Genomic DNA, 57,671 nt, shown 5'->3' on the forward strand with positions numbered 1-57,671 from the left:
AGGCAAGATAGCGCTGTCTTTGGCCGGTCGAGTGAATGGCTCGGACGCTACCTGCCCAGATGTTATTGATTTTGTAGTTAGCAGTCTGGGTGCCCTTTGCAACGTGCACGCAGTTTTGCATTGCCTGACGCATGGGACAGCGCTACCTTAGTGCCCGTTCCCCACTCTTTGCAAGACAAAAATATCAGGCACATGACCCGCATCGGCTCCCGTACTACCGGTCGTCCCACCCTGGCAGAAGTGGCCAGACTTTCCGGGGTTTCCCCGATTACAGCGTCCCGCGCATTGCGCGGGGTCAGCACGGTTGCCCCTGAGCTGGTTGAAAAGGTCCAGGTTGCAGCGTCGACGCTGGGCTACATCGCCAACCCGGCAGCGCGCGCATTGGCGTCGGCGCAAAGCCAGTCGGTGGTGGTGCTGATCCCGTCGCTGTCCAACCACCTGTTCATCGATACCCTTGAAGCGATCCATGAGGTCATGCGTCCGCGCGGCCTGGAGGTCTTGATCGGTAACTACCACTACGACCAGACCGAAGAAGAAAACCTGATCAGGAACTACCTGGCCTATCAGCCCTGCGGCATCCTGCTCACTGGGTTCGACCGTACCGAAGCAGCGCAGCGGATGCTGAGCGCCAGTGCGGTGCCGTGTGTGCACATGATGGAGGTGAGCAGTGCAGAGGGTGTTATCTCGGTAGGCTTCTCGCAGCGCGATGCTGGCCGGGCAGCAGCGCAGCACCTGTTGGCCCGTGGACGACGCCGGTTGGGCTTTATTGCCGCGCAGTTGGACCCGCGCGTCATGCAGCGTGCAGAAGGCTTCCGCCAGGCATTGGCCGAAGCGGGCTTGCAAGCGCCGGAACTGGAGTTGCTGGCACCGGAGCCTTCGTCCATTGGGTTAGGGGGGGAGCTTTTCAGCCAATTGATTACCGAGCACCCTGACCTCGATGGCATTTTCTTCTGCAACGACGATTTGGCGCAGGGCGCGATATTTCAGGCGTTGCGCCAGGGTATTGCAGTGCCGGAGCGTGTTGCGATGGTGGGGTTCAACGACCTGCCCACATCGGCTCACCTGGTACCCCGATTGACCTCGATACGTACACCACGCGCGGCTGTTGGACGGTGCGCGGCGCAAGCACTGCTGGCAGTGCTGGACGGCAAGAAAGGCCTGCAACAGGCGCAGGACCTGGGGTTCGAGCTGGTCGTTCGCGAAAGTACGTAAGCCTGCACTGAGCCTTAGTGGACCCTGGTGCGTTGATTCAAGTGCGCATCCAGGTCGATCAGGCTTGTTTCCAGGTTCAGGATCAGGGCCTGCAAGGCGCGCGGTGAGGGTTTTCCGGCGCAAGCCTGCTCAACCGCTTCACAGCACTGTACGACGCCGCGGGCCTTGAGCATTTTCGCGCCCCCCTTGATTCGGTGCGCCAGTGCACGCAGATCCTGAAGCGTAGGCGCAGGGCCGAGGGCTTGTAATGCCTGGAGGTCTTCGGCGTTACTCTGTGCCAGTTCACCCAACAGACGTGTTATCAGTTTCGGATCACCCAGCGTCAAGTAGCGCAGATTATCGATATCAAAGCCGCTACTGCCTGTATCGCTGACACTGTCTACGGGTGCAGCGTCGACCTCCGCGTCGGCCCCGGAAGTGTGCAAATGGCGGCGCAATTCGTTCAGGCCGATCGGCTTGAACAGGCAGTCATTCATGCCAGAGGCCAGGCAGCGCTCGCGCTCTTCGGCTTGCGCGTTTGCGGTCAGGCCGAGGATCAAGCAGGGCGGCTGGTTGCTCTCGGCCTCTGCGCTGCGGATGCGCCGCGTCAGTTCATGACCATCCATGATGGGCATGTTGCAATCGCTGATGACCACATCGAAACGTTGGTTCTGCCAGGCTTGCAGCGCAGTGCTGCCGTCATTTGCCAAGGTGACACGGTGCCCGAGTACGCTGAGTTGCTTCTCCAGCAACATCAGGTTGGCCGGATAGTCATCGACGACAAGGATGTTCAGTGTCGGGGCGACCCTGTCCGAGGGTACATCCTCCGTTGGCAAGGTTGGCACGCTGCTGGCGTCGACCCGCGGTACGTACAGCTCGATACAGATCCGGGTGCCTTGCCCAAGCGTGCTGTGCAAGGTCAGACGCCCACCCATGAGTTCACACAGCGTACGGCTGATGACCAGCCCCAGGCCGGTACCTTGTTGGGACAGTTCATGGTTGGCCTGCACAAACGGGCTAAACAAGCGTGCCTGGTCATCGGCGCTGATGCCGATACCGGTGTCTTCCACGTCTAGCTGCAGGTCCATGTGCGGGTCTGTAGGGGCGCTGTCGGCTCGCAGGTTGATCGTGATCTGGCCGCGCTCGGTGAACTTGATGGCGTTACTCAACAGGTTTGACAGCACCTGCCTGAAACGCAGAGGGTCAATCACCGCAAGGCCGGGCAACGGGCTCTGCAGGTTGGATTGCAATGTCAGCCCCTTGAGCCTGGCGCTGCCTTCATGCATGCGCACGGTGGCGTTGATCACTGCCAACAGATCGGTTGGTTGTGGTGTCAGCGTCATGTGCCCCGACTCGATTCGGGCGATGTCCAGAATATCGCCGATCAGCTCCAGAAGACCATTGGCTGCATCAGAGGCAACCTTTAGCGAAGCAGGGTCTGCACGACCTTGCTCGGCATCGATGACCGCCAGTTCCAACAGGCCGATGACGGCGTTCATCGGTGTCCGGATCTCATGGCTCATGGTCGCCAGAAAGGTACTCTTTGCCCTGTTGGCAGAATCGGCTTGCTCCTTCGCCTGACGCAGCTCTTCAAGCAAGCGTTTGCTGAAGCCCAACTGTTCCTGCAATGCCTGTTCGGCTTCAGTGCGTTGCCGGATCAGTTTGCGCAGGTAATGGTTCCAAAAAAAGATGGCGCCGATGACCAGGCCTGCCCCAATCAAAATCTGCAGGATCAGTGCGCGGTAGTTCTGCCAAAGATCGTTGCTGATCAGTGCATTGGTCCGCCAACGGTTGGTCAACTGGATCATTTCGTCAGGCGGGATGCTCAACAAGGCCTTGTTCAGAATCGAATGCAGAACGGTGGCATCGCGGGCGGTGGCAAAGGCCGCAGTAACCGGTGTATCACCGAGCGTTGCACAAATACGCAAACGGTCCTTGAACAGGCGCCGGGTGAAGTAGACAGCATTGAGGTGAGTGCTGATGGCGGCGTCTGCCCGGCCTTGCGCGACGTACTCCATCAGCGCCATGGCATTCGGTGCCTCGACCAACTGAATGTCCGGGTGCTGTTTCAGCAATTGTTCCTTGAAGGCGTAGTCGCGCACGACCGCCAGGCGTCGACCTTTGAGCTGTTCGAGGCTCTGTGGTGCGTCATCGCGCAGGCTTGTGACAATCACCTGCGGGTTGGCCAGGTACGGGCGTGTAAAGCTGAGCCGGGCATCTCGAGACGGCCCGTACATCAGGGCGCCGGCTATGTCGGCTTGACCTTGCTCGACCTGCTCGATGATTGCCGATACCGAAGGGGCGTCGACGAACTCGAACCTCAACCCGGTGCGTAATGTGATCTGTTCCAGCAAGTCGATGGTAATGCCACGGTAATGCTGGTTGTCATCGATAAACGTCAGCGGCGCGTAGGTGCTGTTCACTGCAACCCGTACGATGGGGTGCTGCTTGATCCAGGCGCGTTCGCTAGCATTGAGTGATGACACTTCGCGGTCGAGCAGGATGCTCGCATTGCCGCTGCTCCAGCGGCGCAGCACATTCAGACGGTCACTGTCTGCAATACTGCCCAGTGCCTGGTTGACCAGCCGTAGCAAGGTCTGATTATCGCGTGAGAGCGCGAAGGAAAAACTGCTTCGGTCATTTTTTACAAAATGCGATATATGCAGGCTGTCTTGAAAGTACCGGCCAATCAGATAGTCGGAACTGACGACATCACCGAAATAGGCCTGGGCTTGGCCCAAGGCCACGGCAGACAGGGCACTCAGGGTGGAGTTGTAGAGCTGCAAGTGAGCCGCGGGATAAAGCTGGCGAACCTCTTCCTCTGGCAGGTAGTGATCCACCATGGCCAATGTCACATTCGCCAGCGGGTCCTCTGCACTGCGGGGTTTGCCCAGAGGCGTAACGATGATGGGTTGATCATCGGCATACGGCTGGCTCAGCATCAGCGCGGTATCTGCAGCCTCATAACCGTTGGCGCTGCCCAGCAAGTCAATGCGACCTGCATCCAGGGCTGCGATGGCATCGCGACGGCTGGAGAACCGACGCACCTCAATCGGCATTCCCAATTGTTCGCCAACCAGGCCCGCGTAATCGGCTGTCAGGCCTTCGTAGTCGGTTTGGCTGAGATTGATGTCGAACGGCGGATAGTCTGGGGCTGAGGTGCCCAACACCAGTACCCGCTTGCCGTTTAACCACTGACGGTCGTTCACCGACAAGGACAATGGTTTGCTGCTGCTCAATGAGCGGGCAAGCAGATTGCGTGGCTCACCCTGTTCATCGGCCACGGCGAGGCTGGCTGCCAGTAACGCCAGGCAGCAGAGCAAGGGCGCCAGCCGTAGAGGTCTCATGTCAGGTTACGGTTGGCCAGATCGACCATTTCCACCAACGAACTGACCTGTAGCTTCTCCATGATCCGGGTTTTGTAGGTGCTGATGGTCTTTGGACTGAGCATCATCTCCTCGGCTATGTCCTTGTTGGAGCGACCTGCTGCCAGCAAGCGCAACACCACCATTTCCTGATCAGACAAGTCCGTCAGGCGTTCCCCCTCACTGGCCATCGGGCCGCGCAAGGACATGTCGGGGAAGTACGCGTAACCGGAAACAACGGCTTTCAAGGCAGCCAGGAAAGACTGTTCCGTCTCTTCCTTGTGAACGAAAGCCGACGCACCTGCATCCAGGCACCTGCGGGAAAACAGTTCTGCAGGTTGCCCGGTGTAAACCAGAATGCGAGGAGGCGGCTCAAGCAAGCGCAGGCGCTTGAGCACACTAAGGCCATCTAGGCGGGGGATGCCAATATCAAGAACGACAACGTCAGGTTTGAGTTCTCGAATCAGTTGCACCGATTCGACGCCGTCGCCGGACTCACCGACCACGTGGTAACGGTGTTGCTCCAGCAGCATCTTTAAGCCAATGCGGATCGTTGGGTGATCGTCGACGATCAAGACCTTCGCCATCGCGCAACTCCTTGTCGTAAATGTGGGCCTTTTCTTGATTCTCTCAGGAAGGCGCGCCTGGCCGTTGTCGGCAAGCAGCCTACGATACGTCGAATGGGGTCTGATGAGTATGGAGATTATAGAAGCGTAGGAAATTATGCGCAGGATAAAAGAAACGCCCTACAGCCAAGGTAATACATGCCGGGTTGTGGTGCAAAAACGCCGGCAGCGCATCCTCAAATGAGGACGCGCGCAATGATTTTTTTCGCTGGGGAGGCTGTGCAAACTAGCGGCTGGAGCAGCCCTTGTCCTTGACGATTCGCAGTGTTGACGCAGGGTTCCTGGCCAATGCTGCACCCACTCGGGGCGGACGCGCAGTGAGTTGTCCCCCGCAGTTCGGACACCGCCCCTTCAGGGTGTGGTCGCTGCAGTCTCGACAGTAGGTGCATTCGAAGGAGCAGATAAAGGCATCCGTGCTGTCCCCCGGAAGATCAGTACCACAGCATTCACAGTTGGGGCGCAATTCAAGCATGGTCGACTCCTTCGGACTGAATGGGTGTGCTGCTGCGGAGGTTGTCTAGGGGCGGTACAGGTGTGCGTGTCCGGCGCGGTACAGCGCCGACTCGGCAAAGGCATCGGCAGCCAGCACCCGGCCGACCAGAATCAACGCTGTACGCCGGAAGCCTTTAGCCTGCACCTGCGGCAGAATATCGTCCAGTGTCCCTTTGACCCAGTCCTGATCTGGCCATGTAGCCCGGTGCACCACGGCAATGGGGCAATCCCCGCCGTAGTGTGGGCGCAGTTCTTCGATGATTTTTGCCAGGTGCTGTACACCCAGGTGTACGGCAAGCGTGGCCTTGTGTGTTGCCAGATTGGCAAGCTCTTCGCCGGCCGGCATCGGCGATTTGTCGGCATAGCGGGTGAGGATCACGCTCTGCGAGACCTCCGGCAGGGTCAACTCGCACCCCAGCAGGGCGGCACTGGCAGCGGCCGCGGTGACGCCGGGAATGATCTCGAAGGGGATAGCCAGTTCGCGCAGATGCCGAATCTGCTCGCCTATGGCCCCGTATAGGCTAGGGTCGCCACTGTGTACACGGGCAACATCCTGGCCTTTGGCATGTGCTTCACGCATGGCGTCGATAATTTGCGCCAGGTGCAGCTCGGCGCTGTTGATCACGGTTTCGGCGCGGTGCCCTTCGAGCACTGCTGCGGGAACCAGGGAGCCGGCGTAGATAATCACCGGGCAGCGATGAATCAGGCGCTGGCCCTTGACGGTAATCAGCTCCGGGTCACCGGGGCCGGCACCGATGAAATAAACGGTCATGGGCACATCCTGAATTTAAAGTCGAGGCGAGGCGGGATTATCTGCCAAAGGTGCTGCCGCAAGCCAATGCCAGGGTGGCATTGATGCTGGTGCGGCGGGAAACACAGAGCTGCGCGGGAGTTGCATCGAGCTGTTCGGCCACCGCCAGCGCAGCACTTTCAGCTACGCCGTAACAACCGCTGTGCGTAAAGGCATTGATCGAGCGGTGGGTCAGGCGTGATTCAAAAGCCGCCAACTCGGCAGCACTGAAAAACAGTAGCGGAATGCCGAGCTGGGCGGCGAGGGCATGCAGGCCGGGCTCCTGGCTTTTCAGCTCGATGCTGGCAATGCCGCCAAGGCTATCGCGGGTGAGGCCGTGGGCTTGCAGAACTTGATCCAGCAGATCGCTCAAGGCCGTCACCGAACAGCCTCGGCGACAGCCCAATCCGGCGAACACCCGCAACGGATTGGGCCGTTCAGGCATTATGCCTGGCTCTGGCGACGGTACAGCCAACTGCTGACCAGACCCAATGCCAGCCAGAAGGCGGCGTTGGTCAGCAGGGAAGCGACTTTGAATTCAGCTTCCAGCGCTTCTGGTGCCAGCGCCTCGTGCACGTCTGGCTGCGGCGCACCGATAACATGAGGGATGATCAGTAGCACGGCGCCCAGCACCTTGAGCAAACCGTTGCGGGCGAATGCAATCAACCCCAGGCCGACAGCGGTGGCTGCAGCAGTGCCGATCCACCAGAACTGACGTTGTGCCAGGTCGGCAGCGGCTGTGCCTGGCAGCTCTGGCGGCAACCCCAGCGTCGGAGCCAGACAGAACACCGCAAAGCCTGCCAGGCCCCACAGTGCACCCGCGGCCAGGCCGCCAGGGGCGCGCAAGGTATACAGCGCCGCCAGCACCAAGGCAAAACCGACAGCCACTACCAGATTGCCGCCGGTGGTGGACAGCAGGCGCTGCCAGCCATCTTCGGGGGCCCAGGCTTCTGCATCATGATGATGTGCGGCGGCACCCGCGTCATGGCTATGGGTTTCGACGACTGGCGCCGCGCTCTCATAGGTTTCCGCCTTGATAATCAGTGGCGTGACCCACAGGCTCTGCAGCAACGTCAGCAGCAGGGCGGCGAGCAGGCCGGTGAAACCGGCGGTGCGGGCAATGTGCTTGATCATGGTGTTATCCCTTAATGGCAAGGGAATGCAGCGCTATGACGGGTATCGTGGGCCGCATTATGAACGGCCTCAATGTGCGAGAAGCCGGCGAAGTAAACCAGGCACAAGCCCAGCAGCGATGCGCCGATCGCGACGACCAGGCGCTGGCTGCGGGTGCTGCTGACGGCGGCGGAGTGGCTGTGGGCGGTAGTGATAGGCATGGCGCTTTCCTCTGGAGTTTTATCGGCAACAGGCAAGCGCAGGGAACCCGTGGACGGATTCGCCCAGAGGTTGCAACAGCGCCCGCCCACCGCGGGTTTGTCAATTCTGTGTTGGGCCGGTCTCCGGGCTTACGAGGGCTGGCACTGTGCTCAGCCTGGAGCGTCACCTTCCCATGCCGCAGCTGGCACAGTGGTCTAGACGCTTTCCTCGCTTACCGTTGCGGGGGCAGCACCGGAATGGTCGCAGGCGATTGATAGACGCTGCGATGCACCGGTTTCCCGTTTCACCTTGTTAAAGGCACCCAAACGAAGGCGGTAGCAAATCACGGGCGGCAGTGCACGTCAATGACAACAGCGGTTGACCGGTCCAGAGCGACTGCGTAGCCTTGCCGTTTCGAGGTTCTCCGGTCAGCCCGGAGCTAAGACGGGAACGCGGTTGAAGCCGCGGCTGCCCCCGCAACTGTAAGCGTTGCAAAGCCTGGCATTGCCACTGCGTAGTTTTGCGGGAAGGCGCCGGTGCCGCTGGCACGTTCGCCAGCACGACGCAAGCCAGGAGACCTGCCTCGGACAGTTTCCGACATTCAACCGGGCGGGGTGATCCGGTAGCGAACGCGCACGGGCACATTGCGCCCGTAGTTTTCGTCGTGCCCGCCCGCCATTGCTGCCAAGGGCAACGACATGAAAACACTGGCAAAACTCCCCGTCACCATCGTTACCGGCTTCCTCGGCTCGGGCAAGACCACCCTGTTGCGGCATATGCTCGACAATGCCCAGGGTCGCCGTATTGCAGTCATCGTCAATGAATTTGGCGAGCTGGGCATCGACGGCGAGATTCTCAAGCAATGCAGCATCGGCTGCACCGAAGAAGAGGCCAATGGCCGGGTATACGAACTGGCCAACGGCTGCCTGTGTTGCACGGTGCAGGAAGAGTTCTTCCCGGTCATGCGCGAACTGGTAGCGCGTCGCGGCGATCTGGATCATATCCTCATCGAGACCAGTGGCCTGGCCCTGCCAAAGCCGTTGGTACAGGCCTTCCAGTGGCCGGAAATCCGTAACGCCTGCACGGTTGATGCTGTTATTACCGTGGTCGACAGCCCAGCCGTGGCTGCCGGTACGTTTGCGGCGTACCCGGACCAGGTGGATGCCCAGCGTAAACTGGACCCGAACCTTGACCACGAGTCGCCGCTGCATGAGCTGTTCGCCGACCAGTTGGCCAGTGCCGACCTGGTGGTATTGAACAAGGCTGATCTGATCGAGGCGCATGCCTTGGCGGCAGTACGCGCGGAAGTGGCTGAAGAGCTGCCGCCAGCGGTCAAGGTCGTCGAAGCCAGCAGCGGCCGTCTGCCGCTTGAGGTATTGCTGGGGTTGAGCGCCGAGTCGGAAGCGCACATCGACGGTCGTCGTACGCACCATGACAGCCATCACGACGGTGAAGACCATGATGATCATGATCACGATGCGTTCGACTCCATCTCGATCGAGCTGCCTGAAGCCGACGAAAGCCTCCTGCTGGATGCCTTGACCCAACTGGTCGTGCGTCACGGCATCCTCCGCGCAAAAGGCTTTGCCGCCATCCCGGGCAAGCCGATGCGCCTGCTGATTCAGGGCGTGGGCACGCGCTTCGACAAGCACTTCGATCGTGCCTGGCGCACCGACGAGCCACGCAGTACTCGCCTGGTGCTGATCGGTCAGGCGCTCGACGCCCAGCGCCTGGAAGCGGAACTGCGTACCGCGTTGGGCGCCTGATCCATGCACCTGCTGCGGACCCAGCCCGGCGGTTTTGTGCCGGATGACAGTATTGCCGATCTCGGCCAGACACCCGCCGAACTGGTCATTCTCTGCAGCGGTGATTCACATCTGGCACTGCTGGCCGAAACGGCCCGGCAGTTGCCGGAGGATTATCCCAGCCTGCGCTTGGCCAACCCGATGCAAGTGCAGAACCATGCGTCGGTAGATCTGTACGTCGACCAGGTGCTGCGTCACGCCAAAGTCATCCTGGTGTCGCTGCACGGAGGCATCGGATACTGGCGCTATGGTGTAGAGCAATTGGTCGCCCTGACGGCTCAAGGGGTTCAGTTGATTCTGGTTCCGGGCGATGACCGCCCAGACCCGGAGTTAACCCGCCTCGGTAACGTGCCGGCGCCAGAGGCAGAGCGTCTCTGGCACTTTTTGCGGCAGGGCGGCAAAGCCAATGCACTGAACCTCTTCAAATGCATGGCCAGTCAGTGGCTCGGGCGTGACTACGCCTGGGATGCACCGCAGCAACTGCCGCGCACGGTGGTGTATCACCCTCGGCGTGAAGCGGCCGTGCTGGAAGACTGGTTCGGCGACTGGGTGTCCAGCCAGCCGGTGATTCCGATTCTGTTCTATCGCTCGCACCTGCAAGCGGCCAATACTGCGTTTATCGATGTCTTCTGCGAGCGTATTCAGGCCGCGGGGCTTAACCCTTTGCCCATCGCAGTGGCCAGCCTCAAGGAAGCCGAGTGTCTGGCACAGGTTGAGGTATGGCTGGATCAGGTTGAAGCGGCGCTGATCATCAATACCACCGGCTTTGCCCAGTCCAGCCCGCAAAAGCCGCACCTGCGGCCATTTCGTCGTGATATTCCAGTGCTGCAGGCCATTTGTGCCCAAGACAACGAACCCGGCTGGCAGGCCAGTGAACAGGGTTTGGGGGCGCGAGACCTGGCGATGCATATCGCCTTGCCGGAACTCGATGGACGCATCATTACCCGCCCGATCAGTTTCAAAGACCTGGCCTGGCGCAGCGAGCGCAGCCAGTCGGATGTTGTCTGTTACCGCGCGCAACCGGAACGCATGGACTTCGTCGCCGAACTGGCGCGCCGGTGGTGTGAGCTGGCGCAGTTGCCCAATGCCCAGAAGCGTATCGCTCTGGTGCTTGCCAACTATCCAACCCGGGATGGGCGAATCGGCAACGGCGTTGGGCTCGACACCCCGGCCGCCGCCCTGAACATTCTGCGTGCCTTGCACGGGCAGGGGTACCCGGTGGGCGCCTTGCCTGACACCGGCACGGCATTGATCCAGGCCCTGCTCGGGGGTGTCAGCAACGATCTGGATAGCCTCGATCAACGCCCTTGTGCGCAAAGCATGGCCTTGGAGGACTACCACGCCGCCTTCGCTGCCTTGCCGCAGGCCAATCAGGATGCCGTCAGGGCGCGCTGGGGTGAACCGGAACAGGACCCAATGTTCCGCAGTGGGCGCATGATGATTGCAGGCCTGCGTTTTGGCCTGACGTTCGTTGGCATTCAGCCTGCTCGTGGCTATCAACTGGACCCCAGTGCGGTGTATCACGACCCGGATCTGGTGCCTCCTCACGGTTATCTGGCGTTCTACTTCTGGCTGCGCCATGGCTTTGCTGTCGACGCGCTGGTTCACGTCGGCAAACACGGCAATCTGGAATGGTTGCCCGGCAAAGGCGTAGGGCTCTCGGCGCAGTGCTGGCCCGACGCACTGCTCGGGCCTTTGCCAAACCTCTATCCGTTCATCGTCAACGACCCGGGCGAAGGCGCCCAGGCCAAGCGCCGGACGCAGGCGGTGATCATCGACCACCTGATGCCGCCACTGACCCGTGCGGAAACCTACGGCCCGTTGCGTAATCTGGAATTGCTGGCTGACGAATATTACGAGGCTCAACTGCTCGACCCGCGCCGGGCCAGAGAACTGCAGCGCGATATCCTTGCGCTGGTTCGTGACAACCATATCGACCGCGAACTGCAGTTGGAAAACAGCCTGGACGACGCCGCCGTCTGGTTGCCAAAGCTGGATACCTACCTGTGCGACCTCAAGGAGTCGCAGATACGCGACGGCCTGCATGTGTTCGGTGAATCGCCCCAAGGACGTCTGCGCCTGGACACGTTGCAAGCACTGCTGCGAGTAGAACGTGGCGATGGCCGAGGTCAGCATGCCAGCTTGCCCAGGGCCTTGGCCAAGGCGTTTGCCCTGGGCGTCGATCCACTGGATTGTGATTTGGGCGCAACCTGGCAAGGTCCGCGGCCACAGCCACTCAACGAAGTCAGTACAGACCCGTGGCGTACAGCAGGTGACACCCGCGAGCGGCTGGAACTGTATGCGCTGTATTTGATCGAGCAGGCGTTAGCGGGCGTGACCAAGCTCCCGGAAGCGCAAACCTGGGATGATGTTCGGGCGATTCTGCGGGCATTGGTCGATACCGTCGCGCCACAACTGGATGCCTGCGGCCCGGCAGAAATGCAGGGCCTGCTCGATGCGCTGGAGGGTCGATTCGTACCTGCCGGTCCGAGTGGCGCGCCCAGCCGCGGGCGACTGGACGTACTGCCGACAGGCCGTAACTTCTATACCGTCGACGTGCGCAACCTGCCAACCACAACCGCTTGGCGTCTGGGGTTTGCCTCGGCCAACCTGATCCTCGAACGCCACCTGCAGGATCATGGCGACCACCTGCGCCAGCTTGGGTTGTCGGTATGGGGCACAGCGACCATGCGTACCGGCGGTGACGACATTGCCCAAGCCATGGCGCTGATGGGTGTCAGGCCGGTGTGGGCCAGCGGCAGTCAGCGGGTCGATGATTTCGAGATTCTGCCGCTGAGCCTGCTGGACCGACCTCGGGTCGATGTGACCTTGCGGGTCTCGGGCTTTTTCCGGGATGCCTTCGGCAACCTGATCAAGCTCTTCGATGCGGCGGTGCAAGCGGTTGCGTCGCTGGACGAGCCGGACGACCTCAACCCATTGGCCGCACGCGTGCGAGCCGAACAGGCGGAACTGCTGGTCAGTGGCGTCGAGCCGGAACAGGCTCGGCGTCAGGCAGGGTGGCGGGTGTTCGGAGCCAAGCCGGGGTCCTATGGTGCTGGTGTGCAAAACGCCATCGATGGCCGGCAGTGGAGCCGTCGCGAGGATCTGGCAGAGGTTTACCTGAATTACGGTGGTTACGCCTATGGCGGTGCAGACGACGGTACTCCGGCCCGAGGCCATTTCGCCCAACGCCTGAGCCAGGTTCAGGCTGTGCTGCAGAATCAGGACAACCACGAACACGACGTGCTCGACTCCAATGATTACTACCAGTTCCAGGGCGGAATGCTGGCTGCCGCGGAAAGCCTCGGCGGCGAATCGGTGGCCAGCTACCATGGCGATCACAGTCAACCGGAACGTCCGCGTATTCGCACCCTGAAAGAAGAGCTTAACCGCGTCATCCGCGCCAGGGCACTGAACCCCAAATGGATCGATGGGGTTAAACGGCATGGCTACAAAGGTGCTTTCGAGTTGGCCGCGACCGTCGATAACCTGTTTGCCTTTGACGCAACCACGCACCTGATCGACGATCACCATTATCAGGCGTTGGCCGACGCTTATGTATTGGATGGCGAGACCCGGGATTTTATTCGTCAGCACAATCCCGATGCCTTGCGCGACATCACCGAGCGCTTGCTGGAAGCCCAGCAACGAGGCCTCTGGGAAACTCCAGGAGCCTATAAAGAGGCCCTTGAAGAACAGCTGCTGGACGGTGAAGAAGAGAACTGAAATGACTGAAACCGCACATTTTCCGCTGGCTGCCGTGGTGGGTGCCGATGACCTGAAACTGGCATTGTGCCTGACCGCCATCGATCCGAAGATCGGCGGTGTACTGATCGAAGGGCCGCGAGGCATGGCCAAGAGTACCCTGGCCCGTGGCTTGGCCGACCTGCTCGGTGAAGGGCCGTTCGTGACCTTGCCCTTGGGAGCAACGGAGGAGCGACTGGTGGGTACGCTTGATCTGGATGTGGCGCTGGGGCAAGGCCGTGCGCAGTTCTCGCCGGGGGTTCTGGCCAAAGCCGACGGTGGGGTGCTCTATGTGGATGAGGTCAACCTGCTGGCCGACCATCTGGTTGACCTGTTGTTGGACGTCGCCGCCAGCGGCACCAACCGCATCGAGCGCGATGGCATTTCTCACCGGCACAGCGCGCGCTTTGTGCTGATAGGCACCATGAACCCGGAGGAGGGCGAGCTGCGCCCGCAACTGCTCGACCGCTTCGGCCTGAATGTGGCCCTGGAGGGGCAGCCGCTCCCGGAAGCGCGTGGACACATTATCCGTAGGCGCCTGGCGTTTGATAGTGACCCTGTAGCGTTCTGTGCGCAGTGGGAAGAGGCGCAGGCGGCATTAAGGCGACGTTGCCATGAGGCGCGCGAGCGCTTGCCTGGCATTGCCTTGGATGATCAGGCTCTGGCACAGATTACCGAGCGCTGCTTTGCCGCGGGCGTGGATGGACTGCGGGCGGATCTGGTCTGGTTGCGCGCGGCACGGGCCCATGCGGCCTGGCGCGGTGCCCAGCATATCAGCGAAGGCGATATCGACGCGGTGGCAGAGTTTGCATTGCGCCATCGTCGTAACACGGCAGCCGAGCCGCCTCAGTCTCAATCGCCCACGTCGGCAGGCAGCAGCCAGACGCAGGCGCAGGCCGAAGGGCAGTGGGGGGCATTGCCACCCCAGGCAGTGGCTACTGGCGCTCGCCGCGAGGTACCGAGCTGGCCAAAAAAGCCCTGAGCATCCGCCCAGCCACCGCTAACGTGGCGGATGCAAGGCCACATGCGGGGCGGTTGAGGCAGGGCGAACGCGGAACAGCCGTTGCCAGCAAACATGGCCGTGTCGCCTGGCCGGCCACACTACTCAAAGGGCGCCCACGGCAACGCCGCGACTTATGCTGGATCCAGCGTACGGCCTCACCCCATGAGTTGTGGCTGGTGATTGTCGATGCCTCGGCGTCAACCCGCCGTCACAAGGCGTTGAGCCAGGCGAAGGGCGTGTTGGCCGAATTGTTCGATCAGGCCTACCGGCAACGGGCACGCTTGGCACTGTTGACAGCCAGCGGTGACGAGCCGCGTTGGCAGCGCCAGGGCTTAAAGGCATCCTCAGCGTTCGGCCCTTGGCTGGAAGCACTGGGCGCCGGCGGCGGTACACCTCTGTTGGCGGCCCTCGAGCAGGCCAGGCAGTGGTTGCTGCAGCGGGCCAAGCGTTATCCGGCTGAACAGCAGCGTTGCCTGATACTGACCGACGGGCGGCTTGGCGCCTGGCCAGCGTTGCAGGCACTCCCTTGCAGCAGTCTGTTGATCGACATGGAAATGGCGCCACTACGTCTGGGCCGCGCTCGTTTGATGGCAGAACAACTACAGGCCGAGTATCGCCACATCGAACAGTTCAAACTGTTGTAGGGCCATTACTTAAGTGATGGCTGATACGGCAATTTGATATCGCCGTTCAATAAAGACGTCATAAACCTCAGTATGAAAGTGCGTCAAAAAGACGCACTTTCATATCGGTCGCACTACTCACTCGGGCATTGTCCAGGGTTGTAGGTTGTACCCTTTCTCGCTCAATTCAGCCCGCACCTCTTCAATGAAATGCGCCAGTTGCTCCGGGTCGGAATAGGTGCTGCTCGGGACTTGCTTGCTGCCGATACGGGTGCTGGTACGGTCGATCACCGCCAGGCTCAGCTCGCCTGTACCGTTAGGTGAATCCCACGTTACGCATTGGAAGGGTTCAAACGCGTGGGTGGTAATAAGCAGTGCTTCGTTGACACGCAGCGAGGCGTTCATCGGGTCAGGTCCTCTAGTAATACCCAAACATTCATGGAAGCCGCATTGGCGGTGAGTTACTTGTACTGATGCTCGCAGGGCGTGTTCGAGTCACACCACACATTAAAAAAATAGAAGCTTCGCGCTCACGTCTTCTTGACCTGGAAGTTTTGATGTCAAACGGCATGGAAAATTCCCGGGGCGGTTTTCCGGCAGCCCCTTGACGGACAGACGGTAGTGGGAACTTGATGGTTCGTTGCTACTGTTACAAGCGGACCTGCCAACATGCTGTTTTCACTAACTTTCCTAATAATTGGCGTCAAGGATAGTTCATGCTCGAGCCTGTTCAGAGTCGCCGCCTGCTCATCGTTGACCCCTGCGATGACTGCCATCGCCTATTGCCCGGATTGCGCAGCGTGGGTTGGGATGTCAATAGCTGCACCTTGGCGGCCGCAACTGAACAACGTTGCGATGTGGGCTTGCTGCGCTTGCAAGCTTCACACCTACAACACCCGGATGCGGTAAAGGACTTGATCAGCCGCAGCGGTACCGAATGGATTGCAGTGCTGAGCGCCGAGGAGTTACGTGCGCAGAATGTGGGTGATTTTGTCTGTGAATGGTTTTTCGACTTTCACACCCTGCCGTTCGACGTTTCCCGGGTGCAGGTCACCTTGGGTCGTGCTTTTGGCATGGCACGTTTGCGCGGCAAGGGCCCGGTACATGTGGACGAATCCGAGCACGAGTTACTGGGTGACAGCCAGCCGATTCGTGAGCTGCGCAAGTTGCTCAGCAAGCTTGCCCCTACGGAGTCACCGGTACTGATTCGCGGCGAAAGCGGCACCGGCAAGGAACTGGTTGCACGCACGCTGCATCGCCTGTCGCAGCGCCGGGACAACCCCTTTGTTGCGATCAACTGCGGCGCCATTCCGGAGCACCTGATTCAGTCAGAGCTGTTTGGTCACGAAAAAGGCGCGTTTACAGGTGCCCATCAACGCAAGGTCGGTCGAATCGAGGCGGCCAACACCGGTACATTGTTTCTTGATGAGATCGGCGATCTGCCGTTGGAGTTGCAGGCCAACCTGTTGCGCTTCCTTCAGGAGAAACATATTGAGAGGGTCGGCGGCAGTCAGCCTATTGCGGTGGATGTGCGGGTGCTGGCGGCGACTCACGTGGATCTCGAATCGGCGATCACCCGTGGACGGTTTCGTGAAGACCTGTATTACCGGCTTAATGTGCTGCAGGTCGTGACGGCGCCGCTGCGTGACCGCCATGGCGACCTGTCGATGCTGGCCAACCATTTTTCTCATTTCTACAGCCAGGAAACCGGACGTCGCCCGCGGTCATTCAGTGACGACGCCCTCGCGGCAATGGGTAGGCATGACTGGCCGGGAAATGTCCGTGAGCTGGCCAACCGAGTACGTCGAGGCCTGGTGCTGGCCGAAGGGCGACAGATCGAAGCACAGGACCTGGGCTTGCAAGGGGCAGCGTTCGAAGTGACGCCAATCGGCACACTGGAGGACTACAAGCATCGCGCTGAGCGTCAGGCGCTGTGTGATGTGCTCAACCGACACAGCGATAACCTGAGTGTTGCGGCACGAGTGCTTGGCGTTTCCCGCCCGACCTTCTACCGGCTGCTGCATAAGCATCAGATTCGCTAGCATGTGCGTGGCACGGCCGCAAACACGGAACTCCGTAGCCACTCGTCATGTACGGATGCTAGACACCCTCTGGGATCTTCGACTGCATCATTTTTCTTCTATTCAACTTACGTCCATCGATCACGAACGTGCCGTCCCCTACGGCATGAATCGTTCGTTTCTCTTTTCGGGCGCTATCAACGTACGCCGCGATGCCTTCAAGGACCACAATATTGTGCTTCTGGATGATATCGATCACTTTGCACTCTATGTTTGCCAGGCACTCCTTGATCAAAGGTGCCCGGACATGCTTGCCGTCAACGGGCGTTAGCCCGAACGTTGCAAACTTGTCCGTGTCGACGCCTGAACACGTTCCAACCCCAACGACCTGATCGATCATGTCCACGGTGGGGATTGATATCGTGCATTCCCGGGTGTCGCGAAGAGCGGTGTACGAGTAATTCCAGGGCCCGGTCGTTATGGCAAATACCGGAGTGAAGTCCATCACCATGGTCCACGAGAGGGTCATTACGTTGTTCTTCTCGCCATTATTTGTGGTGACCAACACCACTGGGCCGGGCTCCATCAACGTGAAGGCTTTACCGATGTCTATTTCTCGCATCATCAGGTGCTCCCGATTCTCCCGTTTCAGCCGGAACAGTGGCCAATCAGCGGGGCGTTGGGTTGCGGGCGGAGCGCGATGACGATGCTGGCGCTCCAGGTTGCCTTGCGGCGCAATGGGTTTGATATAGATCAAGCCCGGTAAGGCTTCAAGGGACGATTCTGGACAACAGTGGGTGATGATGCACGGTTAATGGTGTTCCACACTGGGCAACCGCCGATGCCTGGTACGAGGGTTACACTTCAGGAGCCTTCCGATGCTTGAGCCTCGTTATCAAAAAATGGCGTTGGATGATGTGGAGCTATCAGCCGATTTGCGTTTGCCGAACAACGCTGTTGGCCTGGTGGTCTTCGTTCATGGTAGCGGCAGTAGTCGGCAAAGCCCGCGAAATCAAAGCGTGGCGGCGTACTTGTCCAGGCGCGGTTTGGCTACCTTACTGTTCGACCTGCTTACAGAGCCGGAGCAGCGGCTGGACAACCTCACCCGGGAGCTACGTTTTGATATCCCCTTGCTTTCCCGGCGCCTGGTTCAGGTCATTGACTGGATTGGCCGGAATGCTGAACTGCAATCGTTGCGGATAGGGTTGTTTGGTGCGAGCACCGGTGCGGCGGCGGCACTCCTGGCTGCTGCAGAGCGCCCGGAGGTCATTCATGCGGTAGTCAGCCGGGGAGGGCGAACCGACCTTGCCGAAGCTGCCCTGCCTCGAGTCAAGGCTCCTACGTTGCAAGTCGTCGGTGCGCTGGACCCGGTGGTGCTCAAGCTGAACGACCAAAGCAGTCAGGCCCTGCAGTGCGAGCAACGCCTGGAGGTGGTGGCGGGCGCCACGCATCTTTTCGAGGAGGCAGGTGCGCTTGAGGACGTCGCCAGGCTCGCGGGTGACTGGTTCGAGCAGTATCTCACCAAGTCCTCTCCCAACAGAACCTGACGGTGATGATGCCGACTGCAGCATCAACCTCTATCGGGCCAGGATTGCGCTATGAAGCTTACGGCGGTGCCTCTTCAGGATCTCTCACCCGAATCACGATCTTCACCCGCCAGGGTGACGCAGGTGATCGGTAATCATCAGATCGCCGCGATTTTTGATGATATCGCCGATCTTTTGGAGATCGAGGACGCCAACCCTTTCCGAATCCGGGCTTACCGCAATGCGGCGCGGACGCTAAGGGCTTCTACCGTGGTGGTGTCGGAACTGGTTGCGCGGGGTGAACCTCTGCCCAAACTCAGCGGTATTGGGGCTGATCTCTCTGGCAAAATCCACGAAATTGCAACGACCGGCGATTGCGCGTTGCACCAACGGCTGCGAACGACATTACCCGCAGGCTTGGTCGAGCTGCTTTCCATTGCAGACCTGGGGTCCAAGCGAGTCAAACACCTGTACCACGATCTCGGTATCGAAACCATTGAGCAGCTTTGCCAGGCCGCCAAACAAGGGCGCATCCGCCAACTGGCTGGTTTTGGCGAAAAAATGGAAGCTCGATTGCTGCGTGCCGCACAGAAGGGGATCGGTAGGGAGCACCGTTTGCCATTGGCTGTTGTTGCTCCGCTGGCGCAAGGACTGGCCGAGTACCTCAAACAACTCCCGGGCGTCGCATCAGCCACGGTTGCCGGAAGCTTGCGACGCATGCGCGACACCGTTGGTGATATTGATATTCTCGTCGCCGCAGCGCACTCGGTGGGCGTCGTGGCACACCTCATCAAGCACCCTGACATTGCGACCGTGCTTGCAAAGGGGCGCACACGCGCCAGCGTCATGCTGCGCTCAGGTATGCAAGTGGATCTGCGCGTGGTTGATCCAGCGGTCTACGGCGCTGCACTGGTGTATTTCACGGGTAGCAAGGCACATAACATCGCGATTCGGCAGCGGGCTCAAAAACAAGGTTTGAAACTCAGTGAGTACGGTGTATTCAGGGCAAAAAAATGCCTGGCCAGCGCGACTGAAGACGCCGTTTACCACGCGCTGGGGCTGCCTTGGATAGTGCCTGAGCTGCGCGAGGATCGTGGTGAAATTGCTGCGGCACTAGCCGGTTGCCTGCCCACGTTGATTGAACTGGGCGACCTTAAAGGTGACTTGCATGCCCATACCCGTGCTTCAGATGGCAGTAACAGCCTGGAGGAGATGGCATTGGCTGCGCAGGAGGCCGGGCTGGAGTACCTGGCAATTACTGAGCATTCAAGGTCTCTCAGAATCGCGAAGGGGCTGGATGTCGACAGGTTGCTCAAGCACATTGACCAGATTGATCTGATCAATGCCGGCTTGCGGGGCATCACGCTCCTCAAGGGGGTGGAAGTTGAGATTCTCGAAGACGGTAGCCTGGATCTACCGGACGATATTCTGCGGCGTCTTGACCTGGTGGTAGGCGCAATACACAGTCATTTCGGCCTGACACTGCGTCAACAAACCCAGCGCCTGTTAAGGGCCATGGACCACCGCTATTTCACCCTTCTGGCACACCCGCTATGCCGGCTGATCAATGAGCGCGAACCCCTGGACCTGGACTTGCCCGCAATTATCAAGGCAGCCAGGCAACGTAATTGCTGCCTTGAGCTGAACGCTCAGCCGCAGCGTATGGACCTGTTCGATCTCCAGTGCCGGTACGCCATGGATGAAGGTGTGCTCATCTGCATCAACTCGGACGCGCACCGTACCGCCGACTTCGGCTATTTGCGTTACGGCGTCGCTCAAGCGCGAAGAGCCTGGCTAGGGAAGCAGAATGTCCTCAATACTCGATCGCTAACGGACCTGAGGACGTTTCTGAGCTCATCTGGCGGTTAGTTAATCGCGAAAACCTGTTTTTTTGCCACTACTGGCGCGCACATGAACATTCATCAGCAGTCAGTCGCCGATGTTTTGGCCAGTGTTCACACCACGGCCCAGGGATTGTCCTCTGAAGAGGCCAGGCGACGCTTGCAGCAGTTCGGACCCAACCGCGTTGCACCGGCCAAGCGCCGCAATAGGCTCTGGGCATTTCTTGCCGAGTTTGTGCAGCTGTTTTCCATCGTGCTCTGGATTGCTGCACTGCTGGTCTTTGTGGTCGAGTGGCAAATGCCGGGGCAAGGGATGGGGCGCCTTGGCGTCGCCATTGTTGTGGTGATCATTGTCAGCGGCCTGTTTTCATACTGGCAGGAGTACCGCATTGAGAAGGCGATGGGGGCCTTGAACAAACTGCTGCCGCAACGGGTGCAGGTTCAGCGTGATGGGTCTGTTCAAGCGATTGCCATTGACGAGCTGGTCCCAGGGGACCTGATGCTGCTGAGCGAGGGCGATAGTGTTCCAGCCGATGGCCGACTGATCGAAGCCAGTGGTATGCGCGTGAACAACGCCACCGTTACCGGCGAGTCCTCCGCTGAGGCCCGGGATGCCGCTGCCTGCCAGAGCGTAGACCGGCTACATGCCCGAAATATCGTGCTGGCAGGCACTTCGATCGTCTCCGGTAAAGGCATCGCGGTTGTGTTTGCTACTGGGATACAGACCGAGTTCGGCCGGATTGCCCATCTGACCGAGGTCAGTGGTGACGAAATCTCGCCATTGCGCCTACAGATCATTCGCCTGAGCCGCAGCATTCTGGCGCTTTCACTGGGTATCAGCGTGCTGTTTTTCTGGCTGGGCAGCTTGTTTGGCGTTCCATTCCGGGAGGACTTCATTTTTGCCATCGGCCTGATTGTGGCGATGGTGCCCGAAGGACTTTTACCCACATTGACGCTCGCGTTGGTGCTGGCCGCCCAGCGCATGGCTCGCCACCAGGTTCTGATTCGACACTTGCCCTGCGTTGAGGCGTTGGGCTCCGTGACGGTCATTTGTACCGACAAGACCGGGACGCTGACCCAAAACAATATGACAGTACACACCGTGTGGCTCGACGGGCAGGAATACCCGGACGTGTACCAAGACATGCCATCGGCATTGTGTACGGCGAATTTGCCGTTCTTCTGGGTGGCCGGACTGTGCCACAAATTGCATCTTATCGCGCAGGGCGAGGCACTGACCTGCTGTGGCGACCCCATGGAGCAGGCGCTGGTTCAATTTGCCAGGCCACACATTGCCCCGTGGAGTGGACTGCCGCGTATCAGTGAGTTGCCTTTCGACGCCACGCGTATGTGCATGTCTGTGGTCTATGACTTCCCTGAGGGGCGTGTGTTGCTGTGCAAAGGGGCATTGGAAAAAGTCCTGCCACGTTGCGAGTCGACCTGGCATCTACAGCGAGCAGAGCCACTTTCTTCCGAGCACCGGGCGCAAATCCTGGCATCGCAAGAGCGTATGGCTGACCGCGGCCTGCGCGTGCTGGCCCTGGCCTGGCGTTGGCTGGCCCCAGGCCAGGAACCCTCCGAGCAAGGCTTGATACTGGCAGGGCTGGCAGGTCTGCAGGACCCTCCCAGGCCGCAGGTGCCAGCGGCGATAATGGCCTGCCAGCAAGCCGGCATCAAAACCATCATGGTCACGGGCGATAACCCGCATACGGCTGTCGCCATCGCACGGCAGATAGGTCTGGTAACCATCGCGACACCACTGGTACTGAATGGCGAGCAGATCGAGAACCTGTCGCACACCCAGTTGCTGTTGGAACTCGATGCACCACAAATCATCTGTGCACGGATCTCGGCGGATCAAAAATTGCGCATTGTTTCTGCACTGAAGCGCAAGGGCGAGATCGTTGCCGTGACCGGCGATGGTGTTAACGATGCGCCGGCACTCAAGAGTGCCCATGTCGGGATTGCCATGGGGCTGTCGGGCACCGATGTCGCGAGGGAAGCCGCAGACATGGTGCTGCTGGACGACAACTTTGCAAGCATCGTGCACGCCATCACCCAAGGGCGAGCCATTTTCGACAATATCCGCAAATTCCTGACCTATATTCTGGCCCACAACATGGCCGAGTTGATTCCCTATCTGTGTTTTGTGCTCGTCAGGGTTCCCTTGGCGATAACGCCCCTGCAAATGCTGGCCATCGATATGGGAACTGACTCATTGACGGCGCTGGGGCTGGGCGTCGAGCGCCCAGATCCGGACATTATGCGCAGGCCGCCGCGTCCTCCCAAGCAACGGCTGTTCAACCTGGCCTTGGCGTTACGGGGGTATCTGGTACTGGGGCTCATTGAAGCGCTCGGTACAATGGCTGCGTTCTTTTTTGTGCTGACCCGGGAAGGGTGGATCTGGGGGCAGACGCTGGCGTCCAGTGATCCGCTCTATATCCAGGGGACGACAGCCAGCCTGGTGGCTATCGTTGTTTTGCAGATCGTCAATGTCTTCATGTGCCGCAGTGCAACCCGGTCTTGCCTGGAAACCGGTCTGCTGGGCAATCGCCTGATCATCTGGGGCGTACTTTTGGAGATCCTGCTGATTCTGGTCTTTGCCTACACCTCTTGGGGAAATGAGTTGCTGGGAACCTCGCCTGTTTCCTGGCAGGTATGGGCCTTGTTGATACCCTTCGCACTGGCCTTGGTGTTGCTGGAGGAGTACCGCAAGCATCGAAGTCGCCGTCGATGGCCGGAAAAGGCAGGGCCCGCCGCTGATCCTCCCAGCCAGCGATAAGCGTTGCGTGCTCATGTCCGTGCAGGGGCCTGCTCGTTGATCACTGCGGTTACTGCTCAGGGCCATCGTCGTCCAGTAGCTGAGTGGCGCGGCTGCCCAGCAACGAACCTGCCTGGAAATAGCCCATTACCGTGCTGACACTGCGGTGCTCGGTCATGGCCATCACTTCACCCAACGGCACCCCCTGGCGACCGGCCTCTGTGACGAAGCCCGATCGCAGGCTATGGGCGGCCCAGTCTCCTGCAAGCCCGGCCATTTGGGCGCGACGCTGGACGATCCTGGCAACCTGGTCCGCGCATAGCCCAGTGGTACCCACCTTGCCGCCTTTGTACAGACGCCGGAACAGCGGTCCGTCGTGTGCGGGTGCAGCAGTCAGCCAGGCTTCCAGCGCGTGTGCCGCCGGCCCGCGAAGTGGTTTCTCGCGGCGGATTCCACCGGTGTCGGTCTTGGTCGCACCGAGGGCGTAGAGCCACGTGTCGGCATCCAGTCGGCGCACATCACCCACTTGCAGGCTTACCACCTCGGAACGGCGGCGGCCACCACCGCTCCACGCCAGCAGGAGAAGTGCCCGGTCACGCAGACCCCGTACCCCGTCATTGCACGTGGCGAGCATGGCCTGCAGGGGTTCGAGCACCGCTGCGGTCTTTTTACGTACGTTGGCGCCCTGGCGGGTCTGGGCCTTACGTGCTTCGCGCATCAGGGTTTTCAGCGCTGGCGCCTCGGTCGGGCTGTCCCATCCGCGCAGGCTGTGCCACTTCCCCAGCACCGCCAGGCGATGGCTGACCGTGTTGTAAGCCAATGGCCCAAGCCTGGCCTTGACGCGCGCGCTTACCAAGGCGACATCCAGTGCCGGCGGTAGCAGGTGGGTCCAGCGCCCCTCGTCCACTGGCCGGGCCAGGTGATCAAGCACGAACTGTACGGCGATGGTGGGCGGCAATGCGGTGTCGCCCAGCGCCAGGCCATAGCGCAGTTGCAGCCAGGCGGACCAGTAGGCGAGGGCACTGCGGTAGCTCCGTACCGTGTTGGCCGCTGTGCCCGCGGCGATGAACGCCGCCGCTGCTTCCTGCGCACTCAGTGCCAGGCAATGGGGGTCTTGGGCGGTTTCATCAATCGGGTACAACTGATCTGTAATATTTATTACGTGCAACGTATTATTATTCCAGTATGTAAAAAATAACGTCGGATAACATTTTATTATCATACCTAATTGCAAAGGGAGCAGGTGATGGCTATCGGCGTACCGGAAACGGACGTATTTGCCGCCGCAGACGCGGTGCTGGAACGCGGTGAGCGGCCAACGGTGGAACGTGTACGTCTGGAACTTGGCCGTGGCAGCCCGGCACGGATCGGTGCATTGCTTGATCAGTGGTGGGATCGCCTGGCTGAACGTTTGCGCGGTGAAACCCGCTTGCCGGCATTACCGGCCGAGGTATCCCAGGCGTTCGTGGCTGTCTGGCAACAGGCGACCTTGCTTGCGCACGGTGTGGCGGAGCAGGGTTTGAGTGAGCAGCGCAACGTGCTGGAAGCAGAGCGAGAGCGGGTTGCCCGCGTGGAGGACCAGGCGCGCCTGGACGCAGCGCAATTTCGTCAACAGGCTGCGTGTGCAGAGGCTGCGCGGGACGTCGCAGAAACGCGCCTGGCTGATCTGGAATTGTTGCTGGAGCAACGCCAGGCGCAAATTGAGGACCTGCACACGCGGAGCACCACATTACTGAATGAGCGTGCCGAGGCCTTGATGGAGGTACAAACCCTGCGCAAAGAGCTGCAGTCAGCACAACGTCAAGCGGAGCAGGAGCGTAAAGCCCAGGATGCCTATGTTCGCGGCGTGGAGGATCGTGCACATCGTGAAGTCGACCGCGTGCGTGAAGAGCACAAGGCGATGACAGCCCAGTTAAAGCAACTTGGTAAACGCACGGAGCAATTGCAACAGCGTTGGGAAGCCGCTTTAGCGCAGCTCAACGATGCGCAGCAGCAATCTGCGGCAAGACAGGCGATCGCAGACCTGGCCGAAAAGCAAATGCAGCATCTGCAAGGGCGGCTGGAACGTGCCCAAACCGAGCTAAACGAAGTGCAGCAACGGGCCGTTGCATACCAGACTCGGGCGGAAAGCGTGGAGACCCAACTCGAACAGCTGCGGCTGGTGACCAAGCCCGAACGCAAAAGGAGCAGTCAACGGAGCACCGCAGCGAAAAAACAATGAGTAGACACTTAGCGGGACGTGCGTGCGGCCGATCATCCTGCCTGGATCGGCCGCACAAACACCTGCCAATACGCTAGCCTCCGCTCACGACGTTGGTGAAAATGCCATTGATCGGTGACACATTGCCGCCATAGGGCACACTGGCACCGGCGGCTTGAGCGATGCTGGCCCATACCCGCTGCATGCTCACGTAGTTGCCCAGCCAGTCACTGTGGTCACCCTGCGTTCGGACATCGAAAAATCGCCCCTTACCGTCCCCGCTTTTCAGTAAGCCCGATGCGCCGCCCATCAGTACCAAGGGCATATTGCGCGTGTGCTCTGGCGCACCGTCGGCCATCTCGCTGGTGAGTACGACCAGGGTGTGCTTGAGCAGGTTATCGGCAGGAACATCAGGGTCAGCGTGTTTTGCCAGTTCATCCATGAACAGCTTGGCCTGGCGCACATACCACTGCCGAGAACCTCTCCAGACCTCCTCACCGCCGTAACGGTGCGCACAGTCGTGCGGGTTGGTCGTTGAGCTCACATCGAGTATGTTCAACGACTCGGCCGAGCGGCCTACCTGGACGGTGGCAATCCGTGTGACGCCACAGGAGAGGGCCGTAGCAACGACTTTGTGATGACTCGCCTGAACCTGATTGCGGAAGGCTGCAGAACTGATCGGATGGTCTTCAAGGCTGAGTGGTTCGCACACTGCGGGTATGGCGTCATCCATATCAGCCTTGACTTGCTCCACCGCGTCGAGGTGGTCCTTGAGCTTTTGCAGTTGCGAGCCGGAGAGTCGCGCCTGGATCTCTCTGACATCGGCCAGCACGGGGTCAAACACATGGGCTCCACGTGCCTGGCTGTCCCGGGCTTCCCGGCTGACAGCGCCGAACACTGCTTCGTACATCCGTACCGGGTTTTGGTGGGGGGCCCTCATCCCTTGTGCGGACCACGACACATACCATGGGGTGCCATCGGTGCCCGCATGTGGCCCAGCGAACAGACTGCGGTGCGAGGGTTGGGTGCCCGGTAGGGCATCCCCCAAAATGATGTCAATCGAGGGCTTGCTCGCCTGATTGTCGCGTAGCGCATAGTTCCATCCATTGTGGCCACCATTGCCTGGGCCGAGGATGAACCCTCGCACGTACAGCGACTGGTCTCGGTAAGCCGCCAACTCCTGGCTGACCGCATTGAGCGCGAAATCACTGGTATCCAGTGTGAAGTCACGGTTTTTCAGGTCGAGGCCACGGGTGCTGTTGCCGGCAGGGGTGGGAAACCACAACCCGTTCCCATTGTGCTCCGCGCCACTGTAGGAATCGACGGCCAATCCGTCGGGGACGATGAAAAACACCACCTTGAGCTTGGCCTGCTGGGATTCCCCCAATAGGGCCATTTTTGCCAGACCGACGCGGCTTAAAGGCAGCAGCGCGCCGGTGGCAGCCAGTTGCATCAAGAAACGACGGCGACTTTTGAACATGTCCATGATTAATCCCGTCCTTTTTTATGGAGAAAGGCGTTGGAGGTGGCCAGATTGCGAATCATCCCTGTCAGCGAGCCGGACGTTTTCAAACCATCGGACAGCGCTTTGACAGTACCGGCCGTGCCTGCATCAGGCTCGTTACCGAACGCGAAGCGGAAATAGCTATCGGCCATACAGGATTGGGCAACGTTATTGGTGGGAATGAGCCTGGCGATGTCACGAACATCCTGGACATGCGCCCACTCGGTATAGCCGGTGTTGTCGACGAAGGGACCGGCAGCATTGATCGGCAACTGCACCGGGAATTGCCCGTAGTTGTAGGCGTTTTCATGGGTACGGTAACGTCCGGTCGCGTCGTAGTGCTCCATGGCTGCGCCGGTGTCGTTCATGTATTGGTGGCACTGCCAGCAGCGGCCCTGCGAGGCTTCCTTGCCATTGACCATGTCCCACCGTTCACGTGTGCTGACCGCCCTTGATGGAAACTCCGGTTCGCCGGGCATCGTATCGACCGGGGCGCCGAATTCGCGGCAGAACAGCTGCTCGCGGACCATGATCCCCCGCTTGACCAGGGACGTGGCTTGATAGTCCGATGTTGCCGCCTGGGTCAGACCCAAGTGCAACAGACCACCACGACGGTTGTCGACTGTCACCTTGCGCATGTCGGTGCCACTGATACCAGCAATACCGTAGTGCTCGGCCAGCGCCTGGTTCAGGTAGGTAAAGCCGGGGTTGAACAAGGCATTGAAGCTGCCATCGCCGTTGGTCAGCACATCACGTACCAGGCGGTATTGCTCGGCCGTCATGTCCTGAATAAGGCTGGAACTCAAGCCTGGCTTTTCCTGGGCGCCACGATTGGTCTTGATGTAGTAGCTGATAAAACGGTTGAACTGCTCCACGCCCCGATCAGACCGCAGCATGTGATCCACCTGCGCACCGATCTGCTCAGGCGTACTCAATTGCCCCTGTTCAGCCTTGCGCAGAAGCGCAATGTCCGGCGTGGTACCAAGGATCGCGAACGACAATGCGGTCGCCAGCTCATCCGGTGTCAGCGTATAGGTACCGGAGCGTTGCGCATCGGCACTGCCCAGTTCAGAGCGATAGAGGAAGTTTGGTGACAGCAGCATCGCGGCGATGAGCGATGTCTGACCATGTTCATCCTTCACGCGCTGATAGCGGCTGCGCTCCTCGCTCGAAAGAACCCGGCGAAACACCTTATGGCCCAGATCAGCCACCGTCTCGGTGTTCGCAGCGGCAGCATTGGCGACGAACCAGGCCATGTCGTAGAGCGCTTTCACATTGTCGGCCTGCAAGACGCCATAGTCGGCATCGCCCGGATACTTGAAGGTTTTAGGCGATTTGTCAGCCGGCAGCTTCTCGGGGTTGATCGTGACGCCAAGTAGATCCTGAACACTGTTGGCGTACTCTGTTGGCGTCAGCAGCCGCAGTTGGCGGGTGCCATAGGACTCTTGCGGGTTCAGGTAGGGCGCCCAGACCACATCGAACAAGTGTCGGGAGATTTCCGATGCGCATGTCGCGTCGCAGTGCCCACTGACCGGCATACTCATGATCTGCTTTATCAGTGCATCACTGCCGGCATTGCTCCAGGTAATCGCCTTGTTCTGATCATTGAAGTAGTCGATGGAGTGGCAGGTGCTACAGGTTTTGGTCAATACCTCTTGCCCAAGATCAGTGACGGTGCGGTAGTTGATCGCTGTCAGTTCAACATCGCTGCTTTCTTCATTGATCAGCAAGGTGGCTTTCGAAGGTTCCGGCAGCGCCCTTGGATAGTAGGGATAGATGAAGTCATATTCCCCGTAGTTAAGGATTTCCTTGGCTTCACCGCCCCATGGCACCCGAACCTCACGGGGTGTTGCACCCGTGTTCTTGCTGAGTACGGTCACTTTCCAGAACTCATCATTGACCGATGCAGGCTTGGCAGGCGCCTTGAGGGTCGCTTCGACTTCAACGTGCGTTGGGCGTTTGCGGTACTCCAGTTTTACCGCACGCGTCTGGCTATCAATCCTGGTACTGGGTTGGGCACTGCTGTTGAACGTAAACGTCGATCTGCGCGTGACAGGAATCCAATCAGCGACATCGTTCAATTGCACCGTGTACGTGCCTGGTTTCAAGCCATAGATCTGCAAGTCAGGGCTGCCCCAAGCGACCTGGAACATACGATTCCGCCCATCGGGGTCGATCAACGTACCGCTGACCATCTGATCGGCCACGTGGGTATCTGGCACAGCAGTAGGTTGAAGGTGCAGCACCGTACCAGCCTGCATCCACTCCTTGGCGTCGAAAGAGACGCGATAGATGACACCGACCACATCGTCTGATACCAGCAAGCTCTTGTCTGCCAGTTCAAGGAAGTCGGCAGGGCGCCCGACGCATTTGTCTGTCAGGCAATAAACATCAATGCTGTCGGCGGATTTTCCCCAACCATTGATCAGGGGGATCTGGTTGACAACCTTGCTATCGTTCTGGATGCCCAGCATGCGAATTTCCATCCCGGGCTCGCTCATCGACCCCGTGCCATGGACAGCAACCAGCAGGTGCTGCAGGCCATAACCGAATATCGGATCAGGCTTCCAGAACTTCAAACCCAGCGGTGCCGTGTTAGCCCCCATCTCATAGGCCGGCGGGCTGTAGTCACTCTGATTGATCTGGGCAAGTGGCTTGTCGGAAATGATCGCGCCATTTGTGAGTGGCGGTGTGATCGACTCCGGTCTGTTGAACTCATCGGCGGTAAAACCGGGCGTACTGCGACCAAACATGTAAGGAACGCCAAAGTGCTCACCCGAAGTGGCAATTCGATTGATTTCATCCGCGTTGGGGAAGCCCTGGCGGTTGTTATCGCTGAACCAGATCTTGCCGTCACTGGGGTTCCAGTCGAAACCGACAGCGTTGCGTACGCCTTTGGCGAGTATTTCTGACTCGCCCGTTTCGATGTTGTACCGCAACACTGTCCCATAACGTGGATCGGCTGGAATCATGCACAGGTTGCAGGGGATGCCGACAGCGGTATAAAGCCACTTGTCAGCAGGGTCGAGAGGGTTGAATTTCAATGGATGTTTTTGATGCCAGTAGCGATACACCCCATCGCCCAGCGGTGCTGGCGTGTCATCTGCAGGGAAGGTAAGCACCCGCTCAGGCTTGGGGTCCGCATACGTAGTGTCGATATTGCGTACGCGATAGAGTCCGCCAGTCGTGGCGTAAAACAAGTCGCCATCGCGGTACACCACGCCATGGGGTTCTTCTAGCCCGGAGGCGACGATATAGATCCCTGTCGGTTTGCCCTCCGCGTTCAATGGCAATGCATAGATGAAGCTGGCAATGCGCCCTTCATAGACATAGCTGGGAATGGCGCTGGAGCCGACATACAGCACCTGCTTGCCCATTGCCATTTGCCGCGGTTGCGACAGCCCCTGGGCAAACACCTCAACCTTGACACCGGGAAGCCCATGTAACTGGCTGATATCGAGAGGACGGCGGTACTTGACCGCAAACTGTTGTTTCTCACCGTTCTCTTCGGTGAACCTGACCTGGTTGGGGGTCGTCAGCGGCAGGTAGCCCTGCGCCGAATCCATTATCAGGTCGTAGTTACAGGCTTTCAGGCCCTCGATGGTGATGGTGGTATTCGATTTTCCGGTGATCGGCAACGATTCGCCCTTACAGCGCAGCACGCCGGTGACCTCGGCATCGCCACCGGGCCCGACGCCCGCGGTAGTGGCTTTGTAGGGAACGTCGCCGGTAACGGTGGCAAAGCTCAGTTCAAGTTTGTTGCCGGTCGGAGCAGCGTTGCATTCCCCCAGGTCTTTCCAGGCATCACCCCAGTTTGCAGATTGGCCGGGGGCATAAGACGGTTGGTTGCACCACGCCCAACTGCCGACGCCGTAGGGGGCTTCATTGTCCTTCCAGCATTCAAACGCGTGGCCAACATTCGTCACCCAGCTTCCTTGGTTGTATTTCAGGTCTTTGCCAGCTTTGGCGCTGTCTGGTTTGCCGTGTCCCTTTACGGCATCAAGCGCGTATTGTTCGGCCTTGCAGGCTTCAGCACTCGCCTGCTTGCCCGGCTCGAATTGGCTCGAAGAAGGGCGCAGCAGGACCTTGCCGGTTTTATCGGGCGTTGTTTTGTCCTGCGCCTGAACCTCCGTCGAAACGGCGGTACTGCACAGCGCTGTCAGCAGAAACAACAGGTAGGGCGCGCGAAGGAGATGTCGCGCGGGTGCACAGGAAGTAGCCATAGCAGTAACCTCGCTGCATTCATACCAAGAGGAAATGACCTAGCCTTTGATTGCCGAACACGGGCCCAGCAAGCGCCAGACCTGACTGCCTGGGGCAGGGGCTGTGCCCTTGACCCATTGTTTTGCCGCGTAACGTTGGCCCTGGTAATGCACTTCATTCGGCACTGCGTAGTAACGCAGGGCACTCCATGGCACCGGAATGGTACTGACCAGGCTCCAGGCGTCGTTGTTGGACGGAGCGGCTGTCCCTGTGGCCCAGGACGCAACCCATACCGCGTGCTGAGCACTGACTTTGACGCCCGCGGGGTAATCCTTGGCTTCCCAAGGCGTTACGTGTTCGGCCTCGGGGTCTCGGTAGTCACAACCTGAAGGTGCAGCACTTATGGTCACCGTCTGTTCGGCAGAGGTCACATGCTGTCCCACGCTGTCGCTGGCGCGGGCGCTCAACCGGTAGACGCCTGCGGCCACGTTGTTCCAGGCAAAGGTGTACGGCGGCTCGCTGTCTTGCCCGATCACGTCACTGCCACGCAGAAACTCCACAAGCCGAATCGTCGCGTTACCGCTGGCAGTAGCGTTGGCACTCAATTGCACCGTTGCAGGTTCCACTGTGCCGCCGGTGACGGACACGCTGACATGCGGCAGCCCGGGACTGGGGTCAAGAGGTGGGTAGTAGGCCGCGACGATGGGGGCCGCGTCGCGCAGGACGCGGGCGTTGTCTTGCTTGTCTGCCGACCCGAGCGGCAACCCCTGATAACGCATCTCGGCGTTCGACCAGTAGTTCACCCGATTGCAGCGCTGGCTGGCGTCGCCTGGGCACTCATAGGCCATCACGCTGCGCCAGTGCCCAGGCCAGCGAACACCATGGGCATAGACAGGCGTGACAGGGGCGCTGTATTGATCCGGGTCGTGCCGTGCACCGAAATTGTGACCCAGTTCGTGTGCGAAGGTATGGTTACTCAGGCATTTCGGATCGACGATGCTGACACCAGCATCCTTGTTCAGTGCGGTGTAGGCCAACCCACACACGTCAGGTATTACAGTGAGCAAGCTGAGCAGATCGGCACGGCTAGCCTCGCGTTGCTGCCGTGCAGGCTTCCCCAGTTGAGGGTCGTTGCTGTTACGTAGCTGTGCAAGCACCTCGGTGCCGTTTGCAGACCCCGACTCCGTCCAGTCGATCCGTTGCACCCCTGCGTTCTCGAGTCGCACATTGATCTGACTGTTTTCCAGCCCGGTGTTGGCCATGACCAGTGCATTGGCGACGCTGGCGTCCATGTCCGGCATGAGCTCGAATGCCTTGTTGGAGACCAGCGTCAGTACGCGAATCACAACCGGTGTTGTGTGGGTGGCAGGTGCGGTGTGCGTTGCTGACTGTGCTGGTGTTTTGGCGGAAGCCGTTTCGACGACCTCATCCTTCCCCTCGGGAAACTTTGACGCGTCGACCTTGATGACCGCGTGCCGTCCATCACCCAGCGGTTCAATACGATACAACTGGCCATCGGCTTTCACCACGCCCACCAAGTGCGCACCGTGCCGGGTCAGGAATGCCGTGTTTTGGTCATCGGGTGCCTGGGTCTGTGCGGTCCCCGTGACACCTTGCCATGTCAGGATGCCGTCAGCCTGGGCATCGACTCGTGTCTTGTGAAACACCTTGGAGACACCACGCTCCAGATCCAGTTGCAGATCCTGGCGCGTGGCTGCGACAAGCTCGCCCTGTACCTGAACCAGTAATATCGAAAGGGTCGTACGCTCGCTGGCAAGGTGCCGGAGGAGGGCGTTGTTGCTGCTCCGCATCTGCTGTAGCGACTCCTCCTCCAGCGCCTTCAATGGTCGCTCAACCGCATGAGCGAGGAGGCTGACGCTGAGCGCAAGAACAGCTACACCTGATTTCAACAGTCGAGTCATTTCACCACTCCTTCCCTGTTCACGGATGGGGTGAAATTAGGCGCTACGTGATGTGACCGTCTACTGACAGAAATACCAGGGTAGGGGCCTCACCTGGCTATCCCGATGCGGAGGGACGATGTGCCTGATTCAGACACTAACCTTTCAACTGCGACAGCATGTCACAGCCTGGAGCGGGCCTACGACTGAGGTCGGGCGACGGACTGCTGGAACCGCTGGCCGTTCGCATGACAGAATATGTAATTGCATAACGTTTGTTGAAGGACGCCACTCCCAGGACTGGTACCTTCCCGACAGGATGGTAATACATGACTGATTTACTGACCCGACGTCAGGTTGTCGCCGGGATCAGCCTGCTGGGCCTGGGTGCCCTCGTAGGTTGTGATAGCTCAGGTAGTTTGTCGTTCAAGCACGGCAAAGACATGAGCAATCAGATCCTCGGGCGCTCGTTCAAGCTGAAAGACCCTCAAGGCAACGAAATTACCCTGTCGAGCTTCCGTGGCTCGATGCCCATGGTGTTCTTTGGCTTTACCCAATGCCCGGCGGTTTGCCCGACTACGCTGGCACGTGCAGTGCAAATCAAGAAACTGATGGGTAAGGATGCCGATTTTCTTCAGGTGATCTTCATTACGCTGGACCCTGAGCGTGACACGCCAGAAGTGCTCGACGCCTATGTAAAAGCCTTCGACCCTTCGTTCGTGGCGCTGTCCGGCACGCTGGAAGAGACCGCCCAGACCGCCAAGGAATTTGGTGTGTTCTACGAGAAGATCCCCAGCGGCGACACCTACACGTTGTCCCATACTGCAACCAGCTATGTCTATGATTCCCGAGGCGTGTTACGTCTTGGCCTGTCGCATTCCCTGTCGGCAAAGGAGTGCGCAGAGGACCTGCTCACTGTTATGGAGGTATGTTAATGCGCTCGACATTCGCCAATGCGATGGTAGCCAAACCGCTCAACCGCGCCCTCGCACTGCTGATGCTGCTCGGGGCGGCCCTGCCTGTTGCCGCGCAAACGGTCGTTGACGACGCGTGGGTGCGGGCCACCGTACCTCATCAAGCCTCAACCGGGGCCTTCATGAAAGTGACGGCCTCCAGCGACAGCACGTTACTGCGCGTTGAATCCCCAGCGGCCAAGACGGTGCAGATCCACCAGTCACAGATGAAAAACGATGTGATGAGCATGCAGCCCGTTTCATCGATAGCATTGCCTGCTGGAAAGACCGTGATGCTGGAACCTGCCAGCTACCATGTGATGCTGATTGACCTGGTCAAGCAGGTCAAGGAAGGCGATGAGGTGCCACTGACGCTGGTGGTGGAAGATGCCAAGGGCCAGCAGGAACGTATCAATGTCGTGGCCCCGGCACGTGCGTTGAACATGCCGGACCATGATCACATGCCTGATCACGCGCACATGTCCGGTCACATGCACATGGAGTGATCCGGTCTCAGCCGGGGCGAATCTGCATCGTCCCGGCGTTTCAGAACGGTTGGCCGATGTACTTGAAGGGGTAGTTGATTTCCTTGTAGCTACCTACCTTGCGTTTCGGCAGCTTGACCTTGGGCTGCTTTATTTCCTTGTAGGGAATTTGCGCCAGAAAGTGCGTCAACAGGTTCAATCGGACCCGTTTCTTGTCCTCCGAAGGCGCAACGAACCACGGTGCCCATTGGCTGTCCGTGGCTTTGAACATCTCGTCTCGAGCACGGGTGTAGTCGTCCCAGCGGTTGAAGGACAGCACATCCATCGGCGACAACTTCCAGGTCTTGCGGCCGTCGGTAATCCGCGCTTTAAGGCGACGCTCCTGTTCTGCCGGGCTGACCTCCAACCAGTACTTGAGCAGAATGATGCCTGAACGCACGATGTGCTTTTCGAACATTGGCGTCAGCTCGAGAAATGTGCGTACCAGGTCTTCCTCTGCGAAGCCCATGACACGTTCGACACCCGCCCGGTTGTACCAACTGCGGTCGAATATGACCACCTCACCACCTGCTGGGAAATGCTGCATGTAGCGCTGTAAGTACAGCTGGCTTTTTTCCCGCTCGGTAGGTGAGGGCAGGGCGACAACACGAAAAATCCTTGGACTGACGCGTTCGGTCAGTGCTTTGATGGTGCCACCCTTGCCTGCGCCGTCGCGCCCTTCAAAGACCACCAGCACCCTTGCACCGGTCTTTACGACCCACTGCTGCAATTTGACCATTTCCACATGCAGTGTCTTCAATTGCTTTTCATAGGTTTTACGGTCGAGTTTTTTGGGCGACGCTTTGTCTGAATTGCGCGCTGCAGCGCTCTCTTTTTTCATCGTTGCTCCTTTGCTCTACGCAGCTCTGTTGGAGTGAAGCGTAGCCATTGCCATTCGATACGCGCTGTCAGTGGTCGGCGAGCGAACGGTTTCTGTTGCCCTTCCATTCAAGGCGTACGGCGAACCAGACGCGCTACCCACGGGTTGGCGCTCACACCATGTAGCAACACACTCAGTAAAACGGTACAAATGGCGGTAGCGACCAAGGTGTTAATGGCTTCCAACGGATAGTCGATGATCATCACCGCAAAGACGATTGTGGCCAGGCCTCGCGGGCCAAACCACGCCATGAACAGCCGGGTTTCGGTGTCAAAGCGAGTCCCTGACAGGCTGAGCAGTACTGGCAGCATACGTACGACCGTCAGGCTGAGCAGGGCATAGAGCCATATATTCCAGGTCAGGCTGCTCCAGGCTTTGGGTATGACCAGTGCACCAAATACGCCCCAGGTGAGCACCGACAACAGGCTTGCGAACTCTTCACTGGCCTCTAGCAGGTGATGCTTCTGCTCTTTGAACAGGTAGCCCGCAAGCAGGCCGCCAACGAACGCGGCAATGAACCCGCTACCGCCCAGTACTTGTGCGGTGGCAAAGCACAGTACTGCCAGACCCGGCAGGGTCAATTGCGACCACACCGGCATTTGCCACTGATGTTTCCAGGAAAACTGTTGCAGCTGCCAGGCAGCAACCGTGAGAAGTACTCCACAGAGCGCACCGATGCCGAGCTCTTCGGCGACCAGTTCCAGTGCCAGAAAAACCGGGTTGTGCGCTTGTTCCTCAACCAGTAACGCCAGGAACAGCAGGAGTACCGGTACGCAGATCCCATCGTTAAGACCGCTTTCTACGTTAAGCCCCTCGCGCACGGGTTCGGCAACTTTGGGGTTCGTGACCACGGCTTTTCCCAGCGCGGCGTCGGTAGGTGCGAGCAGAGTAGCCAGTATTGCGAGCTCTAGCAGCGGCACCTGCGGGAACAGCCAGACGCCCACCAACCAACCCAGCACAATGGTCAGCGGCAGGCCGATCAACAACAAGCGCAGTGGTAGCCCCTCATGGGCTCGCAGTACCTTGAGGTTGGCATTGGCTGCATCGCTGAACAGAACAATTGCCAAGGTCAGTTCAGCCAGTGTCCTCAAGCCATCCTTGTCAATTCGTGGCTGCACAATGCCCAGAAGCGCAGGGCCCAGGATGAGCCCCATGAGCATGAATACCAAGGGGCCGTTGAGCAGGCGCTTTTCGAAACGACCGGCAAATATGCTGTAAAGCAACAGAAAGGCGGTGAACAGCGCAAGGTTCTGGTACATGGGCAGTCACGGTACTGATGGGCAGGTATTACGCCCAGCGCTTGCTGCTTGAGTGATCAGCCGAGCCAGCGTTTGAATGTTGTGTTGATGGGCGGCGACCAAATCATCAACCGCTGGCCCCGAAGGCGTTTTCAGCATGCTCTGACAACTCAAGGGAGGTGTGTTGTCCCCTTGGGCCATTGGCCGAAGTCGCCATTTGGCCTCCAGTAAGGCGTACTGCCCGGGCACCGAGTCAAACCGCTGAACATCCAGCCGCAAACCGATCTTGTGCGAGGAACCGTTGCTGGGGAGCAAATCGACAAGGGCACTCTGCAACTCATCGACCAGGCTCGCCCCCCACCATTCGGTCTCCAGAACGGCCAGGCCACTGTTGCCCTGGCGTACGACAATCTGCGGGCGATCGACCTGCGGAGGCACGCTGAGCCGCTCGATCCGAATATCGAGGTCACTGGCGCCTGATGCAGGCGGTGCTTGTGTCGGCGTCAGCGTGTGATAGTGAATGGGGTCGCTGCGGCAGGCCGCAAGCAACAGTCCTAGAGCGAGCAGTAAGGGTCTCAGCGGTAGCCGCATGGTACGAGCTCCTGCAATCAGTTGCGCGAGGGTTCCAGATTTTCTGCTGGCGCATCTTTGGGTCTGCCACGCAGCAAGGACTCGGGATGACGCCCGAAGTAGTCCGACAGCTCACGCAAGGAGCGCGACATACGGCCCACATCATCCAGTGTTTGCTTGAGTTGCTCCCGCTGTGGCGAGTCGTCGGCCAAGGTCGAATTTGCCGATTGCAAGGTTTTGCCGATCTCTTGCAACGTGCCATGAACGCCCGGCAACGTATTGCCATTAAGCTGCTTCAGGCCCTTGCGAAGCTCCACCAGGTTGCTGTCCAGGTTATTGGCGATGCGATCGAGCGGGAGTTTGTCCAGCTTATCGAGCATTGACTGAAATTTTTCCTGCAGTTGTTCCAAGCTTCCTGGCACGGTTGGCAGGCTTATAGGCCGGGCATCCGGATCGAAGACCACTTTTTTCGCATCAGGGTAGAAGTCCAATGCAATGTACAACTGGCCCGTCAGCAGATTGCCACTGCGTGCCTGGCCCCTCAGACCGTTGTTAATGAAGGTGCCCAGTAGCCGAACGCTTGCCTGCTCATCGCTTGGATCATGCTTGAGAGCCTTGAGCATCTTTGCGTGGGCCGGACCCAGGCGTTGCGGATAGATCACAATTCCAATGCTGGCCGGGAACGTGTGGTGCTGTTCATCGTAGTCCAGGTTGACCGAGACGACCTTGCCGATGTCCACGCCAAGGAATTCGACCGGTGCGCCGACTTTCAGGCCACGCAATGGCTCATCAAAGCGCAGTGAAAGGTATTGCGCCTTGCCGTTAGGTGGGGCCAGCGCGGATTGCTGATCGGCAAACAATTCGAAGGGTGCATCCTCAAGCGCTGGCTCGTCGTTAGGACTGTAGTCCGGTGCACGAAAGGCAATGCCACCTACCAGCAGGGAGGACAACGACTCGGTACTCACGGCAAAGCCGTTGGCGCTGAGTTCTACATCGACGCCACTGGCGTTCCAGAAGCGGGTGTCATTGGTGACGAAGCTATCATTGGGCGCATGGACAAACACTTCGATGTCCACACTCTCGCCATTGGGCGCCAGGTTGTAGGACACCACTTGGCCTACGGGAATCTTGCGGTAGTACACCGGTGAGCCGATACCCAGTGAACCCAAGTCTGGCGCGCGCAGGGTAAAGCGCTTTCCTGGCTCTCCATAGGTGATGGGGGGAGGCACTTCCAGGCCGGTGAAGGTTTTGGACTGGCCTTCACCCTGACCCACGTCGGCACCAATGAAATCGCCGGATAACAGCGTATCGATTCCGGAGACCCCGCCGGCGCCGATGCGCGGACGCACGACCCAGAACCGCGAACCGGTGCGGGTGAAATGCTCTGCCTGTTTATCCAGTTTCAAGGTCGCCTTCACATTTTTCTGGTCACTGCTCAACTCGACATTGGTGACTTGACCTATCACGACGTTACGGTACTTCACCGGGGTTTTATTGGCAGTCAGCCCCTCACCCGTCTTGAAGGTAACGGCGATGACTGGCCCTTGCTGCAGCCAGTTGTGCACCACCAGGGATATGCCCACCAGCACCGCAATGATTGGCACGATCCACACCACCGAAACGCTGAAGCGGCGGGTCTTGATGCTGGGCTGGCCAGGCATGGGTTGTCCTTCAGGGGATACTGGTTTCATCCATGCGTTCCTCATCTATTCGGGATTCCCAGATCATTCGCGGGTCGAAACTCATCGCCGAGAGCATGGTGAACACCACCACCAGGCCGAAAAAGAGAATCCCCGGACGCGGCTCAATGTCGCCGAGCGCCTGAAACTTGACCAGCGCTGCGACCAGAGCCACCACGATGACGTCCAGCATTGACCAATAGCCGATGACCTCGACGAATCGGTAAAGCTGAGCGCGTTCCTTGCGGGCCCAGTCACTGCGGCGCTGCACCGTGACCAGTAACAGGGTCAGGGCGACAAATTTGGTCGCGGGTACAGCGATGCTGGCGATGAAGATGATCGAGGCAATATCCCAGGCCCCATGCCCCCAGAACTCAATGACACCACTCATGATCGTGCTGTCGGCACCACTGCCGAACAGGCTCGTATTCATCACGGGTAAAAGGTTGGCAGGGATATAGAAGACCAGCGCCGCAATCATGTAGGCCCACGTGCGGGCTAGTGCATTAGGCTTGCGTACATGCAATGGTGCACCGCAGCGGGGACAGGTATGCGGGTGCTCAGTGATGTCACAGGCCGCCGTGCAGGCATGGCAAAGTGCAAGGTTCAGCTCAGCGGCGAGGGCAGGAGAACTCATGGCAGCATCTCCCACAGTTCGCGAACATCGCGACCGGCGATCCTGATGATCAGCAGGCTCAACACTGCCAGTGCAATCAGCCCGATACCAGGGAGTACATCCAACATGCCCGCCAGCTTGAAGACTGCGACCATTGCCCCGAGCAGGCACACCTCCAGCATGCTCCAGGGCCTGAGGGTTTCCAGCCAACGCATGCACAATTTGAACGCCGGAGAACGCTTGGCGGCCAATGCGAAGGTCAGCACCCAGATCAGCAGCAGTAACTGAAAGAGTGGCGCGATGATGATTGAAATGGCTGCGACCAATGCGATGAAGGTGATGGGCCCATTGCTCAAGGCAACCACAGAGTCCCAGAGCGTTGCGCTATTGCTCAGGCCCTGCAGACTGATACTCATGACCGGGTAGAAATTGGCGAAGATCCACAGAACCGCCGCCGTCAAGCTCAAGGCCAGACGCTGTTGCAAGGTCATGCCGTTGTAACGCTGAAGCACCGCGCCGCAACGCTGACACAAGGCTTTCTGATGTTTGGCAAGCGTGACTTTTTCATACACGCAGTCACAGTGTTCGCAAATGATCAAGCGATCAGTCTTCACCATGATGTGTGCTCTAGCGAAGGACGAGGAAGGGCCGTCACTAGCTCAATATAGAAGTGTGCTGGAATTGAGCAAATCAACCGGCGCGTTTTTAATCACCGGGCGGTACTGCTGCTCGGGCATCCAGGGCGTCGCTGACAACGCTGCCCGTTTCAGGGGCGGGCGCCTGAATGCGCTCCGTCTCTTCCGCCAGGTAGGACAGCAACGCAGCAACCTCCGTATCGCCCAAGCGCAGATTAGGCATCGCCAGGCGGTTGTATTGTTCATACAGCAACATGGCCAAAGGATCTTTTTGTGCAAGCATCTGGTCAGGTTCCTTAAGCCAGCGCACAAGCCATTGGCGATCGCGCTGCTGGGTCACGCCCAGCAGGTCAGGACCGATACCGCGTGCCCCTGCGTGCTCGGCATCGCCCAGCGTATGGCAGGATGAGCAGCGTGTCCGGAATATCTGTTCGCCGCTGCTGGGCGTACGTATTTCCGGCGCGTGTTCATAGCCATTCTGCGTGACACTTGCCTGTTTCCAGTTGTGCAGGCTGTTGCCCAGCCTATCCGCCAGGATGTAAGGGCTCTCGAACGGCGAGGCCTTCATCCAGCGCCCGGTGGACTGGTTACCGATCAGCAGGCTCAGGTTGTGGTCCTTGGATCGACCGTTTTCCAGGCCCTCGATGAACAACCCTAGGCGTTTTCGCAGTTCGGTGATGTCGTTGGCCTGGCCGGTCAACAGCGTCCAGCCTGGCCCCAGGTTGAATTTATTGGCGTATTGCTTGAGTGCCGTCGGCGTGTCGTTGTCCGGGTCAATGCTGATGGAATAGAAGAACACATCCTTGCCGACGCGATCGCCCAGTACCTTCTGGACTTGCCGTAAACGGGCCGTCTCCAGTGGGCAGGAGTCGGTACAGGAGGTGAAGATAAAGTTGATCGCCACCACCTTGCCTTTGATCAGGTCGTCGAAGAAACGAACCGGCTGCCCATCCTGGGTAATCAGCGGCGTATTGGGAAAATAGTCCTGTCCCCAGGGCGTAGCCGCTTCCCTGTCTTGCGCGGCCGCAGCCGACCAATAGGGGATGCACGCTGCAATCAACAGCAGTACAGGAGAGCGAGCAATACGCCGGATCCAGCCCATGATGTCGCACCTTTTCTGATGTAGGGACGTTGTTCAGTTCAACGCGTGCTTATCGGTACCGTAATGGATTGACCGAACGCCGAACGCACAGTGATGGTCGGGTTGGGCGACGGGCCGCTGCCTGTTGTGGTGACCGACAGGCGCCACCGGGCTCCGGTGCCGGTAGAACTCAGGGTGGCGGAGCCCAAGGCAAGCGGCCCGCTGCTGGTCGAGGCCGTCACCGTGATGGTATTGCCAGCCCCACGTGATGTCGTCCCGGCAAGGTCCCAGGTGTAGCGATTGTTGCTACGCGAAACCACACTGGCGCTAGTCACCTGCAACTCTTCAGCGACCGGTGTTGCTGCCACTGCAACGCTCACGGTGGCCGGTGCCAACGACACTGCGCCCAGGGCATCACGCACTTCATAGGTGAAAGCGGCAATGAACGGCTCGGTGACCGTGGCGGGCGGGGTATAAGTCACCGTGCTGCCATCCGTGCTGACACTGCCGCGTCCAGAGTCCGGCTGGCTCAAACCACTGACAGTCAATGGCAGGTTGCGGTCCGGATCGCTGTCGTTGGCCAGTACATTGAGCGTGATCGCCGTACCACCGCTGGTGGCGGCGCTATCATTGTTGGCCACTGGTGGTTTGTTGCTGCTCTGTCCATCACCCGAGCCACTGGATGAGCTGCGGAAAGTCGGCAGTGCAGCAGAGCTGACATACTCGACGCCATCCCAACCCGGCAGAGGCGTCGGCATCAGCTGGAACTGCCCAGGGTGCTCAATATCCCATCGCAACAGCATCGACGAATCTTCGTGCTGGGTATTGTGGCAGTGCTCCATGTACGTGCCTGCGAACTCACGGAAACGAATGGCGACTTCCACATCAATCGAACTGTCCTTTTCTGCACCGATACGATAGACGTCCTTGCGGGCCCATTTTTCCCACTCAGGTGGCGCCTTGCCGTCACGACTGAGAATGGTGCCTTCTTCAAAGTGCACGTGAACCGGGTGGCTCCAGCCGTTACCACCATTCTTGATCTTCCACACCTCAAGGCTACCGTCGCCACTGAAACCGCCATCACTGGGGCCGTTGGCGAGCTGGATCGCTGCGGTGATGCGGCGCGGGTCCATGCTGTAGCCGAACCCGCCGTCGGTCTTGATGGTCCAGGGCGCCGTGTCGGTACCGTCGGAGCGACCGAAGATGAATTCGCGGTGCCGTGCAAGCTTGAGTTTGGCCTGATCGGCAGCGTCATCACGGTTGATTGACAGCGGAATCATCTTCTTGCCTGCGGGTTTACCCGGCTTGGCCGGTTCGTAGGCAACAGGGTCCATGCTCAGGTCTTGCCCGCTGTAAGGTTGGACGACCAATTGAAGGAACTTACCTACAGCGGGATCTCCATTGTCCCACTCCGGACCTTTGCTGGTTTGCTTGATCACTGCCTTGTATTTTTCCGAGAGGACATCCGCCAGCGGAATCGGGTCTTTGTTCGGACCTTTTCCGGTGGCGTGCTCCATCAGGTTGACGAAGTACAGTTTGTCACCGGTTTTAATCCCGTTCTTCGCAAAATTGATGATGATGTCGTAACGTTCGGCGATGGCCTGGGTCGGAAGAATCCCGTTATGGTCCTGCTTGTCGCCATCGCCGTTGAGGTCCATGCTGCCGTCGAACGGTACAGCATGCTCCATGATGTTTCCGTCATTGCCGATCATATGGAAGGGCACCCGGCTGTAAGACACCCCGGAGCCGGAGGGCCCCTTGAACTCACCGCCGCTCCCTTGGATCTCGCGTACCACGGCAAACTTGAAGTAGCGTGACACAGAGCCGTTGAGAATCCGGAAGCGGTAGCTGCGTGCCCGCACTTTCAGACGCGGCTGGTACTGCCAGTTGACCAGCACTTGATCACCTAGAAAACCGTCCGAATTGAACGGGTTGAACCACAGCTGGCCATTCTCATCCCAGGCTTTGTCGGCGACCACCAGGTTGACATCGTAGTCGCGGTTGCCCCAAGGCATTGCGGAGCCACTGGGGAATCGCAGGTTGATCCCGTCCTCTAGCGCTTCATTGCCGCGGTCAAGGGCACTGTAGTAATTCATCATCACTGCGTTGCCTTTGTAGACATTCTGCGCTGTGAAATCGAGCATATGGTCGTGGAACCAATGAGTGCTCATGGTTTCACGCCAATCGCCACGAATCTTGATGCTGCCGTTTTCGCAGGTTTTCAGACCAGGCGAGGCATCGTTGACGAAGAGCGTTTCACCAGGTGAGCAGGGGAACGCTGCCCTGGGATCCTGGGCACGGGTATTGATTGTGTCGTAACCGGCCAGTTGCACGGGCCAGCGGTAGTCGTAGTACTGACCTGGAAAAAAGTAGGCATTGGCGTAACCGTCGCTCTCTGCTGGCGAGTGACCGTTGTGCTCGTGCGTCGAGATTGTGTGCAGGCCAAATCCACCGTTCGCCGACGGATCAATCGGCAGGGCATTGTAGTGGCGCATCAGGATGGGTTGGCCATAACGAACCATCAGCAGCTTGGGCGGAAAGGTACCGTCGAACGTCCAGAGGGACTTGTGGCTCTGCAGTGGCATTTTGGGGTGGAAACGTGTGTCGATCCCACGGGTAGTCCCCAGTGTGTTGGGGATGTCGGATGTCTGGTTGTAAAGCCCGCCGGGAGCGAATTCGCCCACCGAGTAGCCATGCAATTGCTTACGGTCACGCAGGCCCAGGTTGATTCGCGCGCCTGCTTGCGCCGTCTTGAACGCTGCCTGCGGGTAAAACTCATTCCAGCGTTGGTGAGACCAGCCTTTTCCCGGTGGGCGTCCTTCTGCTGGTGAGCCAACCGAATTGCGGTTAAGGAACGCTTCGATTTGTGCCTTCCAGGGATTGCGGTCCAGCACATTGGAATACTGCGAGGGGTATGGATACAAACCCGGCTGTTTCAGGAACGCTTCCAGTGCGGTTCCTGCGGGACCGCTGCGCGCAACATTGTTCGGGTCCTGTGCAGGGGCTGGGCCCTTGGTTGGAACCGGAAAGGTAAGGTCGGGTGCTGGGGTAGACGGGTCAAGCTTCTCTGGCCCGAACTCCTCGAACAGGAGCAACTGTTGGGTATAGGGTTCTGCACCGAACAGAGGGCTTGGCTTGCCGTTGGTAGGGTACTGGTTCGACGTTTGCTGCAAGGGCGGCAGAACGTTCTCGACCGTTGGCGTAGTTCTATCGCCCCACGCCCCATCGGGCAGCTCAAGCGATCCCTCATTGGCCTCGGGCATGGTTTTCAAGGCTTCCAACGCTGCGACGGGATCGTCAGGCGGGTTGGTATAGGCTGATGGGTCGGTTGGCGGCGGGGGGTCGAAATCATCGAGTGACGACGCAACCCCGGAGGGCGTCCCGGCGCATAGCAACATGGCCGCGACGCCCGACAGTAGAAAATAGTGCTTGGGTGAACTCACCACGGTTGTGATTTTCATCGTGTCTGCCCCACCTCTTGCTGCGTGGATGTGGCGGCTATCTACCTAGATAGCGCTTTGCCTCATTGTTTGGATCCACAGCAAAGGTCGGGCCAGAATTACGACGGGTTTAAAGATCAGTATTTCCAAATACTTGCAACACTTTGCAACAGCGGGCTGAAGCGCGTTGGCCACACCTAGGGAATAGTCCCCACTTCCGGGTAGGCCGTTAGGGTGTTTCACCCATTTGTGCGAGTGCAGGCATACAGCAGGGGTAGCATGAGCCCCTGCCGCTGCCTGGCCTTCCGGAGACTCAGGGCGACTGCCTCAGATTGACGAACGGAGCGGACTTTCCGGGCTCGATGCAACCAGTGAGGCACTCACCGTGCCGTCATCTGCTTGCCCGGAAGCTGGCGCACGGAGTGGCAGCGACAAACGCTCCCTGCCGTAAAGCGCCAGTGCAACCATCAACGTGCTTAGCCAGACGAAAATCCCAGACCAAAAGGTATGAGACATGAAATGCCAGCCTTGCAGCACCCGGGTGGTTCCAAAAACGAGCCCTAACAGCAGGGCCCCCACGAGCACTTTCCTGGCGTGCGCCCAACGGTAACGCCGAGCAATGAAGTAAAGGGCCAGCATACTGAAACCACCGGAAGCATGGCCACCGGGCCAGCATCTACCGGGCCCTGCGTCTTGCCACAACGTGAAGTTCTCGAACCATTCCTTGCGAATTTCCTTGCCGCCGTAAAGGTTGGTTTCAACGGGGCAGTAAATGCCAGTATGACTTTTCAGGTAGTGAATCACGGTGGTGCTCAACGCGAACGCCAGTACAACAAAGAGAAAGTCACGACGGTAGCGGGTGGTGAAGCGAAGCACTGGCGCAATGCGAACAGTTTCCAGAACCGTGGTCACCCGTGAGTGAGGATAAGCGGCGAGGCGAGGCCAGATAAACGACAGCACCGAACCGATGATCGCCACTTCTCCTGTCCAGTTAGGAATCACCCTGGCCCATTTATGGGTGATTTTCTCAAACAGTACACTGTGCTGCAGCGGAAACACACGGGTCGACGGATCATAGAGCAGGTCACTGAGCAAACGGTCGAGATCTATCAGGTCGAACAACACCAATACAGCCAAGGCAAACAACAGGACATAGCCCACATTGGCCTGGTAGAACGCTCTACGCGATACAGCCTGCATCCCTAGTTCCTCACCTGTTGCTCAACTTTTTGCCATTCATCAGCCGAAATACTGCCGAGAATTCGAGGCTGGCCTTTATCGGAAACGGAAACAAACAAGGCCTGCGCATAGGCAAACGAGCGTTCACCACCGGGTACATTCTGCTGACGCTCAAACTGATCAATGCAGCCGCTGTGGGTGATCAGTACCAGATTTCGATTGGGTGTCTTGTGCTCAAGTACATCGCTGGCGAACCCCTTGCCACACAACTTCAACCAGTCTTGGGTGGCGACCGAATGCCCGACAATCCAATCAGCCGTTTGTTGAGTCCTTAGCAAAGGACTGGCAAAAATATCCGTTTGCGCAAGACCGAGTGTCTTGAGCCCCTTGCCAACCTGTACCGCCGCCTGGCTACCATTGACGGTAATGCCTTCAGGCGCGCCAAGACAGGGAGCCTTAGAGCGGTCACAGCGTTCAGCGTGACGTATCAGGACAATAACTTCGCCCCTTTTCCAGCTTTCATAGACACCGGCCTTGGCCATGGCGCCGTTGACGCTGAGATCGGGCACATGGGACCAAACCAAGAACCAGACAGCCAGGGCGCCTACTATAGCGGTCACCATCAACCCTCCCGCGAGCATGAGTAATCGCGCATATTTCCGGCGTACCGCAAGGGGGAGGGCTTCTGCCCGGCCAATCACTGCATGCAGCATCATGCAACTCCAGTGCAAATGTTCCTGATGGGACGACTAAACATCACGAAATAGCGTTGAGCAGCGAAGATAAGGGCGCAGGGAGAAATGACTCGTCAAACGGGTGTGAAAGGTGTGTGAAAAGGACTACAGCTCAGTAACCAGTGAACCGTTGACCACTCAACCGCGCAGCCCCGCCCGGTAGGCCCAGGCAGAGCAACGCGATTGTAGTATCACTGTGTGACAGAAACGGGCGCTTTGGGGCAGGCCGTTCCAAGGCCGATCAACAGTGCGCTGCGTTTGGGCTTCAGGTAGGGGTCAATCTGAGCCAGTACACAGGGTTGTAGTGCATTGAGCGCCACTGGAAGTGGTGCTTGAACAAACAGCAAACCCGGGGTATCGGTGTGAGCCAGTGCCTGTTCAGCACTGATCACTGCGACCGGACGCCCCATGTAGTAGACCAGGCGCATGTCGGGTGGGGCGAGGGTGTAGGCAGGCAACCCGGGATGAGCCGCCGCGGCGCTACTGATTTGTGGGAACCCTGCTACCCGATGGGAGAAGGCACGGTACTCGAACCCCATGTAAAACAGGGTAAAGCCCAGCAGTACGATGAGCGGGAATACCCTCATCAGCTTGGACCGGGCATTGCTCACACGCGACAACACCTCGTTCCATTGCCAGGCTAGTAGCAATGCAATGGCCGGGTAGGTAGGCAGCAGGTACTTGGCGTGTTTTTCGGTAAAGCATGAAAAGAGCAGCAGGGGCAGCACACTGCAGCACAACAACATCATCAGTTCAGGGCGCGCACGGAGGCTCTGCCAAAGGCGGCGCGGTTGAACCAGCAACACCAGCCAGAATGGGAAAAAGTCGCCGGCCAGGTACAACAGATAGGCGTACCAGGCTTCGGCACCCTGGCCGGAGATTTTCTTGACAATGTCTTCGTTCAGAATGCCCGCCCAAATACCCCAACCTTCCTGCAGCGAGACGGCCAGGTACCAGGAACTGCCAATGGCCAATGCAATCAGCCAACCCCAACCGTCACACAGATAGGCTTTGGCCTTCCCTGAACGGGTAATCAATGCAAATGCAAGAATCGGTGCTGTCACCCACAACAGGCAAACCGGCCCCTTGGTCAGCAGTGCACACCCCAACAGGGCATAGCTGAGCCATACCCAGCCCCTGCGCCCCTCATAAAACAGGTACTGCCAGGCGGCAAACAAGGCCAGGAAGCACAACCCGGTCAGCGTCATTTCAATTTCGGCGCGGCGTGCAAACAGGCTGAAGCCAGCATTGGCCACCAGGAACACCAAGGCGAACAAACCGACCTGGCGCCCCCCCAGCCTGGAGCCCTGCCAGTAGACAACCCCGCAGCTCAGTGCAGCAAACAAGGCCGAAGGCAGGCGCAGGCTCCATTCGCTTAGCGTCCCCAACACTTGAGTTGAGATCAGCGCCAACCAATAGAAGAAGGGCGGTTTGGACAAGTACAGGTCACCGTTCATGTAGGGCAATAGCCATTGACCGGTTTCCAGCATTTCCCGAGACGTCACGGCGCGGCGCGCCTCGTTCACACTCAGGAAAGGTATGCTGCCCAAGCCCCAGAACAGCAACAACAAGACCAGCGTTAAAGCCATGATGGTGAAGGTGCGTGTCGCGTTGCCGGCAGCAAACTTCATGTGCAAACCTCTCAAACAGCCGCGTCGGGTGTGTTTACTTTTTCTTGAACTGGTAGAACAGATTTGGCTCGCTCACGACATACAGGTTGCCGTCACCGTCCATGGTCATACCCTCGGCTTGAGGTGCACTGTCCTTCATCTCGGTAATGCCACCGCGCAACGAACGAATGCTGACAAAGTTACCGTCGCGGTCCAGTTCGGTGATGGATTTCGATTGATCGCTCAGAATCAGCATGTGGCCGGTGGTAGCGTCGTAGTAACCGTCAGACAGGTCTCTGGCAAAGACACTCCTGTCCACCCACGAGGTGAGGTCCGCTACTTTTATTTTCAGTGGCGCCGCTATCGAGTTGATCATCCCTGTGACTTCAAACAACTGACGAGGGTCGCGCTCCTTGATGGCGAACAAACGATCATGTTCGGCATCATAGGTCACACCCTCAAACCCTTTGTTTGTGTTGGTAAGATTGATTTCCAGGCTGATGAAGTGAGAGTCATCGGCCTTGATCGGGCCTGCCTCTGCCGGAAGGGTAATCACATGGAGTCGTTGCAGGTCTTCATCGGCCACCGCTACACGACCGTGTCCGAGGTAAGCGAGACCTTCGGTGTCCTTGAAATCCACGAGTGGGTAGCGACTGACGATTTCGCCGGCCTTGCTCAACACCAGCAACTCCATCGGCGTGTTGTTGGTGATCGCCAGCAGACGGTCCTGATCGTAGTCGTAGGTGATACCCGAAAGGTTTCGCAGGGTACCCTCTACCACCTTGCCATCAATCGCTACCTTGTAGTCAGGCAGCCAGATGTTCTGCCCCGGCGCAGTGTTGCCCGTCCAGGCGTTGTGCAAATGGACGTAGATCTGCTGGTGTATAAAAAACCGGGACGATGCGGCATAGACCAACACCAGCACGATCAACAGCAGTAACACGCGAAACAACCTTGGTGTTCGGCGAAGCGGTAGCCAACGCGCTGTCTTCCCTGTATCCGAAATCACGGTGTCAATCTCCAGGCAATATGAGGTAGCCAGGCCGCTAACGGCCTGGTGATCAAATCAAGGTAATTACAGGGTGCTGGTGTGCCAGCTGAAGCGGTACACGTTGGCCGGTGGTGCCGGGCGGCAACTACCGTTATCGGCATCTGCGCCCACCAGGAACCACTGCGCACGCGACGTTTCACCTAGCTTGCGTGCCTTGTCCGCGAGGAAGCAGCGTTCAAGTTCACTGGCCGGTACCAACGCATAGGCGTTGGGATGCTCGTGCAACCACAAGGCGGCCTGGTCGACCGTCGATGCATCGATAAAGCCGAAGTGAATGATCGGCTGCTTCGCGAACAACCAATGCCCCTCGCGCCAATTGACCAGCACCAGATCGGCCCCCTGGGTCAGTGCCGCTGTCTCGTTCATCAGCGTTTCATGGGGGTTGCGACCTTCCTTGTGGGCTTCGACGAAACCGCGGGCAAACCATAGGCCGAACCAGAGCACCGCAACCACGGTGAAAATCTTGCGTCCCATAGGGCGCTGGCCAAACCAGCGACGCAGCAACCAGGGCACCAGCGGGGCGGCGACCAGGGCCAGGCCTGGCAGTGCCGGATAGATGTACAGCTTGCGTTTGCCACTGCTCAGGCAGAAGAACAGCACAACGAGAATGACCCAGCCCAACAACACCAGCACACGCCCGTCGTGCTTGAGCAGTTGCCGACGCCATGCGGGCACCAGCCACGGCAAGGCAAGGAACATCGGCAACCAGTACTGCGGAATCACCTTGACGAAAAAGTACCAGAACGGTTCACGGTGATCCCATGCGCTGGCGTAGCGATGAGCAGTCTGGCGCAACAGAATTTCCTTGATGTAGGCCAGTTCTGCAGCACCGCCGTGCAACACCGCCGTAACCACCAAGGGCACCAGCCAGACCGCGATGGCCAGCAGCATGACCAGCAACCCCAGCCACCAGCGCGGCCCTTGCCCGGGCATGGCTACCACACCTTTCCAGCCCTTGCGTACGGCATAGAAGTAGGGGATCAGCATCAGCGCAGGGACAAACCCGACACCTTTACTGATCACACCAAAGCCCATCGCCGCACAACCCAGGTAGAACCAGCCCCAGGCAGGTCCCAGCAATAGATGGCGGACCAGCCCATACATGCCCAGTGCTACCCACAGGCACAAAAAGCTGTCGATCTGGCCAGTACGCAAGATACTGTAGGTCTGGTAAGTGGCCAGGAAGAGCAGGGCAGCGATACGACCCACCCGGCGATTCCACAAGCGGCGCCCGAGATCATGCAGCACCACCGTGGCGGTGGCTGCCGAGAGCAGCCCGGGAAGGTACAGTGCGATCTTTGGCAGGCCCGTCAGCCACGTGAAAAACGCAACCGCCCACATGAACAATGGCGGTTTATCAGGATAGATTTCAGCCGCACGATGTGGGATGAACCACGAGCCGCTTTGGAGCATTTCCAGGGCGACCCCCAGAAAGCGCTCTTCATCGACATTCATTGGCTGACGCAAACCGAGGCCGGCGCCCACCAGTACAAGGGCTAACAGGGCGAACGCCAAGCGTTCAGTCCTGTGGGAGGTGAACATGCGCACCAGGCTTATTCCTTAAGCGTTTTGTTTCGAGCAATCAGTTGCAGATTGCGCAGGTAGACGATAAAGCCGAAGGCTTGACCGGCGATGAACACCGGGTCTTGCCGGTAGATTGCATACACCAGCAACAGCGCACTGCCGAGGATGCTCAGGTACCAGAAACCTACTGGAATCAGGCTGCGCTTCTTGACCTCGCTATAGATCCACTGCAGCAAAAAACGCCCGGTAAAGACAACCTGTCCGGTAAAGCCCAGGATGAGCCAGAGTGTTTCGCGAGTAATGTTCATACGTCCACCTCTTGGGGGATGGCGTCGAAACGGGTACGGCGGATCAACCACCAGACACCGAGCAAGTCGAGAATCCCCACCAGGGCGCGGTCCAGGTTGCCGTACTTCGAGGTACCGGCCTGGCGATGGCGGTGATTGACTGGATGCACCAGCATTCGGCCTTTGTTGCGCTGGATAAGCGCTGGAATGTAGCGGTGCATGTGATCGAAGTAAGGCAGGCGCAAAAAGGCGGCGCGCTCGATCAACTTGAGCCCGCAGCCCGTATCAGGCGTGGCGTCCTTGAGCATGCGGCTGCGCAATCCGTTGGCGAATCGCGAAGCCCAGCGCTTGCTGGCCGTGTCACGACGGTTCACCCGGTGCCCGGCAACCAGTTTGATGCCGTTGGCATCGCCTTCACTGCCGCGAACCAGTGCAATCATGCTGGGAATATCAGCAGGATCGTTCTGGCCATCACCGTCGAGCGTCACCAGCCAATGCCCGTGCGCGGCCAGTGCTGCGTGATAGATCGATGTGCTCTGCCCGAGTGAACGCGCCTGGTGCAAGATCCGTAACTGATCGAAACCGCTGCTTTTAAGCGTGCGCAGTTTCTCCAGCGTGTTGTCGGTACTACCATCGTCGACAACGATGATTTCGTAGGCTTCGCCATCGAGCGCCGCACGAATTTCGTGCAGCAAAGGAGGCAAGTTTGCCGCTTCATTCTTTGCTGGAATCAGCACAGAGATGTAAATGTTATTGCTCATGACGCTCCCGCAACTATTTCTATGGTGTTGTGCCTTGCCTAGATTCGGTAATAGTTTCGGTACCACCTCACAAATTCAGCGACGCCCGTTTGAACCGTAACGGAAGGCGAAAAATCGACCCACTTGGCCAGTGCCGAAACATCTGCCCAGGTTTTCTCCACATCGCCTGCCTGCATGGGCAACATGTTGCGTTTTGCCTCGATCCCCAAGGCAGACTCAAGGCATTCAACAAAGTCCAGAAGTTTTACCGGCATGCCACGGCCGATGTTGTAAAGCTTGCTTGGAACCGACGGTGTGATGACATCCTTCGTTGGCGGCTGCCACGAAGGCGGTCTGAGCCGAAGGCGCACGATGCTTTCGACGATGTCATCGATATAGGTAAAGTCGCGCGACATCTGCCCGTTGTTGTAGATATCGATCGGCTGGTTTTCAAGGATTGCCCGGGTGAACTTGAACAGCGCCATGTCCGGGCGGCCCCACGGCCCATAGACCGTAAAGAAGCGCAGGCCACTGGCCTGGATGCCAAACAAGTGCGAGTAACTATGGGCCATCAGCTCATTGGCACGCTTGCTGGCAGCATAAAGTGACACCGGCTGATCGACCGCATCCTCTATACAGAACGGCAGCTTGTCATTCGCACCATAGACCGAGCTGCTGGAAGCGTAGATCAAATGCCGGGGCATGTGATACCGACAGGCCTCAAGCACATTCAGGAAACCGACCAGGTTCGACGAGCCGTATGCATCCGGATTATCCAGGGAGTAGCGAACGCCCGCCTGTGCAGCCAGGTGTATGACCTCGGTGAAGCCGTGCGCTTCAAACAAGGCAAGCAACGCCGGCTTGTCGACAATGTCCATGGTTTGAAAGCGAAAGTTTTCAAACACGGATAGCTCTTTCAAGCGGTCACGCTTGAGCTCAACGCTGTAGTAGTCATTGAGATTGTCGATACCTACAACGTCGATACCCTGCTCGCACAAGCGTTTAGCTGTGTGGAAGCCAATGAAACCTGCTGCGCCTGTAATCAGTACGGTCATTCGCTGTCCACCCGGCCACGTCCTATGCCGTAGTAGGCAGGGCCTGCGGCGGCCATGTGCTCGGGTTCAAACAGGCTTCTCCCGTCAAACACCACTCGGTCAGCAAGCATTTGAGGAACCTGCTCCAGGTCCAGGACGCGGAAATCCTGCCATTCGGTATCGGCACAGGCGGTAGCCAACGCGGCGTCATTGGTGAACTTGAGCCGTCCTGAGGCAAGGTTTTTTTCCAGCAAAGCCGGCAAGCCAGGCTCGAAAATAGGGCAGTGCCCTTGAAGCAGAGATGCAATCCGCCGCTCATCGACATCCACACAGCCCACCGAATGCCCTACTTCTGCGAGGCATGCAGCTTGTGTGAGACCGACGTAGCCGGTTCCAAAAACAGTGACCTTCATCCTTTGCTATTCCTTGTCGAAACGCATGCTGTACACCTGGTAGCAGGCAGGCCGAGATGCTTTGCGAGAGCTCTGAAAAAAAATGTCACAAAATTGTTAAAATTTTGTTATCGCAGCAAATTAACCCAGGAACGCCAACAGGCCGTTTAGCCTTGCTGGGCAAGGTGCGGAGGGCGCTGAACGATTGGTTGGTTGACTGAAAGAGGGTAGTCGATACCGGGAGTGCAGCCAGTATTGAACAGCTGGAGGTCCCCTTGAACGCGTTGGCCCAGCGACAGGGCTTAGGTGAGCACCCGGCTTGTTGAGTCGTGGTAGAGAATTTAGACAAGGTGTACCGCAAGTGCAGGCAGTCGAAATGCCTAGGCTGAGCACTCTGCGCTTGCTCCAGCCGTGCAAGGCTGCGCCCGGCCTGTGGGCCGTAGATACGCAAAGTGGAGTTTTTGGCCAAGCCTGTGTACAGCATGCTCAATCACCTTGATCTGCAATGCCAGCCACTGAGGCGTCGGGGACGGTTTGCCGTCGCATTGCATTTCTTGTTTTTATTGTGGGTCACTAGACCCATACCTCATCACCCATAGAACTGCAGCATACTGCTTTATAGAGGCGCTTGAGTTGTGCTACATCAGGTGTTCGCATGCTACCTAGCGCCTAAGGAAAATTCCAGCGCAGCAGCAACCGCTAAACAGAGAAGGGCGCACAGGGGACTCGGCACGAGAGGTGACGGCCTTGATCAGGCACAAAAGCGCACCTGCTTCTGGATGCTTCAGGCTTATAGTTACACCGTTCTTGTTGTATATTCTCGTCGATAACAAACAACGACTGTGACGTGATGAGAGAATCAGAAAGGCTTGCTAATGCTCTAGCGCTGTACCCGGAGGACACCCAAGAGGCGGCGGCCCTGCTGAAGCAAGCGGTACCCTTGATGATGCGTCACGGCATTCCACCCAATCCGGTGCATTACGCGCTTTGGTATACATACTGTAGAGGCCACGAGCCAGATCTCAATCACCAACTGGATCGGCTCGTCAAAGAGGCCGGCAGTTTCCCTGCTGACTCAGCCACCAAACTCTTTCGCGACTACATCATTCGCGATGAGCTGGAGGCGGCTCATGCCGGGCAACAGCAAGCTATCGATCTGGTTGACGACATGGAGCGTGACGTCTCGAATAGCGTCAAGATCAATCTCAACTTCCAGGCCAGCCTGGAACATTGCATTGAGATGCTTGATGAACCGATCGCGTTGCCCAGCATACTAAGCGAGTTGCAACAGAGCACCCAGCTCATACAGGACCAGCAAACGCTTTTCCTCTCCCAGCTCCGTGCAGCCCAAAACGAGATCACAAGCCTACGGGCTAAACTTGAGCGGGTTCAGCTTGCGGCTACGATGGACAGCCTGACTCAGGTACTCAATCGAAACACCTTCACCCGCTTGCTGGAACAAGCACTCGGCAACGAGCCTCAAGGTGTTGCATTGGTCATGCTGGACATCGACCACTTCAAGCAATTCAACGACCAATATGGACATCCGCTAGGTGATCGCGTACTCCAACATGTTGGCCAATTGCTACGTAACGCGCTTCCTGCCCATGGCATAGCGGCACGGTATGGTGGAGAAGAGTTCTGCATCATCCTGCAGCGATGTGCCGATGGTGATAGCGTCTATGCCTTCGCTGAGCAGTTGCGCCTGAAAATCCGGACGCTGCGCATCAAGACACGAAGCACCGATGAACTGCTCGACACGGTAACAGCCTCTTTTGGCGTGGCCTTTGCCGAAAGCGGTGACAGCGTGGAAAGCCTGGTCACGCGCGCCGATGACGCGCTGTACAAAGCCAAGCGCAATGGACGCAACCAGGTGCAGTGACATTTAGTGGTGCTTTGTCATAGTTCCGCCCCGTGTGCACTATCATGGAACTGACGCACTCATCGGCGCTGTTGCCAAGCCCCTGAGGCAGACGCCTTCCAGTCTGGAGATCGTCCTGCCGCAGTATTAATGGTACATAGCGGCATCAGGGCTTGATGACTGCCAATACCCTTGGCTAGATAGGTCGATCGGGATCAGTTCATGAGCTCAGATCAAACTGTTTCTATCGCTCATCCGGCAATTGTCTCAAGCGGCCTGACCAAATGGTTTGGGGAAGGGGACGCGCGAATGAAGGCTGTCGACCATGTGTCACTGGTCGCACAGTTTGGTGAAATGGTGTTTATCGTCGGCCCGTCAGGGAGCGGCAAGACCACGCTGCTCAGCATGATTTCGGGCATCCTCAAGCCTGATTCCGGTACGGTGCATATCAACGGGAGAGACATATGGGCCTTGAGCAACGACCAGTTGGCCGAGTTACGCCTCAATAGCATTGGCTTCGTGTTTCAGGACTATCACCTTTTTGCGCGATTGACCGCTGCCGAAAACGTCGCGATTCCGTTGATCCTCAAACATTGCGACTGGGACGATGCCATCGTGCAGGCGAATCGAAGCCTGGAAGTGGTGGGCCTAACGGGGCGAGGTGACATTCGTCCAGTCAAGCTGTCTGGCGGCGAACAACAGCGGGTAGCCATTGCTCGCGCAATCATTGGCAGCCCGCAAATATTGATTCTCGATGAGCCTACCGCGTCCCTTGATGGCGACACGGGGAAGATGATCATTGCCTTTGTGAAGTCGAAGATACTCAACACGCAGCGCTGCATTCTTATCGTCACTCACGATGTACGGATCAACGAGTACGCCGACCGCATCATCCACATGGAAGACGGTCGTATTATCGAGTCTGATCGGCCTGTACCATGAGGAACCGATTACTGTTCGTGCTAGCGGTCATCGGGGTGCTGGCCGGATTGGTTGCCGCCTACCTGCTCGGACGCACACCTCACGCCTTGCCGCCTGCCTTTGCACCGGCGAGCAGTCCCTACGAAACCGCCATTTATGCTAACGGCATTATCGAAAGCGAGCAGTCCGGCGGCTCCAACATCGTGATCTATCCGCAGGTTTCCGGGCCAGTCACACAAGTACTGGTGCACGAAGGGCAGGTGATCACTCGCGACATGCCTCTGGTAGCCATTGACGACGCTGTGCCCAGGGCGAACGTTGAATTGGCACAGGCCAACCTGAGAACCGCTCAGGATCAATACACCAAGCGCCTGGCGTCCTACAGGCTCGATCCGAAATCCATCAGCAAGGACACGCTGGACACTGCAAAAAATGCCACGACCCAGGCCCAGGCTGCTCTCAAGGCAGCAAATGCCTCGCTTGCGCAATACGTGATCAAGGCCCCGGTGGATGGGGTGATCCTGGCCATCAATACTACTGCAGGCAGCTACGTATCTTCTCAGGGCGCTTATGACACCTACATCCAGCAATTCAGCCCGCTAGTGGTGATGAGTGCTGAACAGACCCACCTGGCAGTGCGCTGCTATGTCGATGAGATCCTGATCGCCCGTTTGCCGGCCCCCGAGCATATTCGGGCACAAATGTTGATTCATGGCTCGGATATCAAGGTGCCCCTGGAGTTCGTCCGCGTGCAACCGTATGTGTCGCCGAAAATTCAGTTGTCCAACCAGCGCCAGGAGAAAGTCGACCTGCGGGTGTTGCCGGTCCTGTTCCGGTTTGAGAAAAAAGACCTTCCAATGGTGTATCCGGGGCAGTTGGTGGATGTCTTCATAGGGCAGAAATGATGTGTCAGTCCAACGTGCATCACTCCCTGCATCCTTTTGCCTGGGTGTTTTACGCCATGGGACTGCTGGTCGTGAGCGCGTGTACGGTTGGCCCCGACTTCTCGCGTCCAGCCGCACCGTCGCAGACCACCTATATCCCTGATCCAGTAGCCGCCACCCTCCCGGCGCAGGGCCAGGCACAACACTTTCTGTCAGGTGCAGCAGTCGCGCCCGACTGGTGGCGGCTATTCAAGTCTGCGTCGCTGGATACGATGGTTCACCAAGCCATTGCCAACAACCAGACGCTGCAGGCTGCCGAAGCCAGCCTGCGACGAAGCCAGAACACACTCATGGCCGGCTATGGCGTCTTCTATCCACACCTTGATGCGCATGCAGGTGCGACCCGGGAGCGCAATGCGCCTCTGCAACCAGGGCTGACAACAAACGGATCGATTTTCAACGTAGTCACCCTGAGTGGAACGATCAGTTACACCCTTGATGTCTTTGGAGGAGAGCGTCGTAGCGTGGAGGGGCTGCAGGCGGAGGTCGATTATCAAACCTGGCAGACCCAAGCGGCTTACCTCACGCTCACCGCAAATGTGGTCAATACTGCAATCGCTCGTGCGGCCTACGCGGCACAATTGCACGCAACGGAGCAATTGATCTCGCTACAAAAGCAACAACTGCAGACCACTCAAGTACAGGTACATAGCGGTACCGCCCCCTTTTCAGCCATTCTCAGCTTGCGCAGCCTGATTGCCAGCAATGAGGCCTTGGTGCCGGCGTTGGCACAGAAAATCAGCCAGGCAGAGCATTTGCTCGCGACCCTGGAGGGCGTTGCACCCAGTGAAGCCAGGCTTCCTGACATCGTGTTGACGGGGCTTTCACTGCCCACCGATTTGCCAGTCAGCCTACCGTCCTTACTGGT

45 protein-coding genes, 1 pseudogene and 2 riboswitches (1 of these 48 only partly in view) are annotated in these 57,671 nt (G+C 58.5%); of the genes and pseudogenes, 16 read left to right on the forward strand and 30 right to left on the reverse strand.

What is annotated here, in order from left to right; all coding sequences use genetic code 11:
* Positions 1–192 precede the first annotated feature (192 nt).
* Positions 193–1,212 carry an HTH-type transcriptional regulator GntR gene (gntR, locus tag IE038_RS02235; protein ID WP_163933778.1) on the forward strand — a complete coding sequence of 340 codons (1,020 nt, stop codon included), beginning with the start codon at positions 193–195 and terminating at the stop codon, positions 1,210–1,212.
* Between the two features lie 14 nt (positions 1,213–1,226).
* On the opposite strand, the gene IE038_RS02240 is transcribed toward gntR, so the two are convergent.
* The 7 genes from IE038_RS02240 to IE038_RS02270 all read right to left on the reverse strand — a co-directional run bounded on the left by IE038_RS02240 (position 1,227) and on the right by IE038_RS02270 (position 7,798).
* Complete coding sequence (locus IE038_RS02240; protein ID WP_163933780.1) at positions 1,227–4,538, reverse strand: transporter substrate-binding domain-containing protein; 3,312 nt, start codon at positions 4,536–4,538, stop codon at positions 1,227–1,229.
* Complete coding sequence (locus IE038_RS02245; RefSeq protein WP_189395043.1) at positions 4,535–5,143, reverse strand: response regulator transcription factor; 609 nt, start codon at positions 5,141–5,143, stop codon at positions 4,535–4,537. The genes IE038_RS02240 and IE038_RS02245 overlap by 4 nt, the downstream gene beginning before the upstream one ends.
* A 265-nt stretch (positions 5,144–5,408) precedes the next feature.
* Positions 5,409–5,654, reverse strand: coding sequence for a DUF1272 domain-containing protein (locus IE038_RS02250; protein ID WP_163933783.1), 246 nt, complete (start codon positions 5,652–5,654; stop codon positions 5,409–5,411).
* A 45-nt stretch (positions 5,655–5,699) separates the two neighbouring features.
* Complete coding sequence (gene cobM, locus IE038_RS02255) at positions 5,700–6,446, reverse strand: precorrin-4 C(11)-methyltransferase (RefSeq protein ID WP_163933786.1); 747 nt, start codon at positions 6,444–6,446, stop codon at positions 5,700–5,702.
* A gap of 37 nt (positions 6,447–6,483) precedes the next feature.
* Positions 6,484–6,909 (reverse strand): cobalamin biosynthesis protein, encoded by a 426-nt coding sequence (locus IE038_RS02260; RefSeq protein WP_163933789.1) that lies wholly within the window; start codon positions 6,907–6,909, stop codon positions 6,484–6,486.
* Positions 6,909–7,598: a CbtA family protein gene (locus IE038_RS02265; RefSeq protein ID WP_163933792.1), complete on the reverse strand. Its 690-nt coding sequence runs from the start codon at positions 7,596–7,598 to the stop codon at positions 6,909–6,911. Before IE038_RS02265 ends, IE038_RS02260 begins: the two co-directional genes overlap by 1 nt.
* An 11-nt stretch (positions 7,599–7,609) precedes the next feature.
* Positions 7,610–7,798 carry a CbtB domain-containing protein gene (locus IE038_RS02270; RefSeq protein WP_163933795.1) on the reverse strand — a complete coding sequence of 63 codons (189 nt, stop codon included), beginning with the start codon at positions 7,796–7,798 and terminating at the stop codon, positions 7,610–7,612.
* Positions 7,799–7,895: 97 nt separating this feature from the next.
* Positions 7,896–8,119, reverse strand: a riboswitch (cobalamin riboswitch).
* Between the two features lie 59 nt (positions 8,120–8,178).
* Positions 8,179–8,378: riboswitch (cobalamin riboswitch) on the forward strand.
* A 98-nt stretch (positions 8,379–8,476) separates the two neighbouring features.
* Here IE038_RS02270 and cobW point away from each other — a divergent pair.
* The 4 genes from cobW to IE038_RS02290 are packed head-to-tail and all read left to right on the forward strand — an operon-like array spanning position 8,477 to position 14,974.
* On the forward strand, positions 8,477–9,544 hold the full coding sequence (cobW, locus tag IE038_RS02275; RefSeq protein WP_163933798.1) for a cobalamin biosynthesis protein CobW: 1,068 nt from the start codon (positions 8,477–8,479) through the stop codon (positions 9,542–9,544).
* 3 nt (positions 9,545–9,547) lie between these two features.
* Positions 9,548–13,309, forward strand: coding sequence for a cobaltochelatase subunit CobN (cobN, locus tag IE038_RS02280; RefSeq protein ID WP_189395044.1), 3,762 nt, complete (start codon positions 9,548–9,550; stop codon positions 13,307–13,309).
* Position 13,310: 1 nt separating this feature from the next.
* Positions 13,311–14,309: a magnesium chelatase ATPase subunit I gene (locus tag IE038_RS02285; protein WP_163933801.1), complete on the forward strand. Its 999-nt coding sequence runs from the start codon at positions 13,311–13,313 to the stop codon at positions 14,307–14,309.
* Complete coding sequence (locus tag IE038_RS02290; protein WP_163933804.1) at positions 14,234–14,974, forward strand: vWA domain-containing protein; 741 nt, start codon at positions 14,234–14,236, stop codon at positions 14,972–14,974. Before IE038_RS02285 ends, IE038_RS02290 begins: the two co-directional genes overlap by 76 nt.
* A 117-nt stretch (positions 14,975–15,091) precedes the next feature.
* Here the strand turns inward: IE038_RS02290 and IE038_RS02295 are convergent, their stop codons facing one another.
* Positions 15,092–15,358: a hypothetical protein gene (locus tag IE038_RS02295; RefSeq protein ID WP_163933806.1), complete on the reverse strand. Its 267-nt coding sequence runs from the start codon at positions 15,356–15,358 to the stop codon at positions 15,092–15,094.
* 311 nt (positions 15,359–15,669) lie between these two features.
* Between IE038_RS02295 and IE038_RS02300 the strand changes: the two genes are divergently transcribed.
* Positions 15,670–16,995: a sigma-54 dependent transcriptional regulator gene (locus tag IE038_RS02300; protein ID WP_163933809.1), complete on the forward strand. Its 1,326-nt coding sequence runs from the start codon at positions 15,670–15,672 to the stop codon at positions 16,993–16,995.
* A 58-nt stretch (positions 16,996–17,053) separates the two neighbouring features.
* Here IE038_RS02300 and IE038_RS02305 read toward each other — a convergent pair whose 3' ends face one another.
* Positions 17,054–17,731 (reverse strand): flavin reductase family protein, encoded by a 678-nt coding sequence (locus IE038_RS02305; protein ID WP_229775586.1) that lies wholly within the window; start codon positions 17,729–17,731, stop codon positions 17,054–17,056.
* Between the two features lie 121 nt (positions 17,732–17,852).
* On the opposite strand from IE038_RS02305, the gene IE038_RS02310 reads away from it, so the two are divergent.
* The 3 genes from IE038_RS02310 to IE038_RS02320 are packed head-to-tail and all read left to right on the forward strand — an operon-like array spanning position 17,853 to position 23,123.
* Positions 17,853–18,521: a dienelactone hydrolase family protein gene (locus tag IE038_RS02310; RefSeq protein ID WP_189395045.1), complete on the forward strand. Its 669-nt coding sequence runs from the start codon at positions 17,853–17,855 to the stop codon at positions 18,519–18,521.
* A 51-nt stretch (positions 18,522–18,572) separates the two neighbouring features.
* The gene (gene polX / locus IE038_RS02315; RefSeq protein ID WP_189395046.1) at positions 18,573–20,369 is read left to right on the forward strand and encodes a DNA polymerase/3'-5' exonuclease PolX; all 1,797 of its coding nucleotides are present in this window, start codon (positions 18,573–18,575) and stop codon (positions 20,367–20,369) included.
* A gap of 42 nt (positions 20,370–20,411) precedes the next feature.
* A complete protein-coding gene (locus IE038_RS02320; RefSeq protein ID WP_189395047.1) occupies positions 20,412–23,123 on the forward strand; it encodes a cation-translocating P-type ATPase in 2,712 nt (903 codons plus the stop codon).
* A 49-nt stretch (positions 23,124–23,172) separates the two neighbouring features.
* Here IE038_RS02320 and IE038_RS02325 read toward each other — a convergent pair whose 3' ends face one another.
* A complete protein-coding gene (locus IE038_RS02325) occupies positions 23,173–24,270 on the reverse strand; it encodes a site-specific integrase (RefSeq protein WP_189395048.1) in 1,098 nt (365 codons plus the stop codon).
* A 78-nt stretch (positions 24,271–24,348) separates the two neighbouring features.
* Here IE038_RS02325 and IE038_RS02330 point away from each other — a divergent pair, with 78 nt between their 5' ends.
* The gene (locus tag IE038_RS02330) at positions 24,349–25,323 is read left to right on the forward strand and encodes a DNA-binding protein (protein WP_163938954.1); all 975 of its coding nucleotides are present in this window, start codon (positions 24,349–24,351) and stop codon (positions 25,321–25,323) included.
* A 73-nt stretch (positions 25,324–25,396) separates the two neighbouring features.
* Here IE038_RS02330 and IE038_RS02335 read toward each other — a convergent pair whose 3' ends face one another.
* From IE038_RS02335 to IE038_RS02345, 3 genes are read right to left on the reverse strand one after another with little or no spacing between them, the layout of a single operon-like run.
* Positions 25,397–26,788: a DUF1552 domain-containing protein gene (locus tag IE038_RS02335; protein ID WP_163938952.1), complete on the reverse strand. Its 1,392-nt coding sequence runs from the start codon at positions 26,786–26,788 to the stop codon at positions 25,397–25,399.
* A 2-nt stretch (positions 26,789–26,790) separates the two neighbouring features.
* Entirely contained in the window at positions 26,791–31,029 is a 4,239-nt protein-coding gene (locus IE038_RS02340) for a DUF1592 domain-containing protein (protein WP_189395049.1), read from the reverse strand.
* Positions 31,030–31,068: 39 nt separating this feature from the next.
* The gene (locus IE038_RS02345; protein ID WP_163938119.1) at positions 31,069–32,931 is read right to left on the reverse strand and encodes a M12 family metallo-peptidase; all 1,863 of its coding nucleotides are present in this window, start codon (positions 32,929–32,931) and stop codon (positions 31,069–31,071) included.
* A 308-nt stretch (positions 32,932–33,239) separates the two neighbouring features.
* On the opposite strand from IE038_RS02345, the gene IE038_RS02350 reads away from it, so the two are divergent.
* Together IE038_RS02350 and IE038_RS02355 are read left to right on the forward strand one after the other, a co-directional pair.
* Positions 33,240–33,845: an SCO family protein gene (locus IE038_RS02350; RefSeq protein WP_163938116.1), complete on the forward strand. Its 606-nt coding sequence runs from the start codon at positions 33,240–33,242 to the stop codon at positions 33,843–33,845.
* The gene (locus IE038_RS02355; protein ID WP_163938113.1) at positions 33,839–34,369 is read left to right on the forward strand and encodes a copper chaperone PCu(A)C; all 531 of its coding nucleotides are present in this window, start codon (positions 33,839–33,841) and stop codon (positions 34,367–34,369) included. Before IE038_RS02350 ends, IE038_RS02355 begins: the two co-directional genes overlap by 7 nt.
* A 40-nt stretch (positions 34,370–34,409) precedes the next feature.
* Here IE038_RS02355 and ppk2 read toward each other — a convergent pair whose 3' ends face one another.
* From ppk2 to IE038_RS25155, 17 genes and pseudogenes are all read right to left on the reverse strand, one after another.
* Positions 34,410–35,228, reverse strand: a complete 819-nt coding sequence (gene ppk2, locus IE038_RS02360) for a polyphosphate kinase 2 (protein WP_163938110.1) — start codon at positions 35,226–35,228, stop codon at positions 34,410–34,412.
* A gap of 107 nt (positions 35,229–35,335) precedes the next feature.
* Complete coding sequence (locus IE038_RS02365; RefSeq protein WP_189395050.1) at positions 35,336–36,526, reverse strand: cation:proton antiporter; 1,191 nt, start codon at positions 36,524–36,526, stop codon at positions 35,336–35,338.
* Positions 36,527–36,532: 6 nt separating this feature from the next.
* On the reverse strand, positions 36,533–37,096 hold the full coding sequence (locus IE038_RS02370; protein WP_163938104.1) for a PqiC family protein: 564 nt from the start codon (positions 37,094–37,096) through the stop codon (positions 36,533–36,535).
* A gap of 17 nt (positions 37,097–37,113) precedes the next feature.
* Positions 37,114–38,766, reverse strand: a complete 1,653-nt coding sequence (locus IE038_RS02375; RefSeq protein WP_163938102.1) for a PqiB family protein — start codon at positions 38,764–38,766, stop codon at positions 37,114–37,116.
* Entirely contained in the window at positions 38,747–39,391 is a 645-nt protein-coding gene (locus tag IE038_RS02380) for a paraquat-inducible protein A (protein ID WP_163938099.1), read from the reverse strand. The genes IE038_RS02375 and IE038_RS02380 overlap by 20 nt, the downstream gene beginning before the upstream one ends.
* Entirely contained in the window at positions 39,388–39,987 is a 600-nt protein-coding gene (locus IE038_RS02385) for a paraquat-inducible protein A (protein WP_189395051.1), read from the reverse strand. Before IE038_RS02385 ends, IE038_RS02380 begins: the two co-directional genes overlap by 4 nt.
* 88 nt (positions 39,988–40,075) lie before the next feature.
* The gene (locus IE038_RS02390; RefSeq protein ID WP_163938096.1) at positions 40,076–41,107 is read right to left on the reverse strand and encodes an SCO family protein; all 1,032 of its coding nucleotides are present in this window, start codon (positions 41,105–41,107) and stop codon (positions 40,076–40,078) included.
* 38 nt (positions 41,108–41,145) lie between these two features.
* Positions 41,146–44,547 (reverse strand): Ig-like domain-containing protein, encoded by a 3,402-nt coding sequence (locus IE038_RS02395; RefSeq protein WP_189395052.1) that lies wholly within the window; start codon positions 44,545–44,547, stop codon positions 41,146–41,148.
* A 306-nt stretch (positions 44,548–44,853) separates the two neighbouring features.
* A complete protein-coding gene (locus tag IE038_RS02400; RefSeq protein WP_163937067.1) occupies positions 44,854–45,726 on the reverse strand; it encodes a phosphatase PAP2 family protein in 873 nt (290 codons plus the stop codon).
* A gap of 2 nt (positions 45,727–45,728) precedes the next feature.
* Positions 45,729–46,421, reverse strand: a complete 693-nt coding sequence (pmrG, locus tag IE038_RS02405) for a lipopolysaccharide core heptose(II)-phosphate phosphatase PmrG (protein ID WP_163937070.1) — start codon at positions 46,419–46,421, stop codon at positions 45,729–45,731.
* 209 nt (positions 46,422–46,630) lie between these two features.
* Entirely contained in the window at positions 46,631–48,070 is a 1,440-nt protein-coding gene (locus IE038_RS02410; RefSeq protein ID WP_229775587.1) for an ArnT family glycosyltransferase, read from the reverse strand.
* Positions 48,071–48,104: 34 nt separating this feature from the next.
* Positions 48,105–49,073, reverse strand: a complete 969-nt coding sequence (locus IE038_RS02415; RefSeq protein ID WP_407682237.1) for an SdiA-regulated domain-containing protein — start codon at positions 49,071–49,073, stop codon at positions 48,105–48,107.
* 51 nt (positions 49,074–49,124) lie between these two features.
* Complete coding sequence (locus IE038_RS02420) at positions 49,125–50,642, reverse strand: ArnT family glycosyltransferase (protein WP_229775588.1); 1,518 nt, start codon at positions 50,640–50,642, stop codon at positions 49,125–49,127.
* Between the two features lie 11 nt (positions 50,643–50,653).
* Positions 50,654–50,932, reverse strand: a complete 279-nt coding sequence (locus IE038_RS02425; RefSeq protein ID WP_163936701.1) for a lipid-A-disaccharide synthase N-terminal domain-containing protein — start codon at positions 50,930–50,932, stop codon at positions 50,654–50,656.
* The gene (locus tag IE038_RS02430) at positions 50,929–51,672 is read right to left on the reverse strand and encodes a glycosyltransferase family 2 protein (RefSeq protein WP_163936704.1); all 744 of its coding nucleotides are present in this window, start codon (positions 51,670–51,672) and stop codon (positions 50,929–50,931) included. Before IE038_RS02430 ends, IE038_RS02425 begins: the two co-directional genes overlap by 4 nt.
* Before the next feature lie 38 nt (positions 51,673–51,710).
* Positions 51,711–52,706 carry an NAD-dependent epimerase gene (locus IE038_RS02435; protein WP_163936707.1) on the reverse strand — a complete coding sequence of 332 codons (996 nt, stop codon included), beginning with the start codon at positions 52,704–52,706 and terminating at the stop codon, positions 51,711–51,713.
* 170 nt (positions 52,707–52,876) lie between these two features.
* Positions 52,877–53,098, reverse strand: a pseudogene (locus tag IE038_RS25155) (UDP-glucose 6-dehydrogenase); the annotation flags it as partial.
* Between the two features lie 829 nt (positions 53,099–53,927).
* Here IE038_RS25155 and IE038_RS02445 point away from each other — a divergent pair.
* From IE038_RS02445 to IE038_RS02460, 4 genes are all read left to right on the forward strand, one after another.
* Complete coding sequence (locus tag IE038_RS02445; protein ID WP_189395053.1) at positions 53,928–54,959, forward strand: GGDEF domain-containing protein; 1,032 nt, start codon at positions 53,928–53,930, stop codon at positions 54,957–54,959.
* 288 nt (positions 54,960–55,247) lie between these two features.
* Positions 55,248–55,880, forward strand: coding sequence for an ABC transporter ATP-binding protein (locus IE038_RS02450; protein ID WP_229775589.1), 633 nt, complete (start codon positions 55,248–55,250; stop codon positions 55,878–55,880).
* Positions 55,877–56,764 carry an efflux RND transporter periplasmic adaptor subunit gene (locus IE038_RS02455; RefSeq protein ID WP_163939812.1) on the forward strand — a complete coding sequence of 296 codons (888 nt, stop codon included), beginning with the start codon at positions 55,877–55,879 and terminating at the stop codon, positions 56,762–56,764. Before IE038_RS02450 ends, IE038_RS02455 begins: the two co-directional genes overlap by 4 nt.
* Positions 56,764–57,671: the 5' portion of an efflux transporter outer membrane subunit gene (locus tag IE038_RS02460; protein WP_163939813.1), read on the forward strand. 586 nt of this gene lie beyond the right edge of the window; 908 of the gene's 1,494 nt are visible here — the first part of the coding sequence; the start codon lies at positions 56,764–56,766; its stop codon lies beyond the right edge, outside the window. Before IE038_RS02455 ends, IE038_RS02460 begins: the two co-directional genes overlap by 1 nt.

This window comes from Pseudomonas laurentiana (assembly GCF_014648275.1).
GTDB lineage: Bacteria > Pseudomonadota > Gammaproteobacteria > Pseudomonadales > Pseudomonadaceae > Aquipseudomonas > Aquipseudomonas laurentiana.

Bases quoted from the DNA above. Each gene is read 5' to 3' on its own strand.
- gntR (WP_163933778.1), top strand. From the start codon at position 193: ATGACCCGCATCGGCTCCCGTACTACCGGTCGTCCCACCCTGGCAGAA.
- IE038_RS02240 (WP_163933780.1), bottom strand. From the start codon at position 4,538: ATGAGACCTCTACGGCTGGCGCCCTTGCTCTGCTGCCTGGCGTTACTG.
- IE038_RS02245 (WP_189395043.1), bottom strand. From the start codon at position 5,143: ATGGCGAAGGTCTTGATCGTCGACGATCACCCAACGATCCGCATTGGC.
- IE038_RS02250 (WP_163933783.1), bottom strand. From the start codon at position 5,654: ATGCTTGAATTGCGCCCCAACTGTGAATGCTGTGGTACTGATCTTCCG.
- cobM (WP_163933786.1), bottom strand. From the start codon at position 6,446: ATGACCGTTTATTTCATCGGTGCCGGCCCCGGTGACCCGGAGCTGATT.
- IE038_RS02260 (WP_163933789.1), bottom strand. From the start codon at position 6,909: ATGCCTGAACGGCCCAATCCGTTGCGGGTGTTCGCCGGATTGGGCTGT.
- IE038_RS02265 (WP_163933792.1), bottom strand. From the start codon at position 7,598: ATGATCAAGCACATTGCCCGCACCGCCGGTTTCACCGGCCTGCTCGCC.
- IE038_RS02270 (WP_163933795.1), bottom strand. From the start codon at position 7,798: ATGCCTATCACTACCGCCCACAGCCACTCCGCCGCCGTCAGCAGCACC.
- cobW (WP_163933798.1), top strand. From the start codon at position 8,477: ATGAAAACACTGGCAAAACTCCCCGTCACCATCGTTACCGGCTTCCTC.
- cobN (WP_189395044.1), top strand. From the start codon at position 9,548: ATGCACCTGCTGCGGACCCAGCCCGGCGGTTTTGTGCCGGATGACAGT.
- IE038_RS02285 (WP_163933801.1), top strand. From the start codon at position 13,311: ATGACTGAAACCGCACATTTTCCGCTGGCTGCCGTGGTGGGTGCCGAT.
- IE038_RS02295 (WP_163933806.1), bottom strand. From the start codon at position 15,358: ATGAACGCCTCGCTGCGTGTCAACGAAGCACTGCTTATTACCACCCAC.
- IE038_RS02300 (WP_163933809.1), top strand. From the start codon at position 15,670: ATGCTCGAGCCTGTTCAGAGTCGCCGCCTGCTCATCGTTGACCCCTGC.
- IE038_RS02310 (WP_189395045.1), top strand. From the start codon at position 17,853: ATGCTTGAGCCTCGTTATCAAAAAATGGCGTTGGATGATGTGGAGCTA.
- polX (WP_189395046.1), top strand. From the start codon at position 18,573: ATGAAGCTTACGGCGGTGCCTCTTCAGGATCTCTCACCCGAATCACGA.
- IE038_RS02320 (WP_189395047.1), top strand. From the start codon at position 20,412: ATGAACATTCATCAGCAGTCAGTCGCCGATGTTTTGGCCAGTGTTCAC.
- IE038_RS02330 (WP_163938954.1), top strand. From the start codon at position 24,349: ATGGCTATCGGCGTACCGGAAACGGACGTATTTGCCGCCGCAGACGCG.
- IE038_RS02335 (WP_163938952.1), bottom strand. From the start codon at position 26,788: ATGGACATGTTCAAAAGTCGCCGTCGTTTCTTGATGCAACTGGCTGCC.
- IE038_RS02340 (WP_189395049.1), bottom strand. From the start codon at position 31,029: ATGGCTACTTCCTGTGCACCCGCGCGACATCTCCTTCGCGCGCCCTAC.
- IE038_RS02345 (WP_163938119.1), bottom strand. From the start codon at position 32,931: ATGACTCGACTGTTGAAATCAGGTGTAGCTGTTCTTGCGCTCAGCGTC.
- IE038_RS02350 (WP_163938116.1), top strand. From the start codon at position 33,240: ATGACTGATTTACTGACCCGACGTCAGGTTGTCGCCGGGATCAGCCTG.
- IE038_RS02355 (WP_163938113.1), top strand. From the start codon at position 33,839: ATGTTAATGCGCTCGACATTCGCCAATGCGATGGTAGCCAAACCGCTC.
- ppk2 (WP_163938110.1), bottom strand. From the start codon at position 35,228: ATGAAAAAAGAGAGCGCTGCAGCGCGCAATTCAGACAAAGCGTCGCCC.
- IE038_RS02365 (WP_189395050.1), bottom strand. From the start codon at position 36,526: ATGTACCAGAACCTTGCGCTGTTCACCGCCTTTCTGTTGCTTTACAGC.
- IE038_RS02370 (WP_163938104.1), bottom strand. From the start codon at position 37,096: ATGCGGCTACCGCTGAGACCCTTACTGCTCGCTCTAGGACTGTTGCTT.
- IE038_RS02375 (WP_163938102.1), bottom strand. From the start codon at position 38,766: ATGAAACCAGTATCCCCTGAAGGACAACCCATGCCTGGCCAGCCCAGC.
- IE038_RS02380 (WP_163938099.1), bottom strand. From the start codon at position 39,391: ATGAGTTCTCCTGCCCTCGCCGCTGAGCTGAACCTTGCACTTTGCCAT.
- IE038_RS02385 (WP_189395051.1), bottom strand. From the start codon at position 39,987: ATGGTGAAGACTGATCGCTTGATCATTTGCGAACACTGTGACTGCGTG.
- IE038_RS02390 (WP_163938096.1), bottom strand. From the start codon at position 41,107: ATGGGCTGGATCCGGCGTATTGCTCGCTCTCCTGTACTGCTGTTGATT.
- IE038_RS02395 (WP_189395052.1), bottom strand. From the start codon at position 44,547: ATGAAAATCACAACCGTGGTGAGTTCACCCAAGCACTATTTTCTACTG.
- IE038_RS02400 (WP_163937067.1), bottom strand. From the start codon at position 45,726: ATGCAGGCTGTATCGCGTAGAGCGTTCTACCAGGCCAATGTGGGCTAT.
- pmrG (WP_163937070.1), bottom strand. From the start codon at position 46,421: ATGATGCTGCATGCAGTGATTGGCCGGGCAGAAGCCCTCCCCCTTGCG.
- IE038_RS02410 (WP_229775587.1), bottom strand. From the start codon at position 48,070: ATGAAGTTTGCTGCCGGCAACGCGACACGCACCTTCACCATCATGGCT.
- IE038_RS02420 (WP_229775588.1), bottom strand. From the start codon at position 50,642: ATGTTCACCTCCCACAGGACTGAACGCTTGGCGTTCGCCCTGTTAGCC.
- IE038_RS02425 (WP_163936701.1), bottom strand. From the start codon at position 50,932: ATGAACATTACTCGCGAAACACTCTGGCTCATCCTGGGCTTTACCGGA.
- IE038_RS02430 (WP_163936704.1), bottom strand. From the start codon at position 51,672: ATGAGCAATAACATTTACATCTCTGTGCTGATTCCAGCAAAGAATGAA.
- IE038_RS02435 (WP_163936707.1), bottom strand. From the start codon at position 52,706: ATGACCGTACTGATTACAGGCGCAGCAGGTTTCATTGGCTTCCACACA.
- IE038_RS02445 (WP_189395053.1), top strand. From the start codon at position 53,928: ATGAGAGAATCAGAAAGGCTTGCTAATGCTCTAGCGCTGTACCCGGAG.
- IE038_RS02450 (WP_229775589.1), top strand. From the start codon at position 55,248: ATGAAGGCTGTCGACCATGTGTCACTGGTCGCACAGTTTGGTGAAATG.
- IE038_RS02455 (WP_163939812.1), top strand. From the start codon at position 55,877: ATGAGGAACCGATTACTGTTCGTGCTAGCGGTCATCGGGGTGCTGGCC.